The following is a 57,671-nucleotide window of genomic DNA, read 5'->3' as shown; positions in this document are numbered from 1 at the left end:
TGTTAAAGTTGTAATATGGATCGTGCGTTATATTACATCCATCAACTCCGCAAAAACCACATCCTGTATAATGAATATTACCTTCGATATGTCTTATTCTATCTCGTTTCCCGTAGAAAACACGTAGTCCGCCTACTTTTGCTAATTTTCCTCTTCTGTTATATCTAATTAGAACAGAACCAATTCTCCTTACTTGATCAAATTGATTATAGCCAATAGTAGTAAGACCTACTCGTTTCAATCTTCCATAATAATCATACCTTACAGTAAAACGATTGTTATGTCTATAACCTCTAGTACGTCCTGGTGAATTATAATTTCTGGAATTCCAGTCCCAATTGTTATAATTTCTTTGTCTAGGAGTTTTGAAATCAATTTCTCCGTTAGGATATACAAAGAACGTTATACCACCTTCGACAAATATAATAGGTTGTGCATAACGATAGCGTTTTGTAACCCTATCAACTTGATCCGACAGTTTTTGATCGGCCGCTTGTGCAGCTGTTCCAACTAGTAACATTGCTGCGATAAAAAGTATCATTTTTTTCATAACTAAAATGTTTTGGGTTTTTACCTACCCATTAGCTTTTCGGTTTCCGCTATTTGATTAGTAAGTAACCAAATGGCGTGCCAAATTTTTTTTAGTTACAATAAGATTGATAATTAAAAAGGTTTAATTAACTGTTTTTAAGAAAGTTAAAAATTTCTTTTGGATCTGCTCTTTCTTTGTAATCTTCTTTGATAAAATCATAAATGATAGTTCCGTCTTGGTTAATTATATAGGTTGCAGAGATCGGTAATTGATGATCTTCATTGCCATTACTTTTGATTAGATCAATTCCAAAACCTTTATAAACTTCAATTAAATCTTTAGGAAGTGTAAATGCTAAGTTGAATTCTTCGGCTATTTTATTGTCTATATCAGAAAGTACTTGAAAACTTAGGTTATTTTTTTCTGAAGTAGTAAGAGAATTATCCGGAGTTTCTGGACTTATAGCAACCAATGTTGCTCCTAATTCTTCGAATTCATTCTGATATTGTTGTAATGCTTTTAGTTCCAAGTTGCAATAAGGACACCAGCCACCGCGATAAAAAGAAAGAACTACTTTTTTGTTTACTAGTAATTCTTGTATTGAGATGTTGACTCCAGCTGCGTTAGGTAGTAATATTTCAGGAATTTTATCTCCCGTTTTTAAAGCTTTGGATGCAAGCTGACTATCCTTAAGGTTGGCTATTCCATTATTCATTATTTTATGAATGGTCTCTGGATATTTGTTTACCGATTGGTCAGCTCGTTCTTTTAATTGTTCTGTAAGTGACATTTTATTAATTTTAATTATTGGTTAGCTTAGCCGAAATTTTTTGTCTCACTTTACAGAATGATATATTACAATTATGTTAATGTTTTTAGAGTTTTTCTTTTAGATATTGTCCAGTATAGGATTTCTTGTTTTTACTAACCTCTTCTGGAGTTCCTTGTGCAATTACTTTTCCACCATTTTTTCCGCCTTCTGGTCCTAAGTCGATTACATAATCAGCGCATTTTACCAAATCCAGGTTATGCTCTATTACCAAAATAGAATGTCCTTTATTAATAAGTTCATTAAAGGATTTTAATAGTTTTTTAATATCGTGAAAATGTAATCCTGTAGTAGGTTCATCAAAAATGAAAAGTGCTTTATCCTTGGTATTTCCTTTTACAAGAAAAGATGCCAGTTTAATTCGTTGCGCCTCACCACCGGAAAGAGTAGAGGAGCTTTGACCCAACTGCACATATCCAAGTCCTACATCTTGCAGGGGTTGTATTTTTCTAATAATCTTAGCTTGTTCGTGAGTAGAGAAGAAATCAATAGCATTATCGATAGTCATAGTTAGAATATCATCTATGTTCTTATCCGCAAATGTAACTTCTAAAACATCTTTTTTGAATCGTTTTCCTCCACAGGTTTCACATTCCAGATGTACATCCGCCATAAATTGCATTTCGATAGTTACTTCGCCTTCGCCCTTGCAGGTTTCACAACGCCCCCCATCTACATTAAAAGAAAAATGTTTTGATTGATAATTACGTATTTTAGATAGTTTTTGACTTGCAAATAAGCTTCTAATATCGTCATACGCTTTAATATAAGTAACAGGATTAGATCTAGATGAACGTCCAATAGGGTTCTGATCTACAAATTCTACATGCTTAATATTACTATAGTTACCCTTAAGTTCTGTAAATTGACCTGCTTTTTCACCATATCCTCCTAATTGTTTTAGAACTGATGGATATACAATTTTTTTAACCAATGTACTTTTTCCACTACCAGAAACACCTGTAATAGCGGTAAAAATACCTAAAGGGATCTTGACGTCAATATTCTTTAGATTATTTTCACGAGCTCCCACAATATCTAGATAATACTTAGAGGTTTTTCTTTCTTTTGGAACCTCAATTTCAAGATTACCGTTAAGATATTTAGCGGTAAGTGAATCAGATTTCAGGATTTGATCAAAAGTCCCACTCGCGACTAAGTTTCCACCAAAAGTTCCTGCTTCTGGTCCGATGTCTAATATCTGATCAGCAGCTTTCATGATATCTTCATCATGTTCTACGACTATTACTGTATTTCCTAAATCTCTTAAAGATTGTAATACTTTGATCAGTTTTTCGGTGTCTTTAGGGTGTAAACCTATACTTGGTTCATCCAAAATATACATAGATCCAACAAGACTACTACCTAGAGAAGTGGCTAGGTTAATTCGCTGAGATTCTCCACCAGATAAGGTGTTCGATTTTCGGTTGAGTGTTAGGTATTGTAAACCTACATTATCTAAAAATTCTAACCTACTATTAATTTCTTTGAGTAATCGTTTACCAATTTGAGCATCATACTCATTAAGTTGCAAGTTTCTAAAGAATTCCGCAAGCTCATTTAATGGTTTTTCAACAAGGTCTGTAAGTGTTGCTCCTCCTACTTTTACATAATTTGTTTCCGGGCGAAGACGTTTTCCTTTACAACTAGCACATTTTGTTTTTCCACGATATCGAGAAAGCATTACTCGATTCTGAATTTTATAAGCTTTGGCTTCTAATTCAATAAAGAAATTATCAATACCTTCAAAATATTCATTTCCTTTCCAAAGTAATTCTTTTTGTTCTGATGACAGTTCGAAATATGGTTTATGAATGGGAAAATCAAATTTATAAGCACTATTAATCAATTGATCTTTATACCAACTCATGGCATCACCTTTCCAAGGAAAAACAGCTCCTTCATATATACTAAGGGAAGTATTCGGAACTACTAAATCTTCATCAATACCAATAACATCACCATAACCTTCACATTCCGGACAAGCACCATAAGGATTGTTAAAACTAAATAAGTGAACATTAGGTTCCAGAAATGTCATTCCGTCTAATTCGAACTTATTACTAAATTGTCGTAAATCATTATCTTTTAAAGTTTCTACAAAACAAGTTCCTTTTCCTTCAAAAAATCCAGAACTCACTGCATCCGCAAGCCGGTTATAGAAATCTTCTTCATCTCTTTTTATAATTCGATCTATGACAAGATATACTTTGTCTTTTTTTGTAATCTGAGCTTCTTCAATTCTGCAGACGGTATCATTAATTTTTACACGGGCATATCCTTGCTGTTGTAATACTTTTAGTTTTTCCTCCGTTGTACGTCCATTTTCTACGTGAATCGGTGCCAATAATAATAGCTTCTCACCTTCATCAAATGTTTTTACATATTCAATTACGTCTGTAACAGTATCTTTTTTAACTTGATTTCCAGAAATTGGAGAGTAGGTTTTACCAATTCTCGCAAAAAGTAGTTTTAGATAATCATAAATTTCTGTTGTAGTACCAACGGTTGATCTTGGGTTGGTAGAATTTACTTTTTGCTCAATAGCAATAGCAGGAGCGATTCCTTTTATATAATCAACTTTTGGTTTATTAAGTCGTCCTAAAAATTGTCTTGCATAAGAAGAAAGACTCTCTACATATCTACGTTGACCTTCTGCATATAAGGTATCAAAGGCTAAACTGGATTTTCCTGATCCAGATAACCCGGTGATTACCACTAATTTATTCCTTGGGATTGCTGCATCCAAATTTTTGAGGTTATGCAGTTTGGCTCCTTTAATTAAAATATTATGTTTCGGATCTAAAGTTGTAATGTCTTCAATCATAGTAAATATGCGGTGTGAGGGCAAATATAATGATTACTTAAGAAGTATTCTAGAGGATTGATCTGGAAAGTTAAGTTAAAAAAATTAACATGAAATAGTTTGATTTTCAAGGATTGTTACTATATTAGCCCCAGTAATTAAACCAAAATCTAAAAAGAACAGCCTATAGCAAACCATTACTTTTAAAGTTTAACATAGCCCGAGCCCCAAGCTTGTTGGTCCTAAATTAAGTAATAGGTATGAAAGATTACACAATATCGGATGCTGTTCTGGTAAACAATTACATCAATGGTGAGGAAAACGCCTTATCTACGCTAATCGAACGTCATAAGCAACGTATTTACAGTTTTATTTATTCTAAAGTTTTTGATCGGGATGTATCTGAAGATATTTTTCAGGATACGTTTATTAAAGTTATTCGTACTTTAAAACTTGGAAAGTATAACGAAGAAGGAAAGTTTTTGCCTTGGGTAATGCGTATTGCTCATAATCTGGTTATTGACCATTTCCGTAAAGGAAATCGTATGCCTAAATTCGAAGATAATGGAGAATTTAGTATCTTCTCAATTATTAGTGATGGAGATCTAAATGCAGAAAAAAGAATTATAAAGGATCAAGTAGAGGAAGATCTACGTAATTTGATTCAGGAATTACCTGAAGATCAAAAAGAAGTATTAGTGATGCGTATGTATCGTGATATGAGTTTTAAAGAAATATCTGATAAGACGGGTGTGAGTATAAATACAGCACTTGGACGAATGAGATATGCATTAATTAATTTGAGAAAGGTTATTGAGAAAAACAATATTGTTTTAACGAATTAACATTTCTTTATACAATAAAGTATATTTTGCCTCGTTATTTATAAAAATAACCCTTAATTTAAGATTAATTAATATGGCAAAATTTTACTTTAAGTCTTCTCAAAAAGAGGAGCAACAACAATTAGTACCGAAGAAAATCACTGTAGATTTTCTACTAAATTATTCAAAGGCTTTAAGTGTTATAGATTATAAAAACATGAAGTTTGAAGCACTTCTAAATTAAAACTAAACTTTGTGAAAGACCTGTTATCCTAGATAATAGGTCTTTTATTTTTTAAGGTATTCATTGATTACTGTTTTTCTTCCTATTGTTTTAGTAATAATATCCTTATCAAGATTCCAGCCTCTTGCTGGCGAATATTCTCTACCATACCAAATAATCTGCAGATGAAGATCATTCCATAATTCTCTTGGAAATAAACGTTTGGCATCCTTTTCGGTCTGTGTTACATTTTTACCATTGCTAAAACCCCAGCGATACATCAATCGATGAATATGCGTGTCGACAGGAAATGCCGGTACTCCAAAAGCTTGGGACATCACTACACTAGCGGTTTTATGTCCAACAGCTGGTAGCTCTTCTAAATCTTCAAAACTTTGAGGTACTTCTCCATTATGTTTATCAATCAGAATCTGAGATAATCCATGGATACCTTTAGACTTCATCGGACTAAGACCTACAGGTCTTATAATATCTCTAATTTCTTCTAATGATAATTTTACCATTCTGTATGGATTATCTGCACGTTCAAATAGGAGAGGAGTAATCTGATTTACTCTAACGTCTGTGCTCTGAGCACTCATAAGCACTGCTATTAGCAAGGTGTATGGGTCTTTATGATCTAATGGAATGGGTATTCTGGGATATAGCTCCTTAAGTGTTTTGATGGTGAAATCAACTTTTTCCTTTTTAGTCATATGAATAGAATTATTTTCTGCTAAAATATGAATATTTAGGAGGTTTTAGATATCGAATTAAAACTTAAATTTTTAATAAAATCATCATTGAATTATAATTTTTGTTTTAATTTTATCAAAAAAGTTTAAACAAACTTAATTTTAAGTTTTCATATAATTATAAAAGAATGACATCATTAAAAGCAGGAGATAAAGCTCCTAATTTCTCAGCATTGGATCAAGATGGAAATACTATTAGTTTAGAAGATTACAAAGGAAAAAAATTAGTTGTTTTTTTCTACCCAAAAGCTAGTACACCTGGTTGTACGGCAGAGGCTTGTAATCTTAAAGACAATTATCAAACGTTTCAATCTCAGGGATATGAAATTCTTGGTGTGAGTGCAGATAGTGCAAAGCGTCAACAAAATTTTAAAAATAAATATGAATTACCTTATCCATTACTAGCGGATGAAGACAAGAAGGTGATAGAAGCTTTTAATGTTTGGGGCCCTAAAAAGTTCATGGGTAAAGAATATGATGGAATTCATAGAACTACTTTTGTAATAGACGAAAATTCGGTTCTTACTGAAGTTATTACTAAGGTAAAAACCAAAGATCACGCTGCTCAAATTCTTTAATTAAGTATAATATCATAGAAGATTTTAAAGGCATATCTACTGAAAAGTACGTATGCCTTTCTTTTTTAAATGTTTGAAGTAGATAAATGTTTTTCCTAAAGATTCGTTTAATTTTTTATAAAAAGCGGTTAGAATTAGTAAAACTAAAATTAATTAGGGAAAAAATGGTATTTGTGATCCATAACAAATACTAATTAAATGACTACGAATTCTATTTCATTTCTTGCAGTTAGCTTTGTAGAATTATTTTTGCTGTGTTTAGTTTTTTAAATATAGTAAAATGGTTCTATACACAGCCCCTATATCATTTGTGTTCGTTCAGTACTAAAAATTTAAAAAACACCCTTAATCTAATTATTACTTAATCCTTTAAAAAAATCAGGTGAAAAGAAAATTATTATTACTCGCTATGGCTTTTTACTGTATGTCATATAATCTCTTAGGACAAACAAATGGTTCTATAGAAAAATCAACAGTATTATTTACCCAAGAATCAGTTGCAACTCCGTTTAATTATGATAAATATAAAGCAGATGGTATTTTTTGGGGTTTTATGCCCAATGCTAGTATTGAATCTGATTCGGCTATTAATCAATGGGTTACAAAAGTAGAGAATCATACATCTGATAGTAAGTATTATTTTGGTCGCGGAGAGTTTGATTGGGGATGGAAGTGGATGATTGATTTTATGGATGATCCGGGACAATACTGGGCAAAGAATCTTGACGGTGATGATATTCACTGGGGAAATGCTGCTGATAATGGAGGTACATACAATGGTCATGTTCATAGTTGGATGAGTCATCAAGGTCCTGATTTCTTAGAATGGTTAAAATATCAGGTGGATAGAATGACTTTAGCACCTGTAACACATATGATGTTTGATTCACAAACATCTGCGACTCGAACTTTACATTGGCTCGGAGGAGATTTCTCTGTTCATTCTATGAATGGCTTTAGAGAATATATGAGGAGTAAGTATACAGCTCAAGAGCTAACGAATTTAGGGATTGACAATATTAATGATTTCAATTATCGTCAATTTTTGCTAAATAGTGGAATGACGCTACAAACGTATAGAAATCGAGCAAATAGTATTAATGGAAATATTCCACTGTATAAGGATTTTGTATACTTCCAGCGTCAATCGCTTAATGATATGATGGAAAAATTATTCGAATATATTGATACTATTAGACCAGGAATTGAAATTGGAGCCACAACGAATGTTGTAGAACCTAGAGGATATGTTTATTCTGATAGATTAACTTATCTTGCTGGAGAGTATGGTCATCCAAGCGATATAGCTACAAGTCCATCTGTTGAGCCATTACTACATTATAAAGCTGCTGAGGCTCTAGATAAAACTTTGATTTATTTTCCATATCCTGATGCATTTAAAGCATTGTATGATAGAAGTTCTCCTAGACAGGCTCGTGCTTGGATAGCTCAAGCATATGCCACAGGTTCCATTTTTACAATTCCTGGAAAAGTATGGATAGGTGGAAGTAATACCTGGGATACTGGATGGGAGAATTTTGCTGATATTTATGAATTCATTCATGACCACAATGAATTGTTTGATGATTATCAAGCAGTTTCTAATGTAGCACTTGCTTATTCCGTATATGCTTCATTATTGGAAGGTGGAATGGCGGGGAGTTTGAATGCTCGTCAAACACTTGATTATTTAGTAACAAGAAATATTTCATTTGATCTAAAAATATTTGGTGATCCTGATCAACCTTTAGCTCCTACTGTTTCAGAATTGGGGCAATATGATGTGGTTGTTCATGATAGTGATGTTCAATACTTAACTACTGCACAGAATCAGATACTCAACCAAAGTTCTTCTAATGTTATCAGTATGGATAATGCTGGTGATATAAATGGTAATCTTTCTTGGAAAATCAATGTTTTACGTAATGATGAGTGGGTAAATTACCTAATTTCGGCATTGCCGCGAATGTCTTCTGAAGATCCGGCAGCGCCCTATGCACTTCATCTAATCAATAGAAAATATAATGTAGCAGAAGATTCAGCTCAAACCCATAACAATATTTCGGTAAAAATTCCAGTAGGTGTTTTTCCTAATGCTATTGTAGGAGCTACTCTTCATATGCCTGGTAAAGCTTCAATTGATTTATCATTTGAAACAAATAATACCGGTGCTATGACATTAAATATTGGAACCTTTGATTCTTGTTGGGGAATTATAGAGCTTACTCAGGCTAATGTTTTATCCACTGATGATATAGTTTTTAATTCCGAAACAGTTTCGTTGTATCCTAATCCAGCAAATAGATATGTGGATATAGCTAATGCTAGTACTCTAGGTGTTTCATCTTTTAAAATTTATAATGTTCAAGGAGAGCAAATTATGAATGGTTTATTCCAATCAGGCCCAATAGATATATCCGCTTTAGCTAGTGGTTTTTACTTGGTCGAAATTAATAGTGATTCAAGTGATAGTGTAATAAAAAAAATGATTAAAAATTAATTATTTTAAAATAAAAACCAAAGATCACGCTGCTCAAATCCTTTAATAGAGTATTATATAAATAGTATAAAAGCATATGTGTTTTATTGATACATATGCTTTTTGTTTTTAAATACCTAAAGAAGGATGATGCTTCACTTTATGATAGGTTAATGCGGCGGTAATGCAGTTCTTTAGCTCCTTTTTAGGAATTCTAGAATCTATTGGGAATATTATAGCTCGATTTCCTTCGAATTGAAAAGTGTCTTTATATAAAACTCTAAAAGTTGTTACTAATTTACTCGTACATTGAAAATACATAGCATATTGATTTGGTTTTCCTTTTTTCCAGTCAATTCTAATAGTGCTTCCTTTTTTGGTCAAGAAACTGGGTTCTCCCCATTTTAGGGTCTCTTCTATACTTGTTATTCCTTCCGTTGTTTCCGCGATTTCAATAATTAGATTTCTAAGATTCATTATTTTCTTACGAACAGGATCCGTGTAGTTCTGATAAACCGATTCAACCTTTGGATTTGTTTTTATATTCAATTTTGACATAGGTTTCAAAGGATATAAAATTATTAAAAAATGATTTTGTATTTAAGCATAATATTATAAAACATTTTCTAATACTTTATGGATATATTCAGTTTTGTTATCAATTTTATTTTAGCGTTAATTAGTTAACAATAAGGTTTTATTTCTCTTCATCTTTAAATCAAATCTTTTATTTTTACTTATGATTTCATTTAAGAGGAAAATTAAATTTTTAAAAGTATTACACTCCTTATAAATTCTAGTTCAGAATCGCGAGTAGAGCAAATGCTGGTAAATATTCTAGACGCAGTATAATAACCTTCACTATATGAAAACTTTAACCCGGATTATGAAATTTTATTTCTTAATCCGGGTTAAATTAAATAATTCAGTAATGTTTTGAGATATCAATGATCAAGGGTGATCACTCTATTCGATCACTAGTTTATCTTGTAAGTTTATATCTTTTCCTTGTAAATTAAGTATATAAATACCACTTGGTAATCCTTGTGTATTTACGGATTTACTCGTTGTATTTTCTATAACTTCTTTATATACAATCCGTCCGCTAATATCTGTCAAAATCACATTGACTTGGTTAACTTTTTGGTTAAAATTGATATTGAAATTTCCATTTGATGGATTTGGATAAATTTCTATTTGATTAACTGTCGGCTCTTTTAACGGACCAATAAATGCACTTCTACCAGATTGGATTGTAGTAAACTGCCAATGCTGGTTTTGATTACCGTTACTAGATGACCATAGGTAAAGGTTTTGGCCATTTGAACCACCATTACCACCATCTATAGAAAATCCTGGAGCATTTCTTTTTTCTAATCGGTATTTTCCATTACCTAAATTAACTTTTCTCCAATGCTGATTTTGGTTATTATTACAAGTCCATAAGTACACGTTTTGCCCATTTGCGCCACCGTTACCACCATCTAAGCAAAAGTTTGTATTTCTTTTTTGGTATGAGTAATAACCATTTCCACGGTTAATTTCTACCCATTGTTGATTGATATTACCATTACTAGCGGACCACAAATATACATTTTGACCATCTCCACCACCGTTATTGCCATCGATACCAAAGTTGGTTGCATTTCCTTTTTTAATAGCTACAACTGGGTTGTTTCCACCACCATTGCCGCCACCGGTATTGCCTCCAGTCCATACTCGAACCCAGTCAACTTCTAAAGCTGGAAAATTTTGTCCTGGTCTTGCAGCGTTTTCGGATCTTGGGTTATCAGGTTGCTCCGGGTCTGCGTTGATAGTATGCGGGCTTGTAGAGAATATTAATCCTAAAGGATCATTTGAATTTCTGGCATCACCTGGCTGTGACGATGACATATATTTTACACCATCATAATAAAAGGACAATTCGTTAGGAGTCCAAAGGATTCCCCAACGATGCCACTCAAAAGGGTTTCTGTTTAAAACACTTTGGGCGCTTGTCGTTGTTTGATTACTACCACCAATGTTTACTTTTCCTCTATAATGATGTGACGAAGTTGCTCGATTATTAAAATATAATTTAGAAAATCCGCTATACTCCATAATGTCAATTTCGGTCGTGGTAACGCCGTTGACACGGTTTCCCCAGATCCACCAGGTTGGCCAGATGGATCCATTAGGATTCCATTGGATACGAACTCTGGCTTCATAATAACCATATTTAATATTGCCAGAACCACCGCCAAACTTCTGTTTAGATGTAATCCAGCCACCTTTAATGACTCCATTATTTGTGTAAGTATTATTTAATTTTAATGTACCGTTGTTTACCACAACTTGGTCTCTTGTAAAAACACCATTAGTTCTTACAAACCATCTGTTTTCGTTAATATTATTTCCATCGAATTCATCAGCATAAACAACATTCCAACCGGATCCTGGAGGCTGTGAAAAAGTTGTGAATGGTAAAAAAAGCAATCCTATGATTAGTATTAATAAGTTCTTATTAAGATTTTTCATTTCGTTTGTGTTTTTTAACCTGATCTTGCTTTACCAATATTTAAAATATTCTACTTCATTAGGTTATTGAAGATATTATTGGTTCATAATTACGAAAACGTTTTCGTAATTGTACGTATGCGTGACCAGTTATGTCAAGTACATATGATTGTACAAAACCAAGTTAAAGGGTTAGTTAAATTTTTAAGATAAACACATAGCTTACTTTTGTTTAGTTATGTGAGTTTTGCTTTGAAAAAAGCACATTGAAATTGTGTTTTTTTATGCGCTAAAATCGTAAAATTTTTAAAATTAGTTAGTTATGCTTATTGTATTGTATAATCATAAGAGGATATCGATGAAGAGTTGATTATACTTTTCTGTCTCTTAAAATGAAAAAGTCATTTTAGTTAAGGTCATTTTATCCATAGGATATAAAAGAATGCGAACCTATTATCTAAATGTTATCGTAGGAGGCTATTCTTTATTATTCTTCAATTATATGTTGTGGTTTTAAGATTAATGTTACTTATTGTTGAATATCCTTTTCAATATTTGCTTTCCAATGAGAATAAGCCTTTCTAATGGATCTAGCAATTCGGGTCTATTTTTAATTTTACTGTTAATTTTTCTAATATCATTATTAGGATTACAGAGATGCGTTCTTAATTCTAAGTTGATCACTTCATACTTGGCTTGATCATAATTAAATACTTTTCTCAATATTCGCCTCAATTTTTAGAGATTGATAAAAACCTAACTCCTGACAAGTACTTCTCCAAGGTGAATTGTGTATTTACTATCTTTAAAATTATTATCCATTTTATTAAATTGATTAGACGTTCTTTTATTCAGGTTAAAAACTACATTTTGATTTCATAAAGGTTTGTTCGCCTTTTTACTGGCAATGCTACCAAAGCTTACTCCATCAGTTAAATTAGGATAAACCTAAGTGTTTGATTTGTGAGCAAGCATTTAGTATTTGAAAAGCTTTTTTTTTAAGATTTAATTGATGAATTAAAATATCTTCACATTCTTCGTAGGATAATGCAATGTCTTCCAATCTGTATTTAGAAGTAAATAGAGCTGTTTTTTCTGTCCTATTTTTATACTCTTTTGGAGATTTATTTTTCTTGGTAGTACGACCAAAATTATAAAAAGGAATGAAAAAAGATACTATAATTCTTACTATGCTTACAGATAAACAATGCATCATTAATTTTTGAAATTTATTTGAATTCCAATTTACATGTATCAATTATAATGTATAGCTATAGATGTTTGTTTTTCTACAACAAATTCTAATCATTATAGAACATATGTTTTTTTATGAGTAGAACATATGTTTTATCCATAAAAAAATAAAACTAATCGATTTTATATGTTAGTAAGTAAACCATAAAGAACAATGTATAAAGTGTTTACGTTGTCTTTAGTTTTTCTGATCGTTCTTTTGTAATCATTTTTAGATAGTCTTTGTAGGTTTTCCTAGCCCTCTATTTCAGAAATTGTTTAGGATATTTCCATTGCGCATCCGTCGTACTTTTTTGAATATTGATACAAAGAAAAGTTATCATTCTCTAGTTGTTGAAATTAGAAATACACTTAGAAGAAATATTGTTTTAGCAATTACTTTTTGCAATTAATCTGATATTTATCGCAAAGTTATACAACGTAGATTTATACATAACAATCTGTATATCTGTTGTTAGTATTTATATCCGTTTGTAAACGTATGATAAATGCTTACTTATACTTTTTCAGTTTCTTTATAACCAAAGAAATTATTTTCTTTAATCATTTCAGGAATAAGATCTGGTAATTGTTCTTCCCATCCAGATTCTCCTTCTTGGATTTTCTGAAGTACTTCTCTAGAGTATATATCCATAATAGTGGGATCGTAATCCACAATATCTTGCAGCTTACCATTATGTTTAAAGAATTTATATAATTCTTTCATTCTAGGATGCACCTTAAGGTTTTCACTAGTTGTAAGTTGGCCGGTTTTAGGATTTTTTAATGGGTATAAGTATACTTTTAAATCTTTAAAGAAAAGTTTACCAAAGGCTTCCAGAATACCACCACTTAGGTGTCGGTAATATTTCTCATCAAAAATATCAACTAGATTGTTTACACCCATCGATAGTGCCATGCGCTCTTTTGTATAGTTAGAGAAATACTCCACAACCTTATAATACTCCTGGAAATTAGAGATCATTACCGTTTGTCCGAGAGAACAAAGTAAACGGGCTCGACACATAAAATCTTCTTCATCAATTTCTCCTTCTGCTCTAAGATTAGAAAGAGTAATTTCAAAAATCTCTATCGTTTTTTCCTTACGTACCTTATTTTCATTCAGGAACATATTAAGAGACTTCTTGTAAATGTCCATATTTACTTTAGTCACCGGTCTAAAACTCCCTCTAAGTGCTAGGATATTCTTTTTATATAAAACAGCTGCTGGTAGCACATTATTACCATCTGGTCCGAACATTACTGCTTCTGTCATTCCATTTTTAACCAACTGTAAACTCATTAATCGGTTATCTACCTTTTTAAATCTAGGTCCCGAAAAATTGATAGTATCAATTTCAATTTGATCTTTGTCTAAATGATCATATAGATATCGTAAAAGTTTTTTTGGATTATCGTATTTGTAGTAAGCTCCATAAATAAGATTTACACCTAATACTCCAAGAGTCATTTGTTGTAATCTGGCATCGTTTTCATGAAAACGAATATGAAGTATAATTTCATTATAATCTTCATCTGGTTTTGTTTGATATCGAATACCTACCCAACCATGTCCTTTATATTTCTTAGCAAAATCTATAGTAGCTACCGTATTGGCATAACTAAAAAATAGCTTGTTTGGATGTTTTTCTCTGGTAATACGTTCTTCTATAAGACGAACTTCATGCCTTAGCATTTTTTTTAATCTCGCTTCGGTAACATAACGTTTGTCATCTTCTATACCATAGATGGCATCACTAAAATCTTTATCATAGGCACTCATAGCCTTTGCAATAGTACCAGAGGCACCACCAGCTCTAAAGAAATTACGTGCTGTTTCCTGACCGGCACCAATTTCCGCAAAGGTACCATAGATGTTAGCATTTAGATTAATTCGTAAAGCTTTACTCTTAAGTGAAGGGACAGACTCGAATTCTTTGTCTCCCATGATAGTAATAGGCATAGCGAAAAGGGCTTTTTTTGTTTATGTAAAGTTACTAATACATTAAGTATTATTAAAAAAAACTAGCTGCAAATTTTCGCATTTTATAATAGGTATAAATAATACAGCGTAGAAATGAATTACTTTTTGAGCAAAAAAATTATAATTACATTTGCTTTCACTTAATTAAGATATGGAGATTACATTTCTTGGTACAGGAACATCACAAGGAATTCCGATAATAGGAAGTACACATCCTGTATGTTTAAGTAAAGATCCAAAGGATAAGAGATTACGAGTATCAGTAATGGTTGCTTGGGATGAATATCAATATATAATCGATTGTGGACCAGATTTTAGACAACAAATGTTGGCAAATAATATAGACAGGATCGATGGTATTGTTTTTACCCACGAACACGCAGATCATACCATGGGAATGGATGACATAAGACCATTTTTCTTCAGACAAGGAGATATTCCCGTATTTGCACATAAAAGAGTATTAGAATCTTTAAGAGCAAGATTTAATTATATATTTTCATCAGAGAATAAATATCCGGGAGCACCCAGTGTTATAGAAAATGAACTAACTAACCAACCATTTGCACTGGGCAACCTGGATGTGATTCCGATAAATCTAATGCATAATCGATTACAAGTTTTTGGATTCCGATTCGAGGATTTTGCATACTTGACGGATGTAAAAACAGTTGAAAAAGAAGAGAGAAAAAAATTAGAAGGAATTAAGGTGTTAGTGGTGAGTGCGTTGAGAATAGAACCACATCATTCTCATTTTAATCTGGAAGAAGCATTAGAGTTTATCGATGAAATTAAACCACAAAAAGCCTATCTGACGCATATTAGTCATATGTTAGGATTTCATAAAGAAGTACAACAACAATTACCAAAAAACGTTTTTATTGCCTACGATAATCTAAAAATTACAATTTAATATGCGAAGTAGAATATTTTTATACTTATTTATTTTTTCAGTGTTGTTCATATTGTTTCAGTTTATGAATGCTAAAAAGGCAAAGGAATCTTATGATGGTAAGATTGAAAATTTAGTAAAAAAAATAGGGGAGAAGGAAGAAGAATTAAAATCTAAAGATTTAGAAAAGGATTCATTAATTGAAAAAATATTGGATCTCACTTATTTTTCATTAGACAGTGATGAGGAAGCGATCAGTTATTTTGAAGAACAAGGGTATGATGCTAAAAAATTAGAATTAACAATCAGTGATCAGATAGTAAGTCAGAATAAAGCAGGTACAGATAATCCAATTGTTCCTTTTGTTGGAATGGAAGGAAATATGGCTATCAATAAGGTTCGGTTATTAAATCATAAATGGATAATAGCAGATTTTACTGATGGTGTTTATTGGGGACAGTTATTTATTATTTATGATGTTAGAAAAGACGGAGTAGTCGATTTTGAGGTCGAAAAATCATTTTTGTATCCTAGAAACTAATATACATCGAAAATATATGAAAAGACCTGCTTATTTTAGCAGGTCTTTTTTTTGGTTTTTATTGATAGAAAGTTGGTTAATTTCTGGCTTTATTTTTTTACCAGTTTTTTCTTAATGAATTCTCCATCAGCTTCAATGATTGCGATGTAAACCCCAGTAGCTACTTCAGTACCATCGTCTGTTTGGCCATTCCAAGTATATTGAAAACCCTTCGTATCAGTATTCGAAAAATGCTCTCTTTTTATTAAATTTCCTGCTATATCGAATATATCAATTCCTATAGAGTTTACATTTTTATTCGTGGTAGAGAAAGTAACTTGATCTGTAAATGTATTAGGATAGGTTTTAAAATCATTATCCTGGAGTCTTAAAGCGCTATTGCTATTGGTATTCCAAGGTAATCCCAATCGTTGGTCTAACCAAATAAGTATAAACTCATTATCATCAGGTAATCCTTCACCAACGTGCCGACCCACACTAAACGGATAGTTATTATCATTTAAAACACCTATTAGAAAAGGATTAAATACTACAACACTTTCTATAGTCACAAAAGGAAATGCAAAATCTCTACCGATTCCTATGTCTCCAGGTAAGCCAGGTTCCGAAATTCTTCTTAGATCCTTAATTTTTAATAAATCTACATTTAATCGTTTTTGTAGCATAGTAGAATCTTTATCTAATTCTATTTCATAAACAGCTTTGAATCCTTCAAGATCACCTTGGGATCCATCACGTTCTATGATTAACCCTCTTTCTCCACTAAACATTATGAAATCACCAATTGCAGATGCTCTTTCGTTAAGTGGGTACTCATACCTTTTATTAGTATAGGATTTACTCGCTAAATTAAATTCGTGAATTAATAAGTTATTGTTTTCACTACCTTCTAGAGGTTTTTCTAACAATGGTAATAATTTAGTATTATCTGTAGTTAAAGCCATTCCTTCAAAACCGCCACTTTGTTTCACATTAAATGGAGTGTCGAATTTTGTAACTCTATATGGCCAGTACATTCCTGCCAACCAGGGAGTGTTTTCTCCATTTTGATCTTGTAAGTTCGTGCCGTCACCCGCGTCCCCAATTTTAGGAAAATCACCAAATAAACATACGGTTCTAATTTCTGGATATTGTTCCTGTGTAAGTAGTAATGTTCTAAAATCAAAACTTTGTATATCTGCACGATCTGTTAATTCATTAGCAACGATAATATCTGCAATTGCTTTAGTAAATGTTTCAGGACCAAATGTTCTCTCGGCAAATATATCTCCACGATCGTCAAGATCTGTTCTTGGGTTTATTTTAGTCTCTATATTGAAACGAACTTTAGAAGCATTCATCCAACGTTTTGTCGCTTCTGGATGAGTAGATCCTTCGCCATTTTTATAATAACTGACATAAAACTCTACAAAATCAAATAATTGCTGTAGCGATGGCATGATGTAAGGATCGATAAAACCTTTTTCGCCAGAAAAAGCTACAGATACAGGAGATAATGAGAGATCATTAGTTTGTGCTGGTCTTCCTGTCAATATTTTATCCGCGATGAAAGTGTTTTGAATAGTAGATAATGTAAGATCTTTTACGAATACTTCATCTTCCAATTGGTATGGAGTACCATCTGCTTTTCTGGTTTTAGCTGCTTCTATATGTGGATCATGATCTAATACCGGGATTCCGTCTAAAGTAATTCCACAATCTGTTTCTAGTGTAGGCATTAAGTAATCTAAGGCCGCTTCCATAGATGGTAAGGTGTTTTCTGGACGTAAATTTCGAGCACCACGATGTCCTTGCGCATCAAAAAGGTTTACATCGATTAAACCGTTTGCGTCCATATAATCAGCACGTCCATCTTCATCTTTATCAAAGTTTTGTACAGCAGCTAATAAAAGATCTGGACGATCAGATATAATCCCTTGTAAACCTAAATCCAATAAACGATCCATGTTTGAAGTATCATTTACTGTATATACAACTACCGGATGGCCAGCTCGATTTAATGAGGAAACATTAAATAATTCACTTGAAGCTTCCGTTAGACCATTAGCAGATGTTGATCTACTTCCTACTACGGTAGTTTCATCATTGTCATCTAGCATAACAAACCAAGGAGACATCACTGGAGGTTTACTGCCATTAGCCTGTGCGTGTGCTCTCATTGCATTCATAACTCTTATAGCACTTGCTTCTTCACTAAATGGATTTTGTGGAGATCGTAATTCTTTACCAGGATTATCTAGATCGGGTAACGCATAAGGTGGGTCTAACAAAACTCCATTTTTATCAAAATGTAATAAGAAAGGACCAAACTCATCTCCAATCCAATAATCACCATTATTTGTTCTTTGGATAGACTCTATGTCAAAATCAGCACCTGTTAATATTCTATTTTGACTGAAGTGATTGGTAATTGCAAATGGGATTAATCCATTAGGATCTTTTAATTCGATATATTCCAGTACCTGAATATCTCCTTTACCTCTTCTAAAAATGGTTTCGAATCTAGGTTTTATTTTATACAAACGTAAGTTGTAATCCGAAGAATTTTCAATACTCCCGAAACCATTATCAGACATGGCAATAAAGGTTCCATCCATATTATTCAATATGGCAGAGAATCCTTGAATAGGTTGTTTGTTAGTAAAGGGAAGTTCTTGTTCATTGATTGGTTCACTACCAATAAAAAGGCCTGAAGTAGGTCCCTCAGAAAAACTTGGAGCTTTTAATACGGCCCTGGAAAATAATATATCTCCAAAACCCCTAAAAGATTTCCCTTTACCTTTTGCGTAGATTTCCTGACCATAATAGTTATCCTTCGGTAGATCAAATTGTAGCTCTGTTTTGTTTTTCTGCGTTTGTGCCAAAGCTGAAAAAGAAAAAAACAGGCTTAAACATACAGAAAAACGTACTAATTTTCTGTATTCACTCGACAAAGAGTAAGAATGATTTTTCATGTGTAAATTGATTAAGATTAAATTGGTTATTGATACCCTAAAAGTATAGCTTCGGTATTACCAAAACGTTTAGTCTATCTCAATAAATTATTAGGATAAGGTTAGGTGTTTTATGTTACTGTAACTGCTGTATGAATTGTATTACTTATGGAAAAAAATGAAGTCTACATACAAACGAAATCGTTGTAGTGAACTGTTGTGATTTTTCTTACGTTTCTTCGATTTAACTGAAAATTCAATAATTCGGTATTGCTGTTTATTGTTATATCCTTATTCTAAAGGGATTCTAGTATATTTGATTCTTATCTAAATCAGAAACATCCATTACATATGAGATCAAGTTTTTTTTCCTTTTTGTTTTTCGGAACGCTTACTTTTTTTATGCTTTCCTGCAAAACAACTACAAGTGATTTTATTACTAATATTGATAGTTACCAAGAAGATAGGTTTATAGAGATTACGAAGGATAATGGTAAATACATAATCAAATTATATTCTGATAAGATTATAGAAACTTCTTTTATTCCTACAGGAGAAACTTTTAATCCAGAATCACACGCAGTGGTGTTAGAAAAAGGAATAGTATCACAGTTATCAGAAACTGATAAAATGATCATATATGGTTCTGATGGAATTCAAGTTCGTATAACCAAAGAACCTTTTCATATATCCTACTCCTATAAGGATAAGGAGTTAATTTCTGAAAAGTTGGGGTATGTCAAAACCGATTCTACAGAAATCTTGAATTTTAACTTGGATAAAGAAGAAGTTATTTATGGAGCAGGAGCAAGGGTAGTAGGAATGAATAGAAGAGGAAATCGATTACAATTATATAATAAAGCACATTATGGATACGAAACTCGTTCTGAGCTTATGAATTATACAATGCCGTTAGTATTATCTTCTAAGACCTATGCAGTTCATTTTGATAATGCGCCTATTGGATTTCTGGATATTGATAGTAAAAAGGATAATACACTTAGTTACGAGACAATTAAAGGTAGAAAGACATACCAAGTTGTAGCCGGTGAAGATTGGAAAGATTTGATGGATCAGTATACGGATTTAACAGGTAAACAGCCATTACCTCCTAGATGGGCTTTTGGTAACTTTGCTAGTCGTTTTGGATATCATTCAGAAAAAGAGACCAAAGAGACAATTGCTAAGTTTAAAAGTGATTCTATTCCATTAGACGCTGTAATCCTAGATATTTATTGGTTCGGAAAAGAGATGAAAGGACATATGGGGAACTTCGAGTTTCTTAAAGATTCATTCCCTAATCCAAAACAAATGATCAATGATTTTAAAGACCAAGGAGTAAAAACCGTATTGATAACAGAACCTTTTGTTTTATCAACATCAAAAAAATGGGAAGAAGCAGTAGCAGAGAAAGTACTTGGAAAAGATTCCTTAGGTAATCCTTTTAGATTTGATTTCTATTTTGGTAATACGGGAATCATTGATATTTATGATCAAAAAGGTAAAGACTGGTTTTGGAATATCTATAAAACATATACGCAGGAATATGGAGTGTCTGGATGGTGGGGAGATCTTGGAGAGCCAGAAGTACATCCCTCTGCATTGTTACATGCTACGGGATCCGCTGATGAAGTACATAATATCTATGGACATGATTGGGCAAGATTGGTTCAAAAAGGATATGAAAAAGATTTCCCGGAGCAGCGTCCATTTATATTAATGAGAGCTGGATATTCCGGATCACAACGATTCGGGATGATTCCTTGGTCAGGTGATGTGAATAGAAGTTGGGGTGGATTACAACCACAAACAGAAATCGCATTATCTATGTCCATACAAGGATTGGCGTATATGCATTCCGATCTTGGTGGATTCGCAGGAGGAGAAAAGTTTGATGCAGAGTTATATACACGTTGGTTACAGTATGGAGTTTTTCAACCTATCTATAGACCACATGCACAAGAACATATCGCTCCAGAACCTGTTTTTCATGACAAGAAAACAAAAGCTCTTGCTAAAAAGAGTATAGAACTTAGATATCAGATGCTTCCATATAATTATACGTTGGCTTTTGAAAATAATCAAACTGGTATTCCATTAATGAGGCCACTGTTTTTTGAAGATGCTGATACCAAAGAATTACGAACAGTATCTAATACCTATTTATGGGGTGATAATTTCTTGGTGTCTCCAATTGTAAAATCTGGAGTAGCATCAAAAGATGTATACTTTCCTAAAGGTGCTAATTGGTATGATTTCTTTAGTGGTCAAAAATATGAGGGAGGAAGATATATTACCGTAGAAACTGCAGAAGATCATATTCCTGTATTTGTAAAAGGAGGAGCATTTGTTCCTATGGTTAGAACAATCCAAAACACTGAAGCGTATAACACAAAAGAATTAATCTTACATTACTATCACGACGTAAAGGTTGAAAACAGTTTAGGGAAATTATACGATGATGATGGTAAAACACCAAATGCTTATGAAAAAGGTAAGTATGAAATACTAAATTTTGAAAGTAAGAATATTGATAATAAATTGTCTATTGATTTTAAAACAAATACAGGTAGTGACTATGCCAAAACAGCTCGTAAGATTTCACTACTTGTGCATAATATTGAAACAACTCCGAAATCTGTTACGGTTGGAAACAAAACCATTGAAGTGAATTGGAATGAAAAAGAAAATACCTTGTCTATAGAATTAGACTGGAATTCTGCGGTTATAGAGAAGGTAGAAATACAATTATAAGTTTACATAAAAGAAGCTTGTTTAAATTTTTCCTAATAGAATTTTGGATTTTTTGATAAACTTGAAATTGATAAATTATAGTTTGATTATTCAAACAAGCTTCTTTACTTTTTTTAAGTTTTAAACGTTTTTATGACAATGAATGTAATGCATTTCTGGATCTGCACAGATACCGGATCCTTTTACACTTGATTGTTGTTGTTTGTCTAAGACCTTAAGATTTTTTAATCTCAATAAATTTTCTAACATAATATATAGTTTTAAGAATTAAGTTATTGTAAATTATTTATTTAAATCCTGCTAAACCTAAGAAGAAGGATGTTAGTTTGTATTTTGTGGATGGATGACATTTTTACAAGGACGTATTTATGTTTTTGTAAAAAAATATGAGCGTAATAGTAGTACTTAAGAAGATTAAAATTGTCAAAATATCACAGTTTGTTTATAAAAAATGAAACAAAGAGAACAAGAGTTAAATAAAGACTACATCCACAGAATTAACCTAGCATTGCAATATATTGATGAACATTTAGACGATGATTTATCTTTAGGTATTATTTCTGATAGAGCTATGTATTCTCCATATCATTTTCACAGAATTTTTAAAGCGGTAATTGGGGAATCTCTTAATGTATATATAAATAGAAGACGTATTGAAAAAATAGCTTTGGTTTTAATACATAAAAAAGAAGTTAGCATAAGTCAGTTATCGCTTCAATATGGTTTTAATAGTAATTCTTCATTTACCAGAGCATTTAAAAAGTTTTATGGAGTTAGTCCAACAGAGTTTAGAAAACAACTTCCAAGTAAATTTAGCAAGATTGGTAAAACCGAAAGCAAGATCGGACAAGAACAGTTGATTTTTGAAAAATACATTTGTAACATTAATAATCATATAAACTGGATTAAAATGAATGCAAAAATTGAGGTTACAGAAATACCAGAATTACATTTTGCAAGTATTACTCAAATTGGAGTGAATGGCATGGAACAAACTTTTGACACCTTACTAAGATGGGGAAAATCCAAAGGAATATTAGAAAACGAAAATGTAAAAATGGCAAGAGTTTTTCATGATAGTTTTAAAGTAACATCGCCTGATAAGGTAAGAATGAGTATTTGTATGTTAATACAGAAACCTGTTATTTCTCAAGGTGAAATTACTCCTGTGTCTATTAGAAAAGGTAAAAGTATAATAGGTCATTTCGAAATTACTCCTGATAATTTTGAAAAAGCCTGGAGTAGTCTCTTTGTTTGGATGAGTGAAAAAGGATATAGTAAGTCAGAAGAAAAACCTTTCGAAATTTACCATAATGATTTTAGAAAGCATCCGGAGAATATTTGTATCGTAGACTTTTATATACCTATCATATAGAAAAAATAAACTGAGGTGTTATTAAACAGCTCAGTTTATTTTATAATTTCATTAATCCATCAATAAATATTTGTTATAATTACTAGTAGATAAATATTCTTTTTTGAGTTGTCGCAGAAAAGCTACAACTTCTTCCCTTTTTGCATAGTTCTTTTCAAGAGGATCCATAAAATCTTCTTCATTTATTGTAATTACTACATACCACTTTCCACTTCTAGAAGTATAAAAATTATCAAAAGCACTCCCTACTGTCTGATATGCCGCTATTAAAGCAGCATCAGCTATAATTGGAGCGATATTAATAGTTTTAGAAGTTCTTTCTACTTCATAAAATGAAAGATAATATTCTTTATTATTCACAGTAAAAGGAACATTCCACCGAACATCTTTGTTGTTTAATTTAAATTTGGCATTGATATAGGCATAAAACTCATTAGCATTTTTAGGATCTTCAAAAATAAAACCTTGTCTTTTAGGAAGTTGTTTTTTGAATTTTTTGGCTGCCATTACTTTATCTTCTTTAATATTGGGCGCTATTTTAGTAGGTATGCAAGATGAAAAAGAAAGTAAAAAAAGTGCAGTAAAAAGTAAAGCCCTCATAATTTGGTTTTGAAAACACTGCCCAAATTTAATGCCATAACAATGTTTTGCAAATATAAAGAACATCCTTATTTTGGGATAGGTAATATCACTATTCATAAAACACTTAAATGTACAACTGATTATAAATTAAAATCTTGTTTTGAAAAACATACTCTTTTTAAATAGAAAGATAGTATTGACAGCTAACCTAGAAATAAATTAAACCATTAATTCTATGAGGTATAGGTCTTAAAGATATGTGCTAAAAAAAATTATTCATTTATTTTTTAATAATCTTTAGTGTTTTGCTGTTCTCTATTTTTAAAAAATACATACCAACTGCATATTCCGAAATATCAAGAGAGGCACTTTTACCTTTATCTATAATTTTACCAGAATTATCAGTAAGTATCCAATTATTTTCTTGTGGTAATCTTACAATACCGGTAGTGGGGTTAGGATACAAAAAAACTGTAGATTGATTAATGTCTGGAGTACTTAGTACATTTTGGGATATCCATTGTGCAGTATTATTAGTGTTTATTACACCTGCCGTTGAGAAGTTTCCACCTACAAAAATCTTATTTATTCCGTCACTATCAGAAGCAAACTCTAAGGTGTTGATTTTAATATCTACACCCACATTAGTATCAGTGCCTAATGCTTCCCAGCCATTGGTTTCGCTCCATCTTGCTATATTATTTACAATAATACTATTACTAGTATCAATATTTGCAGTATCAAAAGCACCGCCAGCGTATAAGTTGCTTCCATCGTGAATTAATGAATTTACAATGTTATTTACACCATTGTCTAAGGAAGACCAACTGGTCGTGTTCTTATTCCATCTTGCGATACGATTTACAGTTTGGCCTCCAGCAATAGAAAAATTACCACCTATAAATACCTCTGTTGGAGTTACTGCAATAGCTTCTACAAAACCACTAGTTCCTGTGCCCAAGGTTCCCCAGTTAGTTCCATTCCAAGTTGCTATTCTATTGGCAGCATTGTTTCCGGCTTCATCAAAATTTCCTCCGACATAAAGCATTCCATCACTGTCTAATACCAAAGATCGAACCTCATTGTTAGTACCTGATACTCCATTGGCAGTGTCTGTTAAAGCAGACCAGGTCATACCATTCCATAAAGCGATATTTCGTACTGTATTTCCATTTACGGTTTCAAAAACTCCACCAGCATATACATTGTTGTTATTATCGATTTCTAATGCAGCCACAGTTCCATCAATTCCTGATCCTAATGGAGACCAATTACTGCCATTCCACACTGCAATATTTTGTGCAGAAACGCCTCCTATTTCTGTAAAAGCCCCACCAGCATATAAGTTTCCGTCTGGTCCAATTTTAAGAGCATTAATAGTCCCATTGGATCCCATGCTCAATGTACTCCAACCAGAAGTTTCATTCCATACTGCAATGTTATTTGCAGTAATGTTACCTGCTTGACTAAAGGTTCCTGCATGAAATACATCTCCATTTGTATCTGTAACTACAGATTGTACAATTCCGTTGGGAATTCCTTGATTCAATTCTTCCCATCTTCCAATACCATTTACTGCAGTTCCGGAAGGGGTAGATATGCCGTCTACGAGTTTATAAATTTGTGCATTACTTCCGTAGTCACTAAAATATAGTTCACCATTTTTATCTACTCCAAAAGAAGAAACAAACTCACCAGATGTGTTAAATAGCAAGGTACTACTGCCAGTTCCAGTTGAAGAATTATAGTCTAATGCCCAAACTCTTCCACTTACATAATCACCAAAAATGTATTTCGAACTTATATCTGGACTTAAGCTAGTAATTTCTGATCCTCGATATACATAGCCTCCTGTTATAGATCGATCTCCTTGATTACGATTGTATACATGTACGGGGAAGATAGTAGGTTCGTTAATAGTAACGTTACTATTAGCTACAGAATTCCCTTCAAATCGACTCCAACCATAATTTCCTCCTTTCTCTATAATATTTACTTCTTCAAAAGCTCCTTGACCTACATCTGCACCCCAAAGTCTACCTGTTACATTATCAAATGAAAACTTCCAGGTATTTCTTATTCCATATACATATATTTCATCCAATCCGTTTATACCAACAAAAGGATTGTCACTAGGGATTTCGTAATTTCCATTGGGTAAATCTGAATTGGTTTCTATTGGATTGTTTCCATCTAAATCTACATCAATACGCAGAATACTACCAAAAACAGTGTTCTTATTTTGTCCATTGCGTTCGGGATCATTTCCACCACCTCCGTCACCGATAGAAATATAAAGATATCCATCTAAGCCAAAGGCAATTTTACCACCATTGTGGTTGCTGTTATTTTGATTTTTATCAAACTGAAAAAGAACTAATTCACTATCTGGATCAACAAAATTAGGATTCGTAGCACTTACTGTAAATCTAGAAAGTACCATTCTTACCGAAATACCTGCCACGGGACTATTCGTAGTGTAATAAGTGTAGAAATATCTATTAGTGTTATAATCTGGATGGAAAGCCAATCCTAGCAATCCTACTTCTTGGCCATCTCTAAAACGTACACGATCTGTAATATCCAAGAAAGTGTCTACTTCGCTAGTTGCGACATCACTTTTTCTGGGAAACACTTTGATTCTTCCTCGTTGTTCTACAATAAACATTCGATCTGTACCGTCTCCGGGAGATTGTATTTCGGTTGCGAATTCGAAACCTATATTTGGGAATGCGGATTCATAAGTGATTTGTGCTGTACCAAAAAAGGTAAAGAAAAGTAGCACGAAAACAATTGGGGTGGTTAGCGTTTTCATTTTTAGAGTTTTAAGACAAGTAACTCTATTTGAACGAAAAAAACTATTACTTAGTATGATTTTCGTGGCATTTCTATAGGTGTTTACCCAACCACTCTTTAAACTGATAAAAATTACGAGGATCTACTCCGTGACCCACAGGAAATTCATTTAAAGATGTTTGTATTCCAAGTTCAGCAAGTTTTAATGGAGCTTTGCGAGCCCAGTCAATTGGAATTACTTGATCAACACTTCCGTGTGAGCAATATAAATTAAGTTTAGAAAAGTCGTTATCGGCATAATTTTCTTTGAGAATATCTTCATTTAGATACCCGCTCAATGCTACGACATTTTTTACTTTCTCAGGATAGGAGAGTGCTACAGCATAACTAAGAATAGTGCCTTGACTAAAACCAAGTAACGTAACATTATCCGTATCTAGATCATAAGCCGCAACAGCTTCATCTATAAAATTTGATATTTTATCTCGGGATTCTATGGCCTGCTTATCATCACTAAATTTTCCTTGTGCAGCATCAAAATAAATAGCATACCAGGCATTGCCATATGGTTGCATTGGATATGGAGCTCTAACAGATATAACGAATAATTCATCTTGAAGCTCGGAAGAAAATGAAAACAAATCATTTTCATCACTACCATAACCGTGAAACATAAATAAAACAGGAGTTTTATCTTTTTTTACAGTTGGTTCTTTGATGATATGATGTAATGATAAAGTTTTAATTTCCATACTATTTGTTTTTGTATCAGACTAAACCGGTCGAGGTCTATTTTAGTTGTAAATGTATGTGATCATCATGCCTGACTGCTTGACATCCATGAAATCGTATTTTAGGGTTTTCTACTCCTAATCTACTTTCGAGATGAGGTTCAATAAAAACCTTTCCCACATTTTGTTGATTTACAATTGCCAAAAGTAAATCTTTTGTTGCTTTTTCTGAAAGCTTAAGTTGATTATTTGAGATTCCTAATGTGAGATATTTTGCAAAGTCATATTGCCAGTATCCTTTTTTCTTACATGCTTTGATTTGATCATATTCTCCTGGATTTGGTCCTTCATATACGCCATACCCCAATAGCGCTGGTTTTTGGTTGGTAAGTGTTCTTTTGTTATTTGTATAAATGAAAGAAACATCAATTTTTTTTCCATCATTATGACTTAGATGCGGTGGTAAAGGAAATCCATCCATGAATGGAAAATTAGCATCCAGATATATTAATTTAATGTTACTATGTTTTTTACTAATGATTTTGGCTATTTTTAGTAAAGAGACATTTAATTCTGGAGTTACGTAGTTTCTATTGCTAAGTATGGTAAATAAAGTACAAGCTTCAATTAAATCACTATTTTTTATTTTTTCTCTTCCGAAGGCAGGAGCAAGATAAGGTACTATCACGAATGTTATTATTAAATAAGTTACCATAAAAACGCTAGCCTTTATCAATCTGTAGTTTTTGATAGTTCTTTTAACAATCAGTTCAATTATCAAGTATATAACTCCCCCAACTTGGGTGAATAGCGTTAGAAATATTATTATTAATGCTTTAAAAAATATTTTGATGAATTTTTTCATAAAAATTAATGTCTATCTTCTTTAAAGACTGAATTGATAAAACTAAGTTTTTTTTAGTAAACTATTATTAGCCTTTCTTAGTGTATGGTCTGTATGAATAATTCAGTATTATTTTATAGGGAATATTCTTACAGTTTTATTATGATTGGCTTTACTTAAGAAGAGATGGATTGGTGCTTTTTTTTGTCGCTAATTTCAAGTTTTAAAGATGTTAAACAAATCACAATTATATGTTAAAAACATAATAAATTTACGGTTTTACCGTATCATTAGTTTAAGTTTGAGTAAACAAACTCAACATTCTATGAAAAAAATAAATTCTTTAGTGTTTCTAAAATACAATTGAAAATCAATTATTTAAATAAAAACAGATCCTCTCGTAGAAAGCTATATGATACTTGTTAAAGCGATTTTTTTTAAAAGTACTATTATTTTTCTAACAAAATCAGTAGATCCTTAATGTTGTTTCATTTTGCGATATTAAATACTGAATATTCCCTTGATTATTTTTTAATTATCTTAATGTGTAAGTATAATTTGCGTATTTAATCGTTTTTATATGTATTTAATCTATTTTATTAAGAATTATCAAAATCATATTATGTAAAAATGACACTTAAAACGTAAATTTATTATGTTAAAACCATAATATTTAAAATAACTTATACTTTTAAACACGATTGATGTATAAAAACTATTAAGATTTATCAAAAACAGTGATGTTTTTAATATCCCACTTAACCAAAAATAAAAGTAATTAAACGTATTAAAAATGTATTTAGTCGAAGATATATGTTTTATCAGTTTTTAAAAAAATAGTTTTGCCTTGTGTTGTTATTACGCAAATTAAAATTAATAACAGAAAAAGGTTAGATCCTTATAAAATAATTTTAACCATTTAATCCCAAATCCCAAACTTTATGAAAAAAATTACCTACTTACTATTACTATGCATCTGTTTTAGTTTTACGCAGACAGAAGATAGTTATCAAATGACTATCACAAAAATAGCTGATGCGTATAATGCAAAAGATGCTAATAAGCTTTTCGAATTATTCTCTTCGGATTTACAATCGTCATTTACCTTAGATAAAGTTCAAAGCTTTATAGTTGATAATCAAGCTAAAAAAGGACCTATAGGAGAGTCTTCTTTTCTAATGGATGATGAAGGAAGTAAGCGTTACTTAGTAGAGTTCGAAAACGCATCAACAATTCTGGTATTAAAATTATCTTCGGATAATAAAATCATTCAATTATCTCTAGAAGAGTACTAAAAATCAATTTAAACTATAAAAGAAAAAAATGAAAAAAAATTTAACACTAAGATCTATAATGTTTTTATTCCTGATCGGATTGATAGCATTTGGTACAAATACGATTAGTGCCCAACAAAGTTTAAAATATGGAATGTTAACCTTTAACAAAGCGGTTAATATTTCTGGTAAGCAACGTATGCTAAGTCAGAAAATGGCTAAATCTTATTTATATTTAGTCGAGAACCCTAGTGATACAAAAGCAAAAAGAGATCTTTTAACCAGTAAAATTATTTTCGAAAAACAAAATGGTATTATTAACCAAAATTCTGGTTATAAGGTTACTAAAGATAGAATTGCCAAGGTAGATGTTATCTGGGTAGAGTTTAAGAAGCTTATTGAAACTACTCCTAATTACGATAATGCAAAAAAGATTATCGATTTAAATACAGATTTGCTGAAAGCAACAAATGATGTGGTGTCTGCTGTTATAGTAGAATCAAAAGGAGCTAATCAAAGCGATGAGAATTTACTTGAAGATGATGGTTCGAGTGAATCTGATTTAGAACTTAAAAAGATGATAAATATGGCCGGGAGACAGCGTATGCTTGCTCAAAGATTGGCATTATATTATTTTGCAAATCAGACTACGTTAAAGACTAAAAATTCTGAACAAATGTTGAATAATGTTTTTAATGAACTCGATGGAGCTATTACAATGCTATTGATATCTAATTTTAATAACGAACAAATTGATGAAAAGTTAGGAGTAGCCATGTCAAAATGGGAGCAAATAAAAAATGGCAAGGAAAAGCTAATGAATCAAGGGTTTAAACCTTTGGAAATGTATAAGATAAGTAACGATTTAACAAAAGCTTTTAATTCAGTAACTAGCTTATACGAAAAAGTTAAGATATAGATTATTACATAACACCGTGAATAAAACGGGGAAAAATACGTATTTTAAACAAAATTTTTAATACGTATTTTTTTTATCTAAACTTTTAAAAACCTAAAGAATATGAAAATAAAATTACAATTGTTATTGTGTACTTTGCTGTTAACTAATGTTATAACAGCTCAAGAATTAAGTGTTGATTTAGATTTTAGAGATCGATTTGAATATCGTCACGGATTCAATAGTTTAGTTCCTCAAGGAGCTGACCCTGCGGCTTTTGTACAGCAGAGAGCCAGACTAAAATTCGGATATACTTCCGAAAAATTCAAAGCTCATTTTAGTGTTCAGGATGTTAGAGTATGGGGAGATACCAGACAGATTCTGGATAATGATGCTAATAATAATTTGCAAATTGCAGAAGCCTGGGCATCTTTGGCTTTTGGAAAAGGTTGGTCTACTAAAGTAGGTCGACAAATGATATCATATGATGATCAGAGAATCTTAGGTGGTTTAGACTGGGCATTACAAGGTCGTTTCCATGATTTAGCTTTAATAAGATATGGAAACGAAAAGATTAAATTAGATCTTGGTTTTGCATTTAGTCAAAATGATTTAGATGCACTTCCTGGTAATCAAACAGGGACTATATATAATGTTACTGGCTTTTTTAGTTATAAAGCTATGGAGTATGCACACCTAACCTGGAAAGCTTCAGAAAAAGCAACGCTTAGCTTTTTAGCATTAAATAACACCTTCCAAAATGTGGTAAATGGAGCCGCTACAGATGGATTCTATCATACACATACATTTGGTACACACTCTAAGTTTAAATTTGGAGGAGTAGGTCTTGCTTTAAATGCTTATCTACAAGCAGGAGAAGGTCCTGACACTAGTGATCCTGCAAATCCATCCACTGATCTTTCCGCATATTTAGTTGGATTAGAAGCCAATGGAAAAGTTGGTTCTGTCGGTATTGGAGGAGGTTTTGAAATCCAAAGCGGTACAGATCAAGACGAAACGGATGGAAAAAACTATTCTTTCTTTCCTCTTTATGGTACTAATCATAAGTTTAACGGATATATGGATTACTTTTATGTTGGAAACCACGCAAACTCTGTTGGTTTAACTGATATATATGCCAAAGCAAATTTTAAGCTTGGAAAATCCTCTAGCCTTCTTGTAAAAGGACATTACTTCTCATCCGCAGCTACTCTTATTGATGATACTGATGGATCAGAAGCTGACAAATACCTTGGAACTGAAGTGGATATTGTATTTACACAAAAATTACTCCCTTATGCGTCAGTAAAAGTTGGATATTCTCAAATGTTTGCCGCAGATGGAATGGAGTTTCTAAAAAATCAGCCTAATCCAAGTGGATTACAAAACTGGGGATGGGTTCAGTTAGTTATTAAACCTAATTTCCTTAAATGGAGTCCTAAACCAATACAATAGATATCCTAATTATATTTTATTCAAAAAATCCTGATACATACGATTTATCAGGATTTTTTGAATATTATTTTTAAATTATTACTATATCAAACTTAAAATTGTATAATTCTAATTTGTTAAATACGTATTAATACTTATTTTTGATAAAATTAGTGGAATATTCCCTTTTCTTAAAACCTTTTAAAAATTACTTTTGCTATGAAAAAATTGATATATTTTGGTTTATTCTTTTGTTTACATATATGTGTAGCTCAATCAGATGCTGATTATGGAAATACAATGAAAACTATAATCGAATCATATAATGCTAATGATGCACAAAAAATTTTTGATCAATTCTCTACTGATTTACAAGCTACTTTTACCATTGATAAAGTGAAGGAATTCGTAACTAAAACCTTAGAAAATCAAGGCAAGTTTTCAGAATTTGATTTTATGGATAACGATGGCGGTAACAGGTATTTAGTGCAATCAGAGAGTGATTCTATAATATTAGTTATAACCTTATCAGCGGATCTTAAACTTACTAAATTTGCTGTTGAGTAAATATTATATATGTAGATAATGTTTATTTAATAAAAGTAAACCACTCCTGAAAATAAGGCCCAACGATTGGAACAGTTTTTTGTTCTTCTTTTATAGCTGTTATCAATCCAAAAACCCAAAGAACAAAGATGAAAATGTAAAATGATGATGAAATTATCCAAGAATCAAACATACTTACTAATGCACCCAGTAGATAAAAGCCAATATTGATACCTAAAGCTTGTCTTATATGAAAACTAGCAAACGTATTTTTATCATCTTGATTCATGAAAATGGCTATAATTGTTCCAATAATCGTAATGTATGATATAACAGCTGCTGTTTTTCCTTGTTTTTCGTAATCTGATTCCATGATTGCTATTATTTTGTTATTCATTTTTAGTTATACTATCAAAGAAATAGATCTGTGATAGGTATAAGAAGTATTCATTATAAGCAGATATTGTTAAAATACTATTTTACTTCAATATTAACTGGCCATTACCGACAATTCCATATGTACTTCCTTTTATAGTCTTATTTAGAAACGCACTATTTTTAGAAGTCGATAGTATATTTTTTTCTACAAATGTTGTATTCCCTTTTGGTGTGAATAAGGATAAATCGGCTTTATTTCCTTTATCAATAGAAATACTTTCGATTCCAAAAATTGATTTTCCTTGTGTAAGTAGTGCTATAGTTTGGTCAACACTTAGTATACTATTTAGTATTCCAAATGCACTTTCTAAACCAATAGTTCCATATTTCGCATTATCAAACTCTACCTTTTTATGTTCAATATCCATAGGTTGGTGATCGCCGGTTACCATATCGATAGTTCCATCCTTAACACCTTCTATTAAAGAATTTACATCTTTTTGGGTCCTCAACGGAGGTAATACTTTGTAATTAGTTTCAAAAGTAGTCAGCTCATCATCGGTAAGAGATAAATGATGTACAGAAACGCTACAGCTTACTTGTAATCCATTCGCTTTAGCCTCTCTGATTAATTGAACAGACTTAGCTGTGGATATTGTTGGAATATGTAATTTTCCTCCAGTATATTCCAGTAGGAAAAGATCTCTGGAGATTTGTAATTCTTCTGCCAGCGCAGGAATTCCTTTTAGTCCGAGTAATGTGCTTTGTTCTTCTTCATTTACCATGCCTTTTCCTGCAATACTATTATCTTGTGGAAAAGAAAGTACAAGCCCATCAAAGTTTTGAGCATATAATAAAGCTATTTTAAGCAAGTTTGGATTTCTAACAGATTTCTTATAATCTCCAAAGGCTACGGCTCCAGCTTGTTTCATATCATATAGCTCCGCCATATCGATACCCTCAGATTTGGTTGTTAAGGATCCAATAGGGTGGAGGTTGACAGGGTTCTGTAATGCTTTTCCTTTTAGGAAGCCTACAGAGGCACCTGTATCTGTGATTGGTAAGGTATTTGGATTAATAGCTATACTGGTAAAACCACTTTTAGCAGCGACAGTTAATCCATTGTTTATAGTTTCTCGTTCTTCATATCCTGGTTCTCCAAAACTTACGCTACTATCAAACCATCCTTGTGATACGTGCAGTGTGTCCAGTTTAATTTCTTCTACATTTTCCTTAGCATCAATCAAAGCATCAATATCCTTAATTATTCCGTTTTCGATGAGAATATCTACCGTTTGATTATGAAAGGGCGAAGAGGGATCAATAATGGTAGCAGCCTTTAATAAGAAATTCATTTTAGATATTTTAATAATAGGATTTCAATTAATAAGAAAATCAGAGCAAAAATAATAAACCATTTCCAAAGTTCATGAATACTACTTTCTTCTTTTATTTGTTCAAATAGGGATGTTATAGAATCATTTACTTCATATTCTGTCGTAGTAGAAAGGTCGTAATATTGTAAATCACTTTCTGAAGTATTGTAGTTATAGCTTACATTTTGGATAAGTTGTTCTTTATCTTTTAACGCATATATTCCAGCCTTTGTAGGCACTTCATCCGTTGTAATTCTTACTTTGGTAGCAAAGCTTTGTTGGAGAGGGATATTACTTTCTTCCTTCGATTCTAAAGATAATATTCCATCCTGTCCTAAAGATATCGGAATATCATAAGTGTTCGTTTGTCCTATAGTATATGATATATCGGAGAGTTGTAAACTTTGTTTCCCTATATTATATAAGGTTGGAACAATTAGTGGCGAATTCTTAAAATTAGAATTCTCGTTATTAATTGATGCTGTAAAGATGTACAAAGAATTTGTCTTATATAAAAAGGGTGTACGATCCTCGAAAGATAAAATACTATTATCAGAATTGGTTCTATAGAATGAATTAACTTTAGGATATTGAAAATTAGTTATTCTTTTGTCAAAAACTCCTCTATATAGTGGGTGCGAAAAATTAATACCGGTTATTCTTTTTTCTAACGTATTTAATTCTAATAAACCTTCTTTAGAAAAACTATTAATTAGTTGTTGGTACGAAACAATATTGCCATCTGTAGCGGGAATAAAACATATGGTACCGCCTTGATCTTCGAATGATTTAAGCGCATTGATTAATGAGACCGGAATTTGTTTCATTTCGTTAATTAGCACCAGATTAGAATTACTAATATCATTATAATTTAGCTTTTCCAGTACTGTACTTATTAGAAAGAATTCATCAGCGGTATAAATGTTTTTTATAAAACTATCGTTTGCTTCATTGATGGCCAAGACTTTAATCTTTTCTGGCGTATTAATGGTGAAATATCTAGAATTATCAAAGGTTAAGGCAGGGTCTTCTAGTACAATACGACCATTAACTTTGATGTTTTCATCAATTTTAAACTGGGTGCTAATTGTCCCATTTTTAGGAATTGAAACAGAGGTTTTTGCTAATAACTTTTCGTCATTATAAAAGGCAAGAGATACATTATCTGCATTAGCATCTGTATTACTCACTAGAACATTAAGAACTAATTCATTATTTGTATTACGCTGTAATGAAAGACTGTCTATCGAAATATTTTGACGAGTTACTGGTTTTAGTTGCACAAAATTTGTTTCGGTATCAGCATCAAATGGAAGATCAAAAGCTTCATTTTTTTGCTGAAAATCAGAGACCATAATGATCCTTTTAATAGTTTCTGGAGCATTTCCGATAAGTTGTTTTCCTTTTAGGTATGCTGCACTATAAGGTATTTGATTGGATGTGTATTCGAGTTGAAGTAAATCATTCTGAATGTCTTTTTTACTAACATCCTTAAATGTTTTGGTATTCGTAAAGATAGAGATCGTTTCATCTTCTGGTAATACACTCAATAGCTCTTGGATAGCTCTCTGTAACAAAGGACCTTTAGAGCCTTTGGCTTGCATACTAAAAGAATTATCCAGGTAAATTGCTGTTTCACTTTTCTTACCAACGATTTCTTCTGAAGCTAAAAACGGTTGCGCAAAAGCAATAATAAGTCCCGCTAGAGCCAATAATCTAGCAAGAAGTGTTAACCATTTTTTTATCTGAGAACTTTTACGTGTCTGTATTGTAACCGCTTTTAGAAATTGTACATTGGTAAAAGATACCTTCTGAAAACGACGTAATTGAAATAAATGGACTATAATAGGAATAACAAGTGCAAATAAAGCATAAAGAAATTCTGGGTGTCTAAATTGCATTCTTGATTAACGTTTGTCAAATATACTATAAGATTTGTTATTGACCGTTTAGGCTTAACGAATTTTTAGGGTAAGAAAATAACGTAACCGATCAAATAGTTTTACTTATTTGTATTATTCAATAATTCTATCAAATCTACTTTATATGTTTTTAACCATTTTTTATTAACGGTAAAATAATAACTTTTATCATCTTTTATATTCACCAAACTATCTATATATACTTTGGTTTTATTTTTTCTTTCTCTTACACCGATGGTTACTTTTTGTATTGTATCGTAATCTAAAACAATATTTCTAAGAATATACTTGTCAAAAGTATCTCTTTTTACAATCAATATATCATCTTTTTGGTAGTTGATCTTATCTTTTTCTAATTGACGGAAAAATGAATCATTAGACATTTTAATAGTAATATTTTTGTCTAATTTCATGGAAGATGGTATTAGATAACGTCTTTGCGAAGTACTTAATATAGCAAAGAAAGTTATACTTATTAAAGCAGGTTTGACTAACTTAAATACTATCGTTTTAGACTTAATTAAAAGAATGGAAGGGCTGTATTGATATAAGGGGATTAAGACTAAAACACAAATAATATCAGTATAATCTATGGTTCTGTCAAATTGTATAATTTTTAAAGTATTCCAAAATTCAATAATAGGTTGGCTATAAGATGTTTTCCAAAAGCTAAAAGCAAAGGCTGTAATTATAAATATGCTTTTTTTAAATTTACTGGTAAACGCTGTTAAAAATAAAGCAAAAACTATAATTCCAAATATGTCAGATAATTTTCCGGTAATCCAATTATGAAAGGCATATTTAAGAAAGAAATCATTTATCAAAAGAATCAATAACGAACTGATAAAAATCGGATTAAAGATATACTTAGATTGCATAATGTCTTTAAATTAGTTATTTCAATAATCATTTCTACAATTAGCTAATATAGCGAAGAGCCACTTTGTATTTATAAAACACAAGAATTTAAATTTGATAATGGAGTAATACATTTTGTAATAAATAAAGTATTTTTTGAGTTAGATTTCAAATAAATAGAGAAAACTATTAAGAAAATTTTAATACTAAAAAATAGGCGTACCTTTGCTGCTGCATTCAGAAATGGCATAACGTAATAGATTGTTGTTTCTTAAACAATTTATATGTCATTTAATTCATTAGGATTATCCGATGCTTTATTAAAAGCAATCGATAAAAAAGGATATACTGTTCCTTCTCCAATTCAGGAAAAAGCAATACCACCAATTTTAGAAAGAAAAGATGTATTAGCATCGGCTCAAACGGGAACTGGTAAAACAGCTGGTTTTACATTACCGATACTTCAGTTATTATCGCAAGGTCAACATTACAGAAAAAGACCTATTAGAGCATTAATATTAACTCCAACCAGAGAACTAGCTGCCCAAATATTAGATAATGTAAAAGCATATAGTGAATTTGTAGATTTGAGGTCTATGGTAGTTTTTGGAGGTGTAAATGCTAATCCACAGATCAGATCTCTAAGAAATGGAGTTGATATATTAGTTGCTACTCCTGGCCGCTTACTAGATTTGCATAGTCAGAGAGCACTTTCTCTGGCAAAAACTGAGATTCTAGTATTGGATGAAGCGGATAGAATGCTGGATATGGGATTTCAGAGAGATATCAATAAAATACTCGCACTATTGCCTAAGAAAAGACAGAACTTATTATTTTCTGCTACATTCTCTAAGGAAATCAAAAAGTTGGCTAACGGGATTTTACATCACCCTGTATCTGTAGAAGCAGCTCCAGAGAATACAACTGCAGAGAAGGTAGATCAAAAGATGTATAAGGTTGATAAGGCTAAGAAAAACGAAGTCGTTATTAAATTAATTTCTGAAGGAAATTGGAAGCAAGTTTTGATCTTTACTAGAACTAAACACGGAGCAAATCGTTTAAGCGAAAAGTTAGTAAAAAACGGAATCACATCTGCCGCAATACACGGAAATAAAAGTCAAGGAGCAAGAACAAAAGCATTGGCAGGTTTTAAACAAAATAAAATTAGAGTATTAGTAGCAACTGATATTGCTGCTAGAGGATTGGATATCCCTTTATTACCACATGTAATCAATTATGAATTACCAAATATTTCTGAAGATTATGTGCATAGAATCGGTCGTACCGGTAGAGCAGGAGCAAGTGGAGAAGCAATCTCTTTAGTTTCTCAGGAAGAAGTAGCATACGTAAAAGGAATAGAGAAATTACTAGGATTAACGCTACCTAAAGAAACCATAGAAGGTTTTGAACCAAGTTTTATTTTTGATTATAACGCTGCACCACCAAAGAAAAATCAGCAAGGAAGACCTAAACGTAATAATAGAAATAATAATAGAAGACGTAAAAGATCGTAAAATAAAAAAAGCAGAAGTTTAACTTCTGCTTTTTTTATAATTGTTATATTTCTTGTTAGAAAATATAGTATCCTACAGAAAGCTGAAAAGTTCTATTTTGACTACCAATAGCATCATCAATGTCTGTTACTCCATGATTGTATCTAGCTTGAGCGAAGAATTTTGCAAAGGAAACACCAACTCCAGCAGCAACACTTACATCAAAGCTTTCTGGTTCTCCCACCTGATAATCATCATTGACAACAACACCAAATTGTGGTCCTGCTTCGAAACTAAGAAACTTTAGAAATTTGTATTTCACTAAAATTGGAACGTTGATGTAATCTACTTTTAAATCATCAGTTCCTTGGGCAGAATATAAAACTTCTGGTTGAATAGCAAATTTACCAGGTAAGCCTATAGTTGCTACCGCTCCTAGATGAAAACCAGTTCTGGCATCAGTGTCAAATCGAGAATCTACATTAGCAAAATTCACACCTCCTTTAACACCAAATTTAATACTTTGTGCATTTGAAACTGTGGTAAAACCGATAAGCGCAATGGCTAAAAAAAATAGTTTTTTCATAAGTCTAATTATTGATTGTTCAAATCAAATATAGAAACTTATATATTAATAAAAGGTTAAAACAGCGTAATTGAGATATAAATAAATGCTGTTTATTGGTATAAAACCTTGTAAACCCTAGTAACAGAAAGGATCGACAAAAGCTTCGTTTTTTCGGATTAAAAACTGCTATTAGTGTTTTTTTTGATAAAAAGAACTTTTATTTCTTTATTTTACTTCGTTGTTTTCAAAAGAGATGTTGTATTCTATTCCATTTTCTTGATAACAGATGGTGAAATCATTTATAATTCCAGGTCTATCCGTTGGGAGCCAATTTCTTCCTTCTTCCGTTACAATAATCACTCCGTTATGATCGCCAACCCAACAAAAGTTTTCTCTAAAACTATTTCTGTTTATAGGATTAATTCCGAATTTATTAATTAAAGTATTTGCCATTTTTATAGGATTTATATGAGGCAATCCTATTTCATTAAGCTTTATTACCTGATCAATAGAAAAACTATTGCTTTTAGGATAGTTTACTAAGGGCCGTTCAATAAATTCAACTATATTTTTATCCTTATCATAAAAATAAATGGCTCTTCCACTATCGAATTGGATTATTTTCTCTCCTTTATATGGTAAAAGAAAAATGTTTTTATTCTCTAAAAAGTCAATTGCTTTATAGATTGAACCTGTTGGTATTAAAAATGCAAAATGATAATAATACTCCTTTTCGGACTTTTCAAAGGACAAAGTGTTTTCTTGAGTTTTGATTTTAAAACCGTTAGATTCCAATTCATAGGAAAACTCTAGAATGTTTTTGTAAAACTCTTTCTGAGCTTCTATGTTTTTTGAAAATATTTTTAAAAATTTAATCTCCACTTTTTAGTTTAACTTTTATTAAAATGTATTTAATTATAATCAGCTTTACTTTTTTTATTCATTCCCCAAGCAATTACTTGCAATCCTTTAGAATATCCAATTTGATTAGGAGTTCCTTTTAGTAAGTTCATAAAACGAGCATACTGAACGCTTAAACTTTTAATTTCTATTTCTTGTAACGGCCATTCTGGATGATGGATTTCGTATTCATTAATAGCATCTTGGGTATCCTGAAAAAGGGCATAGCGTTCTGTTAACCAAATATCTAAATTGGATTTAGTTTTTTGTTCTTTTCCTAAATTAAATTGAATTTTAAATACGTCTCTAAAACTATTATTAGATGAAGTGTAGAAACCTGATTTTCTTTTCATTTTAGAATATCGATAAGGTAATTCAGAAATTTTTCTGGCGATTTTACAAGAAATCTTTTTTCCTCCTTCAATACTTAAGAAATAAACTCCTGTCTTTTTTCCTGATTTGATGTATGTTCGAATATTGATTTCTTCAAAATTAGAAATAGGAGGAAAGTATGGAAGATGTTTCGGTCTAATTTTTTCCATAGAAAATGCTACTAATGAAACCCAGGCATTTCCCTCAAACAAATCTATTTCCAATTCTTTAGGAACAAAATTCTTAAGTTCATCATAATCTACTTTCCAATGAAGGAAAATTGCGTTATTCCACTCTTGGTAGTATTTCCAAGGTTCATTAGGTATGTCCCAAGGTCGATGTAGAGTGTTTTTTAGTATTTCTCGTATGGTCATTAGATTAGTATTGAATACTTTTTTTAGATATCCTATTTACGTACCTTTAAAAACATGATTAAAGATACAAAATTAGCTGTCTTAATTGATGGCGATAATATACCAGCAAAATATTTAAAAGAGATGATGGAAGAGATTACCAAGTACGGTACACCAACCATTAAACGGATTTATGGAGACTGGACCAAACCATATTTGGCGAAATGGAAGAATGTTCTACTCGAAAATGCTATAAATCCTATTCAACAATATAGCTATACAACCGGTAAAAATGCAACGGATTCTGCAATGATTATAGATGCCATGGATATTTTATATTCAGAAAAAGTTAATGGATTTTGTTTAGTTTCTTCTGATAGTGATTTCACTAAATTAGCTATGAGATTAAGAGAAGCGGGTGTTGTCGTATATGGACTTGGAGAAAAGAAAACACCAGATCCCTTTATTGTAGCTTGTGATAAGTTTATTTATCTAGAAATTCTGAATAAGGATACGGAGAAAAAGGATGGTAAAGAAAAGTCAGAAAAATCTAACTTAGATAAAATTACTCCTAAAGTAATGAGGTTACTAAGAAATTCTGTTTCTGATGCTGCTGATGAAGATGGATGGGCTTTTATGGGAGATGTAGGTTCTCTTATTCTTAAAAAACAACCTAATTTTGATTCTAGAAATTTTGGGTTCGAAAAGTTAACACCTTTATTTAAGTCACTAACACAATTTGAGATAGAGCAAAGAGATCAAAGTAATCGAAAGTTTAAATTGGTTTATGTTCGTAATAAATAGATTTGTTTTTTTATAACATTGTATCTTCGCGAAAAACTAGAATTAAGATCCTTTGCAACACGAATTTAGCATACAAGTAACACCAGAAATAGCGGCAGATTCTGATCGGTTGAAATCCCAAGTGTCTAGAAAGAATGGTATCTCTTTAAAAGAAATAAGACACATCCAAATTTTAAAACGATCTATTGATGCTCGTCAAAAAGCTATTAAAGTAAATCTGAAAATAAAGGTATATGTACAGGAAGATTTTGTAGAAGAATCAATTCAGTTACCAGAATATCCAGATGTATCAAAAGCAAGCGAGATTGTCATTATTGGAGCAGGTCCAGCAGGATTATTTGCTGCTTTACGCTGTGTAGAATTAGGTTATAAGCCGATAGTATTAGAAAGAGGCAAGGATGTTCGTAACAGAAGGAGAGATCTTAAAGCAATAAATAGAGATCATATTGTAAATGAAGATTCTAATTATTGTTTTGGAGAAGGAGGAGCAGGTACCTACAGTGATGGTAAGTTATATACACGTTCTAAGAAAAGGGGAGATGTAAACCGTATTCTTCAATTGTTAGTTGCTTTTGGAGCAACGGATCAGATTTTAGTAGAAGCACACCCTCATATAGGAACGAATAAATTACCCGCGATTATAGCGGCTATTAGAGAAAAAATAAAAGAACATGGCGGAGAAATACATTTTGAAACACGTGTAACTGATTTTAGTATCAAGAATTCTAAAATTGCTGGTGTAACATTACAAAATGGTGATACGATCGATACCAATAAAGTAATTCTGGCTACAGGACATTCGGCCAGAGATGTTTTTGAGTTATTATATAAAAAACAGATTGAAATAGAAGCAAAACCATTTGCATTAGGCGTTAGAGTAGAACATTCTCAACAATTAATCGATCAAATACAGTATAAATGTGATGTTCGAGGGCCATATCTTCCTCCATCTCCTTATAGTATAGTAAAACAGGTAAAGGGGAGAGGAATGTATTCTTTCTGTATGTGTCCGGGCGGAGTGATTGCTCCTTGTGCTACGAGTCCTGGAGAAGTAGTTACTAATGGCTGGTCACCGTCAAAAAGAGATCAACCTACATCTAATAGCGGAATTGTAGTGGAATTACGTTTAGAAGATTTTAAAGAGTTTTCTGAATATGGACCTTTGGCTGGAATTTATTTTCAGAAAAAAATAGAACAGCAAGCTTGGCTTCTAGCCGGAGAAACTCAACGGGTTCCTGCACAACGCTTAGTAGATCTAACACAGGGAAAGACATCTTTGGATTTACCCGAGACCTCATACAAACCTGGTTTGACATCTGTAGATATGAATGAAGTTTTCCCAAAGTTTATTCATAATACACTTAGGGAGGGTTTTAAGGCTTTTGATAAAAGTATGCGCGGGTATCTAACAAATGAAGCCGTTGTTCACGCTCCAGAATCCAGAACTTCATCTCCTGTAAGAATACCAAGAGATCGATACACGTTAGAACATACACAAATAAAAGGACTCTATCCTTGTGGAGAAGGTGCCGGTTATGCGGGAGGAATCATTTCTGCAGCAATAGACGGAGAAAAGTGTACTGAAGCTTGCGTAGCTACTATAGCTTAGATTTTTGTTTGTTTTTTAATAGAAAAATTAAATGATGTTTGTACTCCAAGGTCAGATTTCACCTTGATACACCCTCCAAGTGTCTCTACTAATTTTTTTACGGTAGAAAGTCCTATTCCATTCCCTTTATTACCACTTCGGTCAGTTCCGTTAGCCGTAGTAAATAGTTCGAAAATAGAATCTATCTGATTATCTGGGATACCCATTCCGTTGTCAGTGATCTTAAAAAAATAAAAGATATTGTCCTCTGTATGTTCTATATCTATTATAATATGTTCTTTATCATTATACTTGATACTATTACCTATCAGATTAAAAAAAATCTGTTTTAATGCAGATTTATTACAATTCAAAGCAGGGTTTGATTCCGGGAAATTGATTGTGCAATCTGGTTTTATGCTTAGTAGCTCTGCAATTTCTCTAAGAAGGTGGTTAAGTTTAAATAGTTCTGGTTTATTTTGAGCTAAGCTATCACTTTCATAATGATCTAAGACATCATTAATATAATCACTCATCGAAAATGAGGACTGTTTTATATATTCAAAATATTCTGAAGTTTCCTTATCTAGATTATTTGCTAATTTCAATTTTAATAAATCCGAAGTGGTAATAACATTTGCTAATGGCATTTTTAAATCATGAGAAATTACTCTGGCAAATTCTTTTAAAGATTCATTTCGTTTTCTCAGTTTATCTTCTACCTTTTTTAAATCATCATTTTTTTTATTGAGTTCAAATAAAATAACAACTTGATGAGCAAGTGATTTTAAAGCTTCTAGTTGTTTGTCACTGAGTTCTTTGGGTTGCCGATCAATCACACATAAAGTTCCTAGTGCAAACCCATTTTTATCAATAAGCGCGATGCTGGCATAAAAGATTACCGTACCGTTTAAAGTAAGCGGGTTATCGTGAAAACGTTCATCTGTTCTGGCATCATTAACTATTAATGGAGTATCCGGTTCCAGAATTGCATGTGCACAGAAAGAATGTTTTCTTGGGATTTCAGTAGTCGAAAAGCCGTATGAAGACTTAAACCATTCTCTATCATTATCTACTAACGATATTAAAGCAATTTCTGTATCACACAAATATGCAGCCAGCGCTGTAATCTCATCAAACTTATCTTCAGATTTGGTATCAAGAATATTCAACGATTTTAAAGCTTCAATTCTAAAATCTTCATTTACAGGGAATGCTGGTACGATCATCTTCATCAGGAATTGCCTTATTTGAAACAATTCTTAATAAAATTAACAAAAAAAAATCACAAATTAAGGATTCCCTACTCAGATTATTCCAAAAACACCTAAATATCTAATATTCACCCATATTTTCGTTTAAACTTTTTATAAAAGCAATAATATCATCAATCTCATGTTTTGTTAAATTTAGAGGATCTGGAGGCAAGGTTTGATATGGTTGATCTATTCCTATACCAGCTCCGCCACCACGATTATAAAAATCCATAACTTCTTCTAATGTATTATATACCCCATTATGCATGTATGGCCCCGTTATATCGGCGTTTCGTACTGTTGGCGTTTTAAAAAAGTGTTTTCGTTCAGGTGTTTGATACACCATATATCTTCCTAAGTCTTCACTTATAACTGCATTAATAGTATCATTGGATGCAGGAACCCCAATTAGTTCTATTTCAGATTCTTTATAATCCGGAGGAACGGTACCATTAAATAATGGAGCAAAATGACAAGTAGCACATTTGGCTTTACCATTAAAAAGATTAAAACCATTAATTTCATTCTGAGAAAGAGTGTTCTCAATATTATTTATATTTCTATCAAATTTAGAATTAAAGGGAATTAAACTTCTGATATAGCTTGCAATGGCATTTCTAATATCATTATTATTTATTTTTCGATTTGGGTATACCTTTGAAAAGTCTTTAATATATGTAGTATCTGCTAAAACAGCATTTTCTAAAGTTTCTAAGTCTGTATGAAATTCATTTTGATTCTCCACTACATTTATGATTTGGCCTTCTAGTCCACCAGCTCTCTTATCATAAAAGAAAGCTTGTTGTAATGCTGCATACATTAGCGTTGGGCTGTTACGAGTGACCCCTTTAGAAATTTTTAGCCCATCTGTAAATGCTTTTTCGGGTTGATGACAAGTCGCACAGCTTATCTTTTTAGTAGATGAGAGATTGGTATCATAAAACAATCTTTTACCGAGTATTACTTTTTCTGAACTTAGTTCTTTTTGACTTTGATCAGCAAAATAATTCACATTAAAAGTGTTTGACGAAAATAGAGAAGTAGCATCATTTTTTATTGCCAATTCGAAAGGAAATTTTACCTCCCAGTCCGTTACTGTCTGATTCCACAGGTTTAACTGTTTGTGTGTATGGTTTTTGATGAAATGATACCTGTCAAATTTATTAAAATTTCCTTCTAAATTATCCAGAGTAGTTTCGATTTCAGTTTGCCATGTATTGAATAGGTTTTTATCACTAAATTCATCCTTAAAGATTGATAAATATGTATGCAAGCTTTGGTAAACTATTCGAGAATCTCCTAATGAGTTTTCTAATACCGGAGAATCAAAACCGGTAATCCCTGTAAGTGCTACTCTTACTATTGCTTTTCTAAGTAACCACAGAAAATGATATGGTTTTAGGTGATCAAAGCTTGTATTTTTTTTAATAAGCTTTAATCTACCTGTGATTAGATTAACATGTTTTATAATTGCGATTGTATCTATTTTATCTGCAAAAAGCTCTTCTTCAAGAACTTGAAAACCACTTGGGGATTTAATTTTGATATCTGTAAAATCTTCTTCTTCGACTTTTAAAATATTTGGTTGATTAAGAAATCCATAATTCTCTACATCCAAGCCTGATAGTATAGGCTCTAACTTTTTGAAATATTTTTTAGCTTCCTTAAAATTGTTTTCGGCATTAGATGGATTTTGATTAATACTATCGAGATATACAATCGTAGCTAAAATGTCTGCATCAAATTGTTGTTGCATAATTGTATTAACCGGTAGTTTTTCTGTCTTTTTTTCCTTAGTACAAGAAAATATGATAAATAACATAAAGAGGCTTATCATACGACAAGCCTCTTTACTAATTTTATAGTTTAAAAATAACTGCATTTTATTATAATCTGATATAAATATTATCTTCCTAATCCCTTAACTATATACATCATACTTCCTTCTTTTCTGCTGTCTGCCACATTTGGGTTGGCATTAGGATCTGTAAAAGGTGTTCCATCTGTTTTTTCCCAACCGTGATTTTGAGTAATTAAGATAAATGTTTCATCAACACCAATAATATCAGAGATATCAATCATTCCTGTTATTTCCCAAGTTCTATCTGCAGGACCATACCCTTGAGCGGCAGCAGCTACTTGATCACATTCTAAAACCGCTTTTAGAGCTCCTGAATTAAGATCATATTGGTATAATCTGGCGTAATGAGCAGCGGCTGGTTTAAAATCCTGAATTCCGTTTGGATCTTCCTGGATATAGGCATAATTTTCTGTTACTAAAATATTATCTGGACTGTGAAAAGCTTCAGCTTTGCCGCCTTCTTTGTCACCATCTAATACACAAGTAATTTTACCAGCTCCAGTAGGATCATTTTCGTTCAATACTACTTTATAAACTCTTCCAGAGCGAGTTCCTTTTCCGATAAGGTCTGGTTTATCTCTACCTGTCACTGCTAAATATACTTCTCTATTGTTAGTAGCAGAGCCTCTTCTCCAGTCGATATCCTCTAATCTAGAGAATCCCATGACACCTTTTGATTTAGCTTCAGTATCTAATAGATCAATATCTTTTTCGGTAAGTTCTACGAACTCCATATCATATGCTGTACCTTCTTCCATATCCATTTCATATGTAATTCCGGGAGAAGTAACTTTTAGTCCATATAGTTTTCCTCCTTCAAGATCTCCTCGGTTTCCAACATACATACCCAACTGACCAGAAGGAATCTCGTTATTACTGTTGTCATCGCCTATAAATACCACTGTTTTATCTGAATAAGCATCTTTTCCAATTGCTACTGCATTTTCTGTAGACCATTGTCCCATTGCAGTTAACATTCTTGGAGTAGAAGCAACAGAAGGGTCTCTGTATGGATCAGTAGCGAAAACCCCTTTAGAATTTCCTCCCCATTCTCCTCCAGATAAATACATAGGACCAAAACCGTGTTCCTCTGGAGAGATCATAGAACCTGAACATTGAGCTGTTTCTGCAGTAGCAACCGCATTAAGAATATGTTCTCCTTTTATAGGTTTAAAAGTTTCATCTAATGTGATTCTTGCTATAGCGTAGTCTGCTTCTATATTATTTATTAACGTATATGTTCCATCTGCATTACGAAGTAAACCTGCTCCGTCGGCCATAGAACCGTAAGTAAAATTAGGAATGTACGTATCTTCTGATGAAAGTAAATTGTAGATTTCAATATCTGTGAAACCAGACATTTTTTTCAGAAGAACAGGCGAGGTTGATCTGCTTTCTAATTCAATTAGATCTCCTATAGGTGGTGTTGAAGTATCATCATCATCGTTACAAGAAATGAATAGCAAACCGCAACATAGCGCAAGAAGTCTTAAGTAATTTTTCATGATTGTGTAAATTTTTGTTTTGACAAATTTACTACGACCATAAGCTGAATAACTTTATGAAAATGTTTTATGTTTATTAAAGAAACGTCAACCTAATGTTTAGAATGTAAACAGGATGTTACTCTTTAGAATTATTCTAAGCTAAAATTTTTCAAAAACACCTAAACCAAATAGCGCATAATCATATTTTACAGGGTCTAGTGGATCTAATAACCTTAAATTAACATCAAGCTGATGTAATGCTTTGGCATCGTTTTGTTTTCTACTTAGCAGATTTAGTTTTCTAGCAACATTACCAGAATGTACATCTAAAGGACAAGATAATTGGGAAGGGGATAGGCTATTCCAGATTCCTAAGTCCACACCGGCGTTGGAATCCCGTATCATCCATCTAAAAAACATATTTATTCGTTTAGCAGCAGAGTTTTTGTGCGGATCGCTTACGTGTTTTTCGGTTCTCGTTTCGTGCGGTAAGCTGAAAAATTCTTTTTTAAAATGATGAATTGCAGTTTGTAGATATTCATCGTTTGCATATTGGTTAAAAAAACCTTCCATATCTTCGAATTTAATATAGAGATTCCGCAATGCTTTGATAAAGTATGTTAGATCAATATGATTAAAAGTTCTATGGACGAAACCTTCTAAATCATCTAGATCAGTATCTGTATGATTCATTACAAAATCATAAGGAGAATTTCTCATCAAGAGCATTAGCTTATGAGCATTGGTAAGAATACTTTTACGATTACCCCAGGAAATTGTTGCCGTCAGGAAACCTGCTATTTCTTTATCTTCTTTTTGTGTAAAAAGATGTGGAATTTGAACTGGATCTGTTTCTATGAATTTTGGTTGTTCATAAAAAGCAGCTTTTTCGTCAAGAAATTCTTTGAGTTCGGATTTGTTTAGTTTCTTCACGAAGTATTAATCAATATTGAAAATTTCAAAAATTAAAAAGATGAATACGATTATGTTTTATCTACAATTTTACCATCAACCATCACTAGTTTTCTGTCTGCCATATCCGCTAACTCTTCATTATGGGTAACAATAACAAAGGTTTGACCATATTCATCCCTAAGCTTAAAGAATAGTTTATGTAAATTCTCTGCAGACTCACTGTCTAGATTACCAGAGGGTTCATCTGCAAAAATCACCTTCGGATTATTAATTAATGAGCGTGCTACTGCAACCCTTTGTTGTTCACCACCAGAAAGTTCTGCAGGTTTATGATCATATCGATGTCCCAAACCTAAAAAATCCAGTAGTTCCTTTGCTCTTTTTTCTGCTTCAGCTTTTGGAACTTTTTTGATAAATGCCGGAATACATACATTTTCTAAGGCTGTAAATTCTGGTAGTAACTGGTGGAATTGAAAAATAAACCCTAATTGCTCATTTCGGAATTTAGATAATTGTTTTTCAGATAAGAAATTGATAATGTTATTATTGATCGACAAATCACTCCCTTTTAGCTCTGATGCTCTATCTAATGTTCCTAAAATCTGTAACAAAGTAGTTTTTCCTGCTCCAGAAGCTCCCACTATAGAAACAATTTCACCTTCTTTAATATGTAGATCAACACCTTTTAATACGTGCAGGTCTCCATAATTTTTGTGAATATTTTTAGCTTTTATCATCTATACGTTTCTTGAAGCAGTGAAAATAACCAATATCCTAAAATTCGGCAAGATTATCCCTTAAAAGAACCTTTTAAATTATTTATGTCTAGAAAATAAACCACTCTTAATGATAAAGTATGTTGGATAGGTTGACCAAAAAGATTATCCAAACTGTCAGAGTAATTAATTGTAGAAAGTTCATCTTGGTTAAAAATTTGATTTCTATAAAGTAGGGTGGCTTCACTTCCAGGAGCAAATCTCCAGCTAAAACTTAGATCAAGATTCCATATATTAAAATTGGTATTCGGATCATTTTCAGAAACATCATAATCGGTCTGAGTACGGGTTCCATCATTGTTTAACGTATAAAATATATTTTCGGAGTAATCCGCAGTACTCCAGAAATTTCTAAAACGTAGATTAATCGCCTTATAAGGATCAAAATTGTAACTAGCACTTAATGAGTTTTCTATGGTAGTAATATCTCGTTGACCCAAGAATACATCAGTATCGTCATTGTCAATATATCCGAAATTGCGTTTTCTTATAGAGTAATCGGTTGCCCAAATAACTAAGAATTTATCAGAAAATCTATATCTAGGGGAAAGGTTCATACTATAGGTTTGCTGATCATCTTCAAACCAATTACGATGAAATACACGCACATCGTAAGCAAACTTTTTGCGATAATCTGAAGATACCCATAAGTTAACACCCAGATTCTCACTGTATGTTACAAATCTGCCATCTACTCTAGGTTCAAAATAATCGTCTGTATCAGAATCATAAATTGTAAACCCTCCGAAACCAAAGCGTTCTCTGGTTACGAAAAACCAATCCACCCCAACAGAATTAGAAGTTTGTACACTAGGATCGTATAATCTTCGATGTCTAGCGAATAGATTGATTCTATAATTATTAAACAATTTAGTAGGTTCAAAAATCTGATAGGATGTACTAACTCTAAAACTATTGAAGTTATTTCTAAAATTCACTCCTAAATCATTAATGTCAAAAGTAGTATTGGCCAGATCATGTCCAAATCCATATCTCCATTTACCTTTGATACGATCAAAATCCAACTCTGATCTAAAACCTGCAATATTATCTCCTGGTAGATTTACTTGACTTACTATTGACCGACCAGTTAATCTATATGAATTTGCTTTGTTGGCTAGATTCCATGCCAAACCAGTCACATTGGCATCTCTAAAATCACTGCCATTACGGGTTACGTTAGTGTTTATTAATGAAATAGATGAGTTGTTATTAAACTGTTGGTCCAGAACAAATATATTGTAGTTAGCTAGAGGTTCTACTACTTTACTTCTTTGTTCTCCGGTAATAGTATCCGTTATACGGACCTCTGTTTTTTCTGTAATAGCATTAAAAAAACCAATACCAAGATTTCCTTTAGTTCTTCCCGAAATTTTAAGCGCGTTCAGTAAGTTTACCTTAGAAGGATTGTCTTCAGCTACTTCATTTTCCATAAGTTCATCTTCAGAAACAAAACCAGAAGGTCCATTACCTACACGTCGGGAAAAGAAGATTCGACCTTTATTAAATAGCTCTGTTCCTTCTGTAAAGAACTGTCTGTTCTCTCCGAAAGTTTGTTCGAAAGGTCCTAGATTAAGTCGTACTTCATCAAAAGCTGCTTGTCCAAAATCAGGTATTAGCGTTGCATCTAATGTGAAACTATCACTTAATCCATATTTAACATCTAATCCGGCACTAAAATCAGTTTCAGTTTTTCCATCGAAAGTAGCACCTAATCCTTGTACAAAAGGGAAAAAGGTAAGTCTCACAGGAGGGTTTATGTTTTCTATACCTTTTACTAATCCATTATATTGTGTTCGTTGCCCAATTTTATTATCTATAAAATTCCAAGAATGTGTTTCATTCCTATGCTGTAATCGTCGATAGAAGTTAATACTCCAATGCTGTACAGCTACTTCAGGAAAACGTAAGGCGTTGTAAGGGATTTTGAATTCTGCATACCAACCTTTTTCATCGTAGGAAATTTTAGCATTAAAAACTACATTGTAACTAAAATCTTCATTAAACTGATCCGCTCTAGCATCCCCAATTGTTCCTGCACTTGTAATAAAAAATCGAGTTTCATTAATCCCATCATTATAAGTATTTATAGAGATATTAAAAAAGTCAGCTTGTGCAAAGACATCATCTCGTTGGCTAAATTGTTTTAATATTTTATTAGGTTCATTATCATATAAATACGCGGCAAAATATACAGCTTTGTTATCGTAGGCCATTTTGACTTCGGTACGAAGATTTTCTGGTATTATTCCTTCATTTCCAGGTTGCCACATCCTAAAATCACCAGAAGCAGGGATGTTTTTCCAAATCAGATCATCCAGAATACCATCTATTTTTGGAGCTGTTGTTATTCTGTGCGCCGTAATTTGTTTTTTTTTCTGACTAAATAAAAGAGTAGCGTGCAGAACGAGTAGCACACTTAAGATAGGGCGTAATTTTCTATTCATGTTTTGTAAAAAAATCCTTACTTTTTCGACTTACTTGCAAAACTAGGATTTACAACTAAATGACTTACTAATGAAAAGTTAAAAAGAGTTAGCGCTGTTTAGTATATGTGTAAATTCGTTAAACAATATTTGCTATTTAACAATATTATGGGAAAAAATAACCTAAAGACTGCTGTTTTTGCTGGAGGATGTTTTTGGTGTACAGAAGCCGTATTTCAACGATTAGAAGGTGTGCATCAAGTAGTTTCTGGATATACTGGAGGAACCATTAAGAATCCGGCATATCGTGAAATTACTTCAGGAAGAACTGGGCATGCCGAAGCAATAAAAATTGAATATGATACTGATATCATTAGCTATAATGAATTATTAGAAATCTTTTTTGCTACTCATGATCCTACTACTTTGAATAGGCAAGGAGCGGATCGTGGAACCCAATACAGGAGTGCCATATTTTATATAGATGATGATCAAAAAGAAAGATCGCAAATAATGATCACTAATCTTAATACTGAAGGTGTTTTTAATGATCCTATTGTCACGGAAGTAGCAGCTTTAGGTGCGTTTTATAATGCTGAAGATTACCACCAGAATTATTATAATCAAAACAGTAATCAAGGATATTGTCAGTTTGTGATTAATCCAAAACTAAGTAAATTGCAGGCTACTTATAAAAGTAAATTAAAAAAAGAAATACAGAACTAACATAGATATAATGCCATATAATAATTTCGAAGAGTACAACATAAAAGTTACTGATGATGTAAAGGATAAATTTAAATCTATAATTACGGATCTGGGAGAGGATGTAAGTAGGGAGGGAATAGTAAAGACTCCTGAACGAGCTGCAAAAGCGATGCAATTTTTGACTCAAGGATATCATCAGGATCCTGAAGAAATTCTGAAAAGTGCCATGTTTAAGGAAGACTATGACGATATGGTCATTGTTAAAGATATAGAATTGTATTCTTTGTGCGAGCATCATATGTTACCGTTTTTTGGGAAGGCGCATATTGCATATATTCCTAATGGTCAGATTGTTGGTTTAAGTAAATTGCCAAGGATAGTAGATGTTTTTGCAAGACGTCTTCAGGTGCAAGAACGTTTAACTCATGATATTTTAGAGTGCATTAATAATACGTTAAAACCCAAAGGTGTAGCCGTGGTAATTGAAGCCTCCCATATGTGTATGATGATGCGTGGTGTTCAAAAACAAAATTCAGTAACTACAACTTCTGGATTTAGAGGACAGTTCGAAAAAATTGAGACTCGTACCGAGTTTTTAAGGTTAATTACTGCAGACTTGTCATAACAATTTTTTGGCATTTTTTTTGTTATATAATTAGCAAATAGAAACTTATGAAAAAGAATAAATATAAATTATTAAAAAAAGGTATTATTTATGATCTTATAGGTATGGCTTCCTTAGCTGTTCCATTTGTTGGACCATTTTTAGATATTATTTGGGCTCCTTATGCTGCAAAAAAGATGATTGATATGTATCCTGGAAAAAAAGGTAAGATAGCTTCGGTTATAACTTTTATCGAGGAAATAATTCCGGGAACAGATATAATTCCTACGTTCACTTTAATGTGGTTATATACTTTTGTTGTTAATAAAGAAGAGATTACTGATAAAGATGCTAAAATAATCGAAGTAGAAGTTGTTTCGTAAATAAAAGAATTGCTTTGACTATAACCCGAAAGGGTTTATATTTTATGGTACTTGTTCAATCTTTTAAAAATCGTGTAAAACCCATTCTGCGAAGCATTTTTTTCTCAAACCACCAGAAGAATTTAAATTGTCCGAATAGCCATCCTACGATCAATAATATTATCTGATATACAGGGAATATCAGAAATATTCTTAAAGGCCAATATATCCATCCACTTGTAGATTCTCTATCAAAACCTATCAATTGTATGATCGGATCAGAAATTCTTGCTGCTGTAGAACCTGTAACGGCAAAAGCAATAAAAATAGCAATTAGCTCCCATCGATAGGTAACATTCCATTTTTTTTCTAAGGGAATAAAGATCTTTAGTGTAAAGAATAATAATGCAGTAAAAATAAGTACTGTGATTATTGACAACAAAGGAAAATAAAAATTGTGGGTTTCTGTAAATTTTAAAATCCCAAGTATTAATCTCTTACCTAGTAAAAATGATGAAAATAATAATCCTATTAATCCTAGGATGGGAAAAAGTAGTTGCCAATTAGCCTGAATTTCCCAGCGATCTTTAAATTTTTGCATACGGCAAAAATACAACTTAAACTTTCTGTCTCAAAATCTTTAACCTCTACTTACCATAAATCGTTGTCGATATTGCTTTTCAAAAAACAGAAAATAATTATATAGAAGATAATTTACTTCGTATCCATAATCAGTTTGTTGTTCGTAGTTTATTTGTAGAATATATAAATTAGGATCAAATAGTTGGGGTTGCATAACTCTTTGATTATATTCTGTAACATACAGTCTGTTTCTCGATTCCAAAAATTGTTGGGAATAATATCCTCTCGGTCTTTGGGTAACAAGCCAACCATTAAAACCTGGTTCTATTATAATAATTTCATACTCTAGACTGTCATTTGCAATCCTTACGGTATCAGAAATTTCATTTGCAGATGTAACATCAAGTTTTCTATCTTTAGTTGTTCCACAACTATAGATACATAACACTAGGATAAATGTGTAAATACTATTTTTCATAATCTTAATAAAAATCAAAATACTAAAAGTACATTAATTACTTTTAAGCTTTAACATTTTTGTTATGTTAATTTATAAAAATCAATTTGAATAGGACGGAATAATAAAAGAGTCTTGATGTTTGCATCAAGACTCTTTTCAATATTTTGTAAAACAATAATTGTAAATCTATTTTCCAAAAAGACCGCCTAATAATCCTCCAAGACCGCCTTTTTTCTGACTATTACCGCCGCCAAGTACCATACCAGCTACATCATCAAGGATACTACCGTCACCATCTGCGTCTAGAAAAGATTCTATTAGTGATTGTTGTTTAGACCCTTGTCCTCCTCCTAGCATTCCTCCAAGCATATTAGTTAATCCATTAGCATCAGATACATTGTTTTGCGAAGCTTGTTTACCTAAAACACCCATAAGGATTGGCGCAGCAACTTTAAGAATCTGAGCTACAGAACCAGCATCCATTCCTGATTTTTGACTTAATGCATTTTCTACAGCTGGTTGTTTTCCTCCTAAAATATGCCCAAGAATTCCCGCGCCATCATTAGTTACATTATCTTCAACACCACCTTCAAACAATCCTCCTAAGTTATCTAAAATACCACCGCCAGCATGTTTACCAGAAATTGCACTTAATAATCCTGATGCTCCTTCAGGAGTTGAAGCGTTTTTTTGCATAGCTCCCATTAATACAGGCATAGCCATGCTTAATAAACTTCCTGTTTTATCGGTAGATTGTCCTGTTTGACTACTCACTCCGCTTATAATTTGTTGGCCCACTGGGCTATTTAAAAGATCTAAAATTCCAGACATGATTTAATATTTTTTATTATGTGTTCTAAATTTACATTTTTTATTGATAAAATTATCAAAAAGGATGTTTTTGTTTTGGAGAAAAACGGATGAAATGAAAATTTAATCGACGTAAGGCAGGTTGAACTAAAAAACTCCTTTTACAAGAACATGTAAAAGGAGTTTAAAATAGTATGTTATTAATTGGAATTACTACTTCAAAATAGAAATTATCTGATCAGCAAGTTCCTGACCGATTCTATCTTGTGCTTCACCAGTGGCAGCACCAATATGTGGTGTTAATGATATTTTATTATTCATTAATACTTTAATAGCTGGACTTGGTTCATTTTCGAAAACATCCAGACCAGCAAAACTTAATTTACCATTTTCTAAAGCTTCTACTAGTGCTACTTCATCAATAACTCCACCACGTGCCGCATTGATTAATCCAGCACCGTCTTTCATTTGTTCAATCTCAGCTTTACCAATAACATAATCCTTTTGAGCAGGAACATGTAAAGTAAAGAAGTCCGCCTGTTTAAGAACTTCTTCTTTAGAAACGGTTTTGATTTTAAAACTTAGTGATTGTCCATCAAAAAACTCTAGAGGAATATCCACTTCTTCAATAAATGGATCAAATGCAACTACATTCATACCAACTCCAATTGCAATCTTAGCTGTCGCTTGACCAATACGGCCAATACCAATTACACCTAGTGTCTTACCTCTTAATTCAGTTCCACCGGCGTATGCTTTTTTAAGGTTCTTGAATTTGCTGTCACCTTCTAATGGCATATTTCTGTTCGCATCATGAAGGAAACGAACACTTCCATATAAGTGAGCAAAAACTAATTCTGCCACAGATCCTGAAGATGCAGCAGGAGTATTAATAACATGTAATCCTTTTTCACGTGCATAGGTCACATCGATATTATCCATACCAACACCACCACGTCCTATAATTTTTAAAGAACTACAATTGTCAATGATATCCGTTCTAACTTTAGTAGCACTACGAACTAATAATACATTGATTTCGTTTTCATTAATATAATTTACTAACTGATCCTGAGCAACTGTTGTAGTTTGTACTTCGAATCCAGCTTTTTCCAAAGCCTCAATACCGCTTTGAGATACTCCGTCGTTTGCTAATACTTTCATTTTAAAGGTTTGATTTTTTAAATTTTGAATTCTTATTTTAGAATTTTAGTTTCTAAATTAATAGGTTGGTTAATTAAGCTTTTCGCTCTAAATCACTCATTACATCTACCAAAGCGGCAACACTTTCCATTGTCATAGCGTTATACATACTAGCTCTATAGCCTCCTACACTTCTATGTCCATTTACACCACTTATACCTGCTTCTTTCCACATAGCATCAAACGTTTCCTTAAGATCTTCATCTACTAAAGAAAAAGTAGCATTCATCATAGATCTATCTTCTTTTGCAGCAAATCCTTTAAAAAGAGGGTTTAACTCTATTTCGGAATAGATGAGATTTGCTTTTTTCTCGTTTTGTTCTTCAATTGCCGCAATTCCACCTAATTTCTTCAACCATCTTAATGTTAGCATAGAAGTATAAACTGCAAATACTGGAGGAGTATTAAACATACTACTCTTACTAATATGTACTTTATAATCCAGCATAGATGGGATTTGTCGTTCTATTTTTCCAAGAATATCTTCTTTAACAACTACTAATGTAGTTCCTGCTGGACCCATATTTTTTTGTGCTCCGGCATAGATTAAACTAAATTTTGAAAAATCTAATTGTCTAGAGAATATATCACTACTCATGTCACATACAAGAGGAGCTTTGGTAGTTGGAAAATCTTTGATTTGTGTTCCGAAAATTGTATTGTTACTAGTACAATGTAGATAATCTAAATCCTCAGGAACATCATATCCTTTAGGAATATAATTGTAATTAGCATCTTTGGAAGATGCAACTTCTACAACCTCTCCAAAAATTTTAGCCTCTTTGATAGCTTTATCACTCCAGCTACCAGTATTGATATATCCCGCTTTTGATTGTAATAGGTTGTATGCAGTCATTAAGAATTGAGTACTAGCTCCTCCTTGAAGAAAAAGTACTTTATATCCTTTACCCTCTAAGCCTAGTAATTCTAAAGCCAAACTGCGGGCTTCATCCATTACATCTACAAAATCCTTACTACGATGTGAAATCTCCAAAATGGATAGCCCAGAATCGTTAAAATCTAATACGGCTTGGGATGCTTCTTTGAATACTTCTTGTGGTAGAATACAAGGTCCTGCGCTAAAGTTGTGCTTTTTCATCAGTAGTTTTTATTGTTTTTTATTAATTACTTTTCTTGTTGTTTTCTGGCTCCTTAAACCAGTAAGAAAAAACACCACAAAGGTGCTAATAATCTAAAACAAAAGCATTGTCAAAATGATAAATTATTTAGTCAATTTTTGTTAAAAATTCAATAACATCGACATTATCTG

52 protein-coding genes (2 of these 52 cut by a window edge) are annotated in these 57,671 nt (G+C 32.2%); 18 read left to right on the top strand and 34 right to left on the bottom strand.

The window, feature by feature from the left end:
- The 3 genes from D1818_RS03890 to uvrA form a co-directional block, all read right to left on the bottom strand.
- On the bottom strand, nucleotides 1-550 hold the 5' portion of the coding sequence (locus D1818_RS03890) for a hypothetical protein (RefSeq protein ID WP_118456489.1). Its footprint begins 98 nt before the window's first position; the window shows 550 of its 648 coding nt (coding positions 1-550); its start codon is at nucleotides 548-550; the stop codon falls past the left edge of the window.
- A gap of 127 nt (nucleotides 551-677) precedes the next feature.
- A complete protein-coding gene (locus D1818_RS03885) occupies nucleotides 678-1,322 on the bottom strand; it encodes a peroxiredoxin-like family protein (RefSeq protein WP_118456488.1) in 645 nt (214 codons plus the stop codon).
- 85 nt (nucleotides 1,323-1,407) lie between these two features.
- A complete protein-coding gene (uvrA, locus tag D1818_RS03880; RefSeq protein ID WP_118456487.1) occupies nucleotides 1,408-4,188 on the bottom strand; it encodes an excinuclease ABC subunit UvrA in 2,781 nt (926 codons plus the stop codon).
- A 239-nt stretch (nucleotides 4,189-4,427) separates the two neighbouring features.
- Between uvrA and D1818_RS03875 the strand changes: the two genes are divergently transcribed.
- Nucleotides 4,428-5,012, top strand: coding sequence for an RNA polymerase sigma factor (locus tag D1818_RS03875; protein WP_118456486.1), 585 nt, complete (start codon nucleotides 4,428-4,430; stop codon nucleotides 5,010-5,012).
- 73 nt (nucleotides 5,013-5,085) lie between these two features.
- Nucleotides 5,086-5,235 (top strand): hypothetical protein, encoded by a 150-nt coding sequence (locus tag D1818_RS25210; RefSeq protein WP_162897256.1) that lies wholly within the window; start codon nucleotides 5,086-5,088, stop codon nucleotides 5,233-5,235.
- 44 nt (nucleotides 5,236-5,279) lie between these two features.
- On the opposite strand, the gene nth is transcribed toward D1818_RS25210, so the two are convergent.
- On the bottom strand, nucleotides 5,280-5,930 hold the full coding sequence (nth, locus tag D1818_RS03870; RefSeq protein ID WP_118456485.1) for an endonuclease III: 651 nt from the start codon (nucleotides 5,928-5,930) through the stop codon (nucleotides 5,280-5,282).
- Nucleotides 5,931-6,097: 167 nt separating this feature from the next.
- Between nth and bcp the strand changes: the two genes are divergently transcribed.
- Together bcp and D1818_RS03860 are read left to right on the top strand one after the other, a co-directional pair.
- Nucleotides 6,098-6,547 (top strand): thioredoxin-dependent thiol peroxidase, encoded by a 450-nt coding sequence (gene bcp, locus D1818_RS03865; protein WP_118456484.1) that lies wholly within the window; start codon nucleotides 6,098-6,100, stop codon nucleotides 6,545-6,547.
- 382 nt (nucleotides 6,548-6,929) lie between these two features.
- Entirely contained in the window at nucleotides 6,930-9,047 is a 2,118-nt protein-coding gene (locus D1818_RS03860) for a T9SS type A sorting domain-containing protein (RefSeq protein ID WP_162897255.1), read from the top strand.
- A gap of 108 nt (nucleotides 9,048-9,155) precedes the next feature.
- On the opposite strand, the gene D1818_RS03855 is transcribed toward D1818_RS03860, so the two are convergent.
- From D1818_RS03855 to D1818_RS03835, 5 genes are all read right to left on the bottom strand, one after another.
- Nucleotides 9,156-9,584 (bottom strand): DUF1801 domain-containing protein, encoded by a 429-nt coding sequence (locus D1818_RS03855; protein ID WP_118456482.1) that lies wholly within the window; start codon nucleotides 9,582-9,584, stop codon nucleotides 9,156-9,158.
- A 408-nt stretch (nucleotides 9,585-9,992) separates the two neighbouring features.
- Entirely contained in the window at nucleotides 9,993-11,543 is a 1,551-nt protein-coding gene (locus D1818_RS03850) for an RICIN domain-containing protein (RefSeq protein ID WP_118456481.1), read from the bottom strand.
- 504 nt (nucleotides 11,544-12,047) lie between these two features.
- The gene (locus tag D1818_RS03845; RefSeq protein WP_118456480.1) at nucleotides 12,048-12,245 is read right to left on the bottom strand and encodes a hypothetical protein; all 198 of its coding nucleotides are present in this window, start codon (nucleotides 12,243-12,245) and stop codon (nucleotides 12,048-12,050) included.
- A gap of 214 nt (nucleotides 12,246-12,459) precedes the next feature.
- Nucleotides 12,460-12,738 carry a hypothetical protein gene (locus D1818_RS03840; protein WP_162897254.1) on the bottom strand — a complete coding sequence of 93 codons (279 nt, stop codon included), beginning with the start codon at nucleotides 12,736-12,738 and terminating at the stop codon, nucleotides 12,460-12,462.
- A 534-nt stretch (nucleotides 12,739-13,272) separates the two neighbouring features.
- Nucleotides 13,273-14,718 carry a TonB-dependent receptor gene (locus D1818_RS03835; RefSeq protein ID WP_118456478.1) on the bottom strand — a complete coding sequence of 482 codons (1,446 nt, stop codon included), beginning with the start codon at nucleotides 14,716-14,718 and terminating at the stop codon, nucleotides 13,273-13,275.
- 172 nt (nucleotides 14,719-14,890) lie between these two features.
- On the opposite strand from D1818_RS03835, the gene D1818_RS03830 reads away from it, so the two are divergent.
- Nucleotides 14,891-15,652 (top strand): MBL fold metallo-hydrolase, encoded by a 762-nt coding sequence (locus D1818_RS03830; RefSeq protein WP_118456477.1) that lies wholly within the window; start codon nucleotides 14,891-14,893, stop codon nucleotides 15,650-15,652.
- Between the two features lie 64 nt (nucleotides 15,653-15,716).
- Nucleotides 15,717-16,172, top strand: a complete 456-nt coding sequence (locus tag D1818_RS03825; RefSeq protein ID WP_233558616.1) for a hypothetical protein — start codon at nucleotides 15,717-15,719, stop codon at nucleotides 16,170-16,172.
- 89 nt (nucleotides 16,173-16,261) lie between these two features.
- Here D1818_RS03825 and D1818_RS03820 read toward each other — a convergent pair whose 3' ends face one another.
- Nucleotides 16,262-19,126, bottom strand: coding sequence for an esterase-like activity of phytase family protein (locus D1818_RS03820; RefSeq protein WP_118456475.1), 2,865 nt, complete (start codon nucleotides 19,124-19,126; stop codon nucleotides 16,262-16,264).
- A gap of 330 nt (nucleotides 19,127-19,456) precedes the next feature.
- Here D1818_RS03820 and D1818_RS03815 point away from each other — a divergent pair, with 330 nt between their 5' ends.
- A complete protein-coding gene (locus D1818_RS03815) occupies nucleotides 19,457-21,859 on the top strand; it encodes a TIM-barrel domain-containing protein (RefSeq protein ID WP_118456474.1) in 2,403 nt (800 codons plus the stop codon).
- 120 nt (nucleotides 21,860-21,979) lie between these two features.
- Here the strand turns inward: D1818_RS03815 and D1818_RS25795 are convergent, their stop codons facing one another.
- Complete coding sequence (locus D1818_RS25795) at nucleotides 21,980-22,108, bottom strand: hypothetical protein (protein WP_255424786.1); 129 nt, start codon at nucleotides 22,106-22,108, stop codon at nucleotides 21,980-21,982.
- A gap of 202 nt (nucleotides 22,109-22,310) precedes the next feature.
- Between D1818_RS25795 and D1818_RS03810 the strand changes: the two genes are divergently transcribed.
- The gene (locus D1818_RS03810) at nucleotides 22,311-23,234 is read left to right on the top strand and encodes a GyrI-like domain-containing protein (protein ID WP_118456473.1); all 924 of its coding nucleotides are present in this window, start codon (nucleotides 22,311-22,313) and stop codon (nucleotides 23,232-23,234) included.
- Between the two features lie 51 nt (nucleotides 23,235-23,285).
- On the opposite strand, the gene D1818_RS03805 is transcribed toward D1818_RS03810, so the two are convergent.
- From D1818_RS03805 to D1818_RS03790, 4 genes are all read right to left on the bottom strand, one after another.
- Nucleotides 23,286-23,834 carry a hypothetical protein gene (locus D1818_RS03805; protein WP_118456472.1) on the bottom strand — a complete coding sequence of 183 codons (549 nt, stop codon included), beginning with the start codon at nucleotides 23,832-23,834 and terminating at the stop codon, nucleotides 23,286-23,288.
- Nucleotides 23,835-24,096: 262 nt separating this feature from the next.
- The gene (locus D1818_RS03800; RefSeq protein WP_118456471.1) at nucleotides 24,097-26,631 is read right to left on the bottom strand and encodes a PQQ-dependent sugar dehydrogenase; all 2,535 of its coding nucleotides are present in this window, start codon (nucleotides 26,629-26,631) and stop codon (nucleotides 24,097-24,099) included.
- 73 nt (nucleotides 26,632-26,704) lie between these two features.
- Nucleotides 26,705-27,364, bottom strand: coding sequence for an alpha/beta hydrolase (locus tag D1818_RS03795; RefSeq protein ID WP_118456470.1), 660 nt, complete (start codon nucleotides 27,362-27,364; stop codon nucleotides 26,705-26,707).
- Nucleotides 27,365-27,401: 37 nt separating this feature from the next.
- Nucleotides 27,402-28,208 carry a hypothetical protein gene (locus tag D1818_RS03790; protein WP_118456469.1) on the bottom strand — a complete coding sequence of 269 codons (807 nt, stop codon included), beginning with the start codon at nucleotides 28,206-28,208 and terminating at the stop codon, nucleotides 27,402-27,404.
- A 920-nt stretch (nucleotides 28,209-29,128) separates the two neighbouring features.
- Between D1818_RS03790 and D1818_RS03785 the strand changes: the two genes are divergently transcribed.
- The 4 genes from D1818_RS03785 to D1818_RS03770 all read left to right on the top strand — a co-directional run bounded on the left by D1818_RS03785 (nucleotide 29,129) and on the right by D1818_RS03770 (nucleotide 32,360).
- Nucleotides 29,129-29,482: a hypothetical protein gene (locus D1818_RS03785; RefSeq protein WP_118456468.1), complete on the top strand. Its 354-nt coding sequence runs from the start codon at nucleotides 29,129-29,131 to the stop codon at nucleotides 29,480-29,482.
- A 28-nt stretch (nucleotides 29,483-29,510) separates the two neighbouring features.
- Nucleotides 29,511-30,380: a type IV pili methyl-accepting chemotaxis transducer N-terminal domain-containing protein gene (locus D1818_RS03780; RefSeq protein WP_118456467.1), complete on the top strand. Its 870-nt coding sequence runs from the start codon at nucleotides 29,511-29,513 to the stop codon at nucleotides 30,378-30,380.
- Nucleotides 30,381-30,482: 102 nt separating this feature from the next.
- Nucleotides 30,483-31,814: an alginate export family protein gene (locus D1818_RS03775; protein WP_118456466.1), complete on the top strand. Its 1,332-nt coding sequence runs from the start codon at nucleotides 30,483-30,485 to the stop codon at nucleotides 31,812-31,814.
- A 198-nt stretch (nucleotides 31,815-32,012) separates the two neighbouring features.
- Nucleotides 32,013-32,360 (top strand): hypothetical protein, encoded by a 348-nt coding sequence (locus tag D1818_RS03770; RefSeq protein ID WP_118456465.1) that lies wholly within the window; start codon nucleotides 32,013-32,015, stop codon nucleotides 32,358-32,360.
- A 22-nt stretch (nucleotides 32,361-32,382) separates the two neighbouring features.
- Here the strand turns inward: D1818_RS03770 and D1818_RS03765 are convergent, their stop codons facing one another.
- From D1818_RS03765 to D1818_RS03750, 4 genes are all read right to left on the bottom strand, one after another.
- Nucleotides 32,383-32,736, bottom strand: coding sequence for a hypothetical protein (locus D1818_RS03765; protein WP_233558659.1), 354 nt, complete (start codon nucleotides 32,734-32,736; stop codon nucleotides 32,383-32,385).
- 82 nt (nucleotides 32,737-32,818) lie between these two features.
- Nucleotides 32,819-34,072, bottom strand: a complete 1,254-nt coding sequence (locus D1818_RS03760) for a dihydroorotase family protein (RefSeq protein WP_118456463.1) — start codon at nucleotides 34,070-34,072, stop codon at nucleotides 32,819-32,821.
- On the bottom strand, nucleotides 34,069-35,994 hold the full coding sequence (locus tag D1818_RS03755; RefSeq protein ID WP_118456462.1) for a BatA and WFA domain-containing protein: 1,926 nt from the start codon (nucleotides 35,992-35,994) through the stop codon (nucleotides 34,069-34,071). The genes D1818_RS03760 and D1818_RS03755 overlap by 4 nt, the downstream gene beginning before the upstream one ends.
- Before the next feature lie 101 nt (nucleotides 35,995-36,095).
- On the bottom strand, nucleotides 36,096-36,893 hold the full coding sequence (locus D1818_RS03750; RefSeq protein WP_118456461.1) for a hypothetical protein: 798 nt from the start codon (nucleotides 36,891-36,893) through the stop codon (nucleotides 36,096-36,098).
- Between the two features lie 264 nt (nucleotides 36,894-37,157).
- Here D1818_RS03750 and D1818_RS03745 point away from each other — a divergent pair, with 264 nt between their 5' ends.
- Nucleotides 37,158-38,387: a DEAD/DEAH box helicase gene (locus D1818_RS03745; protein ID WP_118456460.1), complete on the top strand. Its 1,230-nt coding sequence runs from the start codon at nucleotides 37,158-37,160 to the stop codon at nucleotides 38,385-38,387.
- A 55-nt stretch (nucleotides 38,388-38,442) separates the two neighbouring features.
- Here the strand turns inward: D1818_RS03745 and D1818_RS03740 are convergent, their stop codons facing one another.
- From D1818_RS03740 to D1818_RS03730, 3 genes are all read right to left on the bottom strand, one after another.
- On the bottom strand, nucleotides 38,443-38,952 hold the full coding sequence (locus D1818_RS03740) for a porin family protein (protein ID WP_118456459.1): 510 nt from the start codon (nucleotides 38,950-38,952) through the stop codon (nucleotides 38,443-38,445).
- A 207-nt stretch (nucleotides 38,953-39,159) separates the two neighbouring features.
- Nucleotides 39,160-39,816 carry a VOC family protein gene (locus tag D1818_RS03735; RefSeq protein ID WP_118456458.1) on the bottom strand — a complete coding sequence of 219 codons (657 nt, stop codon included), beginning with the start codon at nucleotides 39,814-39,816 and terminating at the stop codon, nucleotides 39,160-39,162.
- A 29-nt stretch (nucleotides 39,817-39,845) separates the two neighbouring features.
- Complete coding sequence (locus D1818_RS03730; protein WP_118456457.1) at nucleotides 39,846-40,580, bottom strand: YqjF family protein; 735 nt, start codon at nucleotides 40,578-40,580, stop codon at nucleotides 39,846-39,848.
- A 54-nt stretch (nucleotides 40,581-40,634) separates the two neighbouring features.
- Between D1818_RS03730 and D1818_RS03725 the strand changes: the two genes are divergently transcribed.
- Both D1818_RS03725 and D1818_RS03720 read left to right on the top strand, forming a co-directional pair.
- A complete protein-coding gene (locus D1818_RS03725; RefSeq protein ID WP_118456456.1) occupies nucleotides 40,635-41,363 on the top strand; it encodes an NYN domain-containing protein in 729 nt (242 codons plus the stop codon).
- A gap of 52 nt (nucleotides 41,364-41,415) precedes the next feature.
- Nucleotides 41,416-42,972: an NAD(P)/FAD-dependent oxidoreductase gene (locus D1818_RS03720; RefSeq protein ID WP_118456455.1), complete on the top strand. Its 1,557-nt coding sequence runs from the start codon at nucleotides 41,416-41,418 to the stop codon at nucleotides 42,970-42,972.
- Here the strand turns inward: D1818_RS03720 and D1818_RS03715 are convergent.
- The 6 genes from D1818_RS03715 to D1818_RS03690 form a co-directional block, all read right to left on the bottom strand.
- The gene (locus D1818_RS03715; protein WP_371682598.1) at nucleotides 42,969-44,186 is read right to left on the bottom strand and encodes an ATP-binding protein; all 1,218 of its coding nucleotides are present in this window, start codon (nucleotides 44,184-44,186) and stop codon (nucleotides 42,969-42,971) included. The genes D1818_RS03720 and D1818_RS03715 overlap by 4 nt on opposite strands.
- A 100-nt stretch (nucleotides 44,187-44,286) precedes the next feature.
- Complete coding sequence (locus D1818_RS03710; RefSeq protein WP_118456453.1) at nucleotides 44,287-46,089, bottom strand: cytochrome-c peroxidase; 1,803 nt, start codon at nucleotides 46,087-46,089, stop codon at nucleotides 44,287-44,289.
- Nucleotides 46,090-46,112: 23 nt separating this feature from the next.
- Entirely contained in the window at nucleotides 46,113-47,573 is a 1,461-nt protein-coding gene (locus D1818_RS03705) for an alkaline phosphatase PhoX (RefSeq protein WP_118456452.1), read from the bottom strand.
- A gap of 141 nt (nucleotides 47,574-47,714) precedes the next feature.
- On the bottom strand, nucleotides 47,715-48,488 hold the full coding sequence (locus D1818_RS03700) for a TIGR02757 family protein (RefSeq protein ID WP_118456451.1): 774 nt from the start codon (nucleotides 48,486-48,488) through the stop codon (nucleotides 47,715-47,717).
- Nucleotides 48,489-48,538: 50 nt separating this feature from the next.
- Complete coding sequence (locus D1818_RS03695) at nucleotides 48,539-49,207, bottom strand: ABC transporter ATP-binding protein (RefSeq protein ID WP_118456450.1); 669 nt, start codon at nucleotides 49,205-49,207, stop codon at nucleotides 48,539-48,541.
- 53 nt (nucleotides 49,208-49,260) lie between these two features.
- A complete protein-coding gene (locus tag D1818_RS03690; protein ID WP_118456449.1) occupies nucleotides 49,261-51,693 on the bottom strand; it encodes a DUF5916 domain-containing protein in 2,433 nt (810 codons plus the stop codon).
- A gap of 147 nt (nucleotides 51,694-51,840) precedes the next feature.
- Between D1818_RS03690 and msrA the strand changes: the two genes are divergently transcribed.
- The 3 genes from msrA to D1818_RS03675 are packed head-to-tail and all read left to right on the top strand — an operon-like array spanning nucleotide 51,841 to nucleotide 53,367.
- Nucleotides 51,841-52,398, top strand: a complete 558-nt coding sequence (gene msrA, locus D1818_RS03685; RefSeq protein ID WP_118456448.1) for a peptide-methionine (S)-S-oxide reductase MsrA — start codon at nucleotides 51,841-51,843, stop codon at nucleotides 52,396-52,398.
- 10 nt (nucleotides 52,399-52,408) lie between these two features.
- On the top strand, nucleotides 52,409-53,005 hold the full coding sequence (folE, locus tag D1818_RS03680; RefSeq protein ID WP_118456447.1) for a GTP cyclohydrolase I FolE: 597 nt from the start codon (nucleotides 52,409-52,411) through the stop codon (nucleotides 53,003-53,005).
- A 47-nt stretch (nucleotides 53,006-53,052) separates the two neighbouring features.
- Complete coding sequence (locus D1818_RS03675; RefSeq protein ID WP_118456446.1) at nucleotides 53,053-53,367, top strand: hypothetical protein; 315 nt, start codon at nucleotides 53,053-53,055, stop codon at nucleotides 53,365-53,367.
- Nucleotides 53,368-53,422: 55 nt separating this feature from the next.
- Here the strand turns inward: D1818_RS03675 and D1818_RS03670 are convergent, their stop codons facing one another.
- From D1818_RS03670 to D1818_RS03645, 6 genes are all read right to left on the bottom strand, one after another.
- On the bottom strand, nucleotides 53,423-53,947 hold the full coding sequence (locus D1818_RS03670; protein ID WP_118456445.1) for a DUF6787 family protein: 525 nt from the start codon (nucleotides 53,945-53,947) through the stop codon (nucleotides 53,423-53,425).
- Between the two features lie 39 nt (nucleotides 53,948-53,986).
- The gene (locus D1818_RS03665) at nucleotides 53,987-54,406 is read right to left on the bottom strand and encodes a DUF6146 family protein (RefSeq protein ID WP_118463483.1); all 420 of its coding nucleotides are present in this window, start codon (nucleotides 54,404-54,406) and stop codon (nucleotides 53,987-53,989) included.
- A 168-nt stretch (nucleotides 54,407-54,574) separates the two neighbouring features.
- Nucleotides 54,575-55,219, bottom strand: coding sequence for a DUF937 domain-containing protein (locus tag D1818_RS03660; protein WP_118456444.1), 645 nt, complete (start codon nucleotides 55,217-55,219; stop codon nucleotides 54,575-54,577).
- Nucleotides 55,220-55,411: 192 nt separating this feature from the next.
- Nucleotides 55,412-56,362 carry a D-2-hydroxyacid dehydrogenase gene (locus D1818_RS03655; RefSeq protein WP_118456443.1) on the bottom strand — a complete coding sequence of 317 codons (951 nt, stop codon included), beginning with the start codon at nucleotides 56,360-56,362 and terminating at the stop codon, nucleotides 55,412-55,414.
- A 73-nt stretch (nucleotides 56,363-56,435) separates the two neighbouring features.
- Nucleotides 56,436-57,500: a 3-phosphoserine/phosphohydroxythreonine transaminase gene (gene serC / locus D1818_RS03650; RefSeq protein WP_118456442.1), complete on the bottom strand. Its 1,065-nt coding sequence runs from the start codon at nucleotides 57,498-57,500 to the stop codon at nucleotides 56,436-56,438.
- A 127-nt stretch (nucleotides 57,501-57,627) separates the two neighbouring features.
- Nucleotides 57,628-57,671, bottom strand: partial view of an acyl-CoA reductase gene (locus D1818_RS03645; protein ID WP_118456441.1) — the end only. The gene runs 1,018 nt beyond the window's last position; only the last 44 of its 1,062 coding nucleotides appear in the window; its start codon lies off the right edge, out of view; its stop codon occupies nucleotides 57,628-57,630.

It is taken from the genome of Aquimarina sp. BL5 (assembly GCF_003443675.1).
GTDB lineage: Bacteria > Bacteroidota > Bacteroidia > Flavobacteriales > Flavobacteriaceae > Aquimarina.
This window is presented reverse-complemented; position numbering and strand designations above follow the sequence as displayed.

Coding starts and splice junctions, on each gene's coding strand:
- D1818_RS03770 (WP_118456465.1), top strand. CDS start 32,013: ATGAAAAAATTGATATATTTTGGTTTATTCTTTTGTTTACATATATGT.
- D1818_RS03690 (WP_118456449.1), bottom strand. CDS start 51,693: ATGAATAGAAAATTACGCCCTATCTTAAGTGTGCTACTCGTTCTGCAC.
- D1818_RS03665 (WP_118463483.1), bottom strand. CDS start 54,406: ATGAAAAATAGTATTTACACATTTATCCTAGTGTTATGTATCTATAGT.
- D1818_RS03795 (WP_118456470.1), bottom strand. CDS start 27,364: ATGGAAATTAAAACTTTATCATTACATCATATCATCAAAGAACCAACT.
- D1818_RS03765 (WP_233558659.1), bottom strand. CDS start 32,736: ATGAATAACAAAATAATAGCAATCATGGAATCAGATTACGAAAAACAA.
- D1818_RS03715 (WP_371682598.1), bottom strand. CDS start 44,186: ATGAAGATGATCGTACCAGCATTCCCTGTAAATGAAGATTTTAGAATT.
- D1818_RS03825 (WP_233558616.1), top strand. CDS start 15,717: ATGAATGCTAAAAAGGCAAAGGAATCTTATGATGGTAAGATTGAAAAT.
- D1818_RS03710 (WP_118456453.1), bottom strand. CDS start 46,089: ATGCAGTTATTTTTAAACTATAAAATTAGTAAAGAGGCTTGTCGTATG.
- msrA (WP_118456448.1), top strand. CDS start 51,841: ATGGGAAAAAATAACCTAAAGACTGCTGTTTTTGCTGGAGGATGTTTT.
- D1818_RS03695 (WP_118456450.1), bottom strand. CDS start 49,207: ATGATAAAAGCTAAAAATATTCACAAAAATTATGGAGACCTGCACGTA.
- D1818_RS03840 (WP_162897254.1), bottom strand. CDS start 12,738: ATGATGCATTGTTTATCTGTAAGCATAGTAAGAATTATAGTATCTTTT.
- D1818_RS03875 (WP_118456486.1), top strand. CDS start 4,428: ATGAAAGATTACACAATATCGGATGCTGTTCTGGTAAACAATTACATC.
- D1818_RS03800 (WP_118456471.1), bottom strand. CDS start 26,631: ATGAAAACGCTAACCACCCCAATTGTTTTCGTGCTACTTTTCTTTACC.
- D1818_RS03745 (WP_118456460.1), top strand. CDS start 37,158: ATGTCATTTAATTCATTAGGATTATCCGATGCTTTATTAAAAGCAATC.
- D1818_RS03675 (WP_118456446.1), top strand. CDS start 53,053: ATGAAAAAGAATAAATATAAATTATTAAAAAAAGGTATTATTTATGAT.
- D1818_RS03760 (WP_118456463.1), bottom strand. CDS start 34,072: ATGAATTTCTTATTAAAGGCTGCTACCATTATTGATCCCTCTTCGCCC.
- D1818_RS03750 (WP_118456461.1), bottom strand. CDS start 36,893: ATGCAATCTAAGTATATCTTTAATCCGATTTTTATCAGTTCGTTATTG.
- D1818_RS03810 (WP_118456473.1), top strand. CDS start 22,311: ATGAAACAAAGAGAACAAGAGTTAAATAAAGACTACATCCACAGAATT.
- D1818_RS25210 (WP_162897256.1), top strand. CDS start 5,086: ATGGCAAAATTTTACTTTAAGTCTTCTCAAAAAGAGGAGCAACAACAA.
- D1818_RS03725 (WP_118456456.1), top strand. CDS start 40,635: ATGATTAAAGATACAAAATTAGCTGTCTTAATTGATGGCGATAATATA.
- D1818_RS03705 (WP_118456452.1), bottom strand. CDS start 47,573: ATGAAAAATTACTTAAGACTTCTTGCGCTATGTTGCGGTTTGCTATTC.
- D1818_RS03670 (WP_118456445.1), bottom strand. CDS start 53,947: ATGCAAAAATTTAAAGATCGCTGGGAAATTCAGGCTAATTGGCAACTA.
- D1818_RS03805 (WP_118456472.1), bottom strand. CDS start 23,834: ATGAGGGCTTTACTTTTTACTGCACTTTTTTTACTTTCTTTTTCATCT.
- nth (WP_118456485.1), bottom strand. CDS start 5,930: ATGACTAAAAAGGAAAAAGTTGATTTCACCATCAAAACACTTAAGGAG.
- bcp (WP_118456484.1), top strand. CDS start 6,098: ATGACATCATTAAAAGCAGGAGATAAAGCTCCTAATTTCTCAGCATTG.
- D1818_RS03780 (WP_118456467.1), top strand. CDS start 29,511: ATGAAAAAAAATTTAACACTAAGATCTATAATGTTTTTATTCCTGATC.
- D1818_RS03660 (WP_118456444.1), bottom strand. CDS start 55,219: ATGTCTGGAATTTTAGATCTTTTAAATAGCCCAGTGGGCCAACAAATT.
- D1818_RS03775 (WP_118456466.1), top strand. CDS start 30,483: ATGAAAATAAAATTACAATTGTTATTGTGTACTTTGCTGTTAACTAAT.
- D1818_RS03855 (WP_118456482.1), bottom strand. CDS start 9,584: ATGTCAAAATTGAATATAAAAACAAATCCAAAGGTTGAATCGGTTTAT.
- D1818_RS03740 (WP_118456459.1), bottom strand. CDS start 38,952: ATGAAAAAACTATTTTTTTTAGCCATTGCGCTTATCGGTTTTACCACA.
- uvrA (WP_118456487.1), bottom strand. CDS start 4,188: ATGATTGAAGACATTACAACTTTAGATCCGAAACATAATATTTTAATT.
- D1818_RS03850 (WP_118456481.1), bottom strand. CDS start 11,543: ATGAAAAATCTTAATAAGAACTTATTAATACTAATCATAGGATTGCTT.
- D1818_RS03815 (WP_118456474.1), top strand. CDS start 19,457: ATGAGATCAAGTTTTTTTTCCTTTTTGTTTTTCGGAACGCTTACTTTT.
- serC (WP_118456442.1), bottom strand. CDS start 57,500: ATGAAAAAGCACAACTTTAGCGCAGGACCTTGTATTCTACCACAAGAA.
- D1818_RS25795 (WP_255424786.1), bottom strand. CDS start 22,108: ATGTTAGAAAATTTATTGAGATTAAAAAATCTTAAGGTCTTAGACAAA.
- D1818_RS03790 (WP_118456469.1), bottom strand. CDS start 28,208: ATGAAAAAATTCATCAAAATATTTTTTAAAGCATTAATAATAATATTT.
- D1818_RS03885 (WP_118456488.1), bottom strand. CDS start 1,322: ATGTCACTTACAGAACAATTAAAAGAACGAGCTGACCAATCGGTAAAC.
- D1818_RS03820 (WP_118456475.1), bottom strand. CDS start 19,126: ATGAAAAATCATTCTTACTCTTTGTCGAGTGAATACAGAAAATTAGTA.
- D1818_RS03755 (WP_118456462.1), bottom strand. CDS start 35,994: ATGCAATTTAGACACCCAGAATTTCTTTATGCTTTATTTGCACTTGTT.
- D1818_RS03830 (WP_118456477.1), top strand. CDS start 14,891: ATGGAGATTACATTTCTTGGTACAGGAACATCACAAGGAATTCCGATA.
- D1818_RS03835 (WP_118456478.1), bottom strand. CDS start 14,718: ATGCCTATTACTATCATGGGAGACAAAGAATTCGAGTCTGTCCCTTCA.
- folE (WP_118456447.1), top strand. CDS start 52,409: ATGCCATATAATAATTTCGAAGAGTACAACATAAAAGTTACTGATGAT.
- D1818_RS03785 (WP_118456468.1), top strand. CDS start 29,129: ATGAAAAAAATTACCTACTTACTATTACTATGCATCTGTTTTAGTTTT.
- D1818_RS03655 (WP_118456443.1), bottom strand. CDS start 56,362: ATGAAAGTATTAGCAAACGACGGAGTATCTCAAAGCGGTATTGAGGCT.
- D1818_RS03730 (WP_118456457.1), bottom strand. CDS start 40,580: ATGACCATACGAGAAATACTAAAAAACACTCTACATCGACCTTGGGAC.